Here is a 55,991-nt window from a genome sequence, read left to right as displayed (position 1 = left end):
CCGATCGGCGGATCGGGTCGATTTGGGGACGTTCTGCACGATGCGTCACATGTCGTCGCAGTGCGAACGCTCGCCTGGATCGCTGATCCGGGGGATGCGGCCAGACTGGCGCGACTACCTGGCCGATCAGGATGGAGCGGGGAGCTGACCCGAGCCTGGATCGCCGCCTCCAGTAGCATCCTGGTCGGCGCTGACGTAGCCGCGGCGAAGCACCTGAAGCACCCACTCCTGTCGCTCGCAGAGGACCAGGCGATGACGCCCCTGGTCAAAACCGAAGCAATTTCGGCATTGTTTCACGCCTTCGACGCAGAAGTTGCAAGTCGCCTGCACGCCATACTCGAAACGTCGCGCGATGACGCCGCGATCGAGGCCGCAGCGGTTCTCGGATCGCACGGGGCGCTGACCGACGCCGAGAAACGGACAATCGCTTCGTGGCTCGCGGCGGACGACGTCAGGGGACATCTTGCCATTCGCAGCGCTGACCTGATGCGCGCGCTGGACCCTTGAGCAGATGGATTTCCTCTTCCCCCGCGTCTCCGCGATCATGCCGACCGCCGACCGGCGGCGGTTCGTGCCCGCGGCGATCGCGCAGTTTCTAGCGCAGGGGCGCGACGACGCCGAACTCGTCATCCTTGACGACGGAGCCGATCGCATCGCCGATCTCATCCCCGGCGACCCGCGCATCCTCTATCACCGCGAGGAGCGCCGCCGGGTGCTGGGCGACAAGCGCAACCGGCTGTGCGAGCTGGCGCGTGGTGAGATCATCCTGCACTGGGACGACGACGACTGGCACGCGCCGGACCGCATCGCGCAGCAGGTCGCCGCGCTCGCCGCGACCGGCGCGGACATCGCCGGGCTCGACCGCATCACCTTCCTGTCGGACGATGGCGCACGCGCGTGGGAGTATCGCTGGCAGGGGCATGGCCGGTGGCTGTACGGCGCGACGCTCGCCTATCGCCGCGATTACTGGCGCCGGCGGCGCTTCCCCGCAATCCGCGCGGGCGAGGACACGCGCTTCGTGCTCGACGCGCGCGATGCGCATATCCATGCGATGCCCGTCACCGACTGGCTGATCGCGCGGGTGCACGGCGGCAACACCAGCCCGAAACGGGTCGACGGCGGTTACTGGACCGAGCGCGCGTCGGGGCCGCTGATCGACCGCATCGCGGGCTGGTCGTCCAGCCCGCCCGATCGACGCCCGCCGCTCGCCAACGTCTATGCCTTGCTGGCGCACGAGCGGCCCGAATGCGTCGTCGATCTGGTCCGCAACCTGCGCTGTCACGACGCCACGTCGCCGATCCTGCTGTACGACGGCAGCCCCGGCGGCGGGTTGATCGATCCGCGGCTGCCATGGGCGCGCTGGGGCGTGGAGATCGTGCCCGGCGCACGACCGATGCGATGGGGCGCGCTGCACGGCTTCGCGCTCGATTGCATCGCGCACCTCGGCACGCGCCCCTATGACGCGCTGACGATCGTCGATTCCGATCAGGTGATGCTGCGCGGCAATTATCCCGGCTTCCTCGCCGCGCACGGCGGGGTCGCCGGACTGCTGTCGAGCGATGCACGGCCGCAGGGTGCGGGCACGCGCATCCCGCCCGCCGCCACCGCGCAGGCCGAGCGCGCCTTGTGGCGACCCTTCCTCGATCGCTTCCGGGGCGGGGAGGCGGCGTTCGTGCACTGGACCTTCTGGCCCGGCACGGTGATCGGGGCCGATTGCGCGCGCGCGATCGCCAGGCTGTTCGGCGATCCACAATTGCAGGCGATCCTGGCGATGTCGCGGCTGTGGGCGACCGAGGAAATCCTGTTCCCCACGCTCGCCCGGCTGCTCGGCTATCCTGTGGCGCAGAACCCCTGCCGCGGCGACTGGACGCAATATCGCCGGCGGTGGAGCACGCACGATCTGGATAGCGCGCGCGCCGACGTGCGGACGTTCTGGATGCATCCGGTGAACCGCGCGCTCGACGACCCGCTCCGCCGCCATCTTCGCGCGCAGTGCAATCAGTACCGCACCGCGCCCGCCGCGCCGCTGCCCGCTCCCGATGCGGAGGATGCGCGGATACTGGCCGAAATGCGCGCTCTGCCCGGCTGGCTGAGCGAGGTGGAGGCGACCGCACTGCTGACCGCCGCGCGCCACGCGCTGTCGCGACCCGGCGCGGCCGGCCATATCGTCGAGATCGGCAGCCATTGCGGCAAGGCGACGGTCCTGCTCGGCCGCGCCGCGCAGACCGCCGCGATCGAGGCGCGCGTCACCGCGATCGACCGTTTCGACGGCGTGACCGGCAGCCGCGAGGACGTACTGGCGCACGACGCGGTGACGCGCGGCCGGTTCGACCAGATGCTCACCGGGTCCGGCCTCGGGCCGTGGGTCGCGGCGCGCACCGGGGAGGCGAGCGAGATGGCGACGGCGCACCCGGTCGACCTGCTGGTGATCGACGGCCTGCACGATTACCCCGCTGTCGCGAGCGATTTCGCCGCGTTCGAAGGCGTGCTGACCGCCGCCGCGCGCGTCGCCTTCCACGATTATGCCGATTATTTCCCCGGCGTCGTCGCCTTCGTCGACGAACTGGTCGCGACCGGCGCGTGGGAGGTCGAGGTGGCGGCCGAAACGCTCCGCATCCTGCGCCGCCGCGCGGCGACGATAGAGGACGCGCAGCGCGAGACCGACGAACAGGCCGCGTGACCACGCCCGACCTCCTCCGCCCCCTCGCGATCCTGGCGGCGATGCGCGATATTCCCGGCTGGCTGGAGGATGACGAGGCCGAGTTGCTGATCGCCGCCGCCGCGCACGTCACGCGCGGCGGGGGCGCGCGGCGGCTGGTCGAGATCGGCAGCTATCAGGGCCGCTCGACGATTGTCCTCGCCGCGACGATCCGCGCGCTGTCCCCGGATTCGCGCGTCTTCGCGATCGATCCGCACGAGGGGACGGTCGGCTCGGCCGACGCGCGGCTCAACCACGGATCGCCGACCTTCGACGCGTTCGTCGCCAACATCGCCGCGGCCGGTGTCGCGGCGTTCGTCGAGCCGGTCCGCTCTTTGTCTTACGAAGCGCGATGGAACGACACCATCGACCTGCTGTTCATCGACGGCCTGCACGACCGGTTCAACGTCGAACGCGACTATCGCCATTTCGCGCGCTTCCTGAACCCGGACGCGATCGTGCTGTTCCACGATTACGCAGCCTATTATCCGGGCGTCGTCGCGTTCGTCGACACGCTGGTCGCGCAAGAGGGTTGGTCCATCGCCGCCCACGCGGGCAGCATGGTCATGCTCTATCGCGGCGCGTGAGCACTCAATCGCCCACCGTCAGCACGATCTTGCCGACATGCTCCCCCGCCTCCATCCGGCGATGCGCATCCGCAGCCTCCGCCAGCGGATAGGTCCGGTCGATCGCCGGTTTCAGCCGCCCGGCCACGACATGCGGCCAGACGATGCGCGACAGTTCGTCAGCGACCATCGCCTTGAACCCGTTGTCGCGCGCGCGCAGCGTCGATCCGGTCAGCGTCAGGCGGCGGCGCATCACCTCGAACACCGGAATCGTCGCCATCGCCCCGCCCTGCACCGCGATCGATACGTGCCGCCCGTCGTCGGCCAGGCATTGCAGATTACGCGCGACATACTCGCCACCAACCATGTCGAGCACCGCCGCGCAGCCCTTGCCGCCGGTGATCTCCTTCACCCGCGCGACGAAATCCTCCGATCTGTAGTTGATCGCGTGATCCGCCCCCAACGCCTTCGCCGCGGCGCATTTCTCGTCCGATCCGGCGGTCACGATGATCGTCAGCCCGAATATGTTGGCGAGCGCAATCGCCATCGTCCCGATGCCGCTCGTCCCGCCGTGCACCAGCACGGTGTCGCCCTCGACCGCAAAGGCGCGCTCGAACAGGTTTGTCCACACGGTGAACAAGGTCTCAGGCAGCGCCGCCGCCTCGATCATGCTCAGCGCCTCGGGCACCGGCAGGCACGATCCCACCGGCGCGACGGCATATTCGGCATAAGCCCCGCCCGCGACCAGGGCGCACACCGGCTGTCCCAGCATCTCGCCGCCAACGCCCGCGCCGACCGCGGCGATCGTCCCCGCCAGTTCCAGCCCCAAAATGGACGGCGCGCCCGGCGGCGGGGGATAGCCGCCCTTGCGCTGCAGCACGTCTGGCCGGTTGACCCCGGCAGCAGCGACGCGGATCAGCACTTCGCCCTCGCCCGGCGCAGGCGTCGGCCGTCCGACCGCCACCAATACCTCCGGCCCGCCGGCAACCTCGGGATCGATCGCCTGCATCGTCGCCGGTAACTCGGTCATTGGCAGCCCCCCGTTCGCCGCAATTCGCTGGGCGCTTATTGACTTCGCACCTGCAGCGGTCAACGCTGCGTATCGTGGACCTGGACGATATCCTGGGGCCTCGGCCCGACGATCCCCTGCCCGCCTTGCTGCGCGAGGATCTCGATCGCCTGTCGGTCGCCGAACTCGAGGCTCGCGTCCGTGCGCTGGAAAGCGAGATCGAGCGCACCCGACGAAAAATTGAAGGCGCCGTTAACCATCGCGCAAGCGCTGATCAGTTATTCAAGTCGTGAACGCTGGTGCATCGGTCCAGCGAGCACATCGCCACCGGTGCGAAGCCCCAGCGCTTGATGCGGGGCCATCCAATTCCGACATAGTTGGAAAGGGCCACGCGTCGTTATGCGGCCCGACAGGAGTAACGTAAATGCCTTCCTTCGCCAGCGCCCTCGAATCCACGCTGCACAAGGCGCTCGAGGCCGCATCCTCGCGCCGTCACGAATATGCGACGCTCGAACACCTCCTGCTCGCGCTGATCGACGACGAACACGCCAGCCAGGTGATGGCCTCCTGCGGGGTCGACACGGGCGAGCTGAAATCGACCGTTGCGCATTACCTCGACACCGAACTCGGCGCGCTAAAGGTCGAGGCGCAGACCGATCCGTCACCCACCAGCGGCTTCCAGCGTGTCGTTCAGCGCGCGATCCTGCACGTCCAGTCGTCGGGCCGCGACGAGGTGACCGGCGCGAACGTGCTGGTGGCGCTGTTCAGCGAACGCGAAAGCTACGCCGTCTATTTCCTGCAGCAGCAGGACATGAGCCGCCTGGATGCGGTCAGCTTCATCAGCCACGGCGTCGGCAAGGGCAACCAGCCGACCGAAGCCGCCACGCCGAAGGGCGCCGAGGAAGAGAAGAAGGAAAAGGCCACGGACAAGGGCAAGGGCGAAAGCGCGCTCAAGCAATTTTGCGTCGACCTCAACGAAAAGGCGAAGGCCGGGAAGGTCGATCCGCTGATCGGCCGCGGGCCGGAGGTCGACCGCACGGTGCAGATCCTGTGCCGCCGGTCGAAGAACAACCCGCTCTACGTCGGCGATCCCGGCGTGGGTAAGACCGCGATCGCCGAAGGCCTCGCGCGGAAGATCGTCGAGGGCGACGTGCCCGAGGTGCTGTTGCCTGCCGTCATCTACTCGCTCGACATGGGCGCGCTCCTCGCGGGCACGCGCTATCGCGGCGATTTCGAGGAGCGGCTGAAACAGGTCGTCAACGAACTCGAAAAGCTGCCGCACGCGGTGCTGTTCATCGACGAGATCCACACCGTGATCGGCGCAGGCGCAACCAGCGGCGGCGCGATGGACGCGTCGAACCTGCTGAAACCTGCGCTGTCGGGCGGCACGATCCGTTGCATCGGTTCGACCACCTACAAGGAATTCCGCAACCACTTCGAAAAGGACCGCGCTCTCCTGCGCCGGTTCCAGAAGATCGACGTCAACGAACCGACGATCGAGGACACGATCAAGATCCTCGCGGGCCTCCGCTCAGCTTTCGAGGATCACCACAAAGTGAAATACACTCCCGACGCGATCAAGTCGGCGGTGGAACTCAGCGCGCGCTACATCAACGACCGCAAATTGCCCGACAAGGCGATCGACGTGATCGACGAAGTCGGCGCGATGCAGATGCTGGTCGCGCCGAACAAGCGCAAGAAGACGATCACGCCCAAGGAGATCGAACAGGTCATCGCCACGATGGCGCGCATCCCGCCGAAAAGCGTGTCGAGCGACGACAAGATGCAGCTCGCGACGCTCGAGACCGACCTGAAGCGCGTCGTGTTCGGGCAGAACAGCGCGATCGAGAAGCTCGCCAGCGCGATCAAGCTCAGCCGTGCGGGCCTGCGCGATCCCGACAAGCCGATCGGCAACTACCTGTTTACCGGCCCGACCGGCGTCGGCAAGACCGAGGTCGCGAAGCAGCTCGCGCTGATCATGGGCATCCCGCTCCAGCGCTTCGACATGAGCGAATATATGGAACGCCACAGCGTCTCGCGGCTGATCGGCGCGCCGCCGGGCTATGTCGGCTACGACCAGGGCGGACTGTTGACCGATGCGGTCGACCAGAACCCGCATTCGGTGCTGCTGCTCGACGAGATCGAGAAGGCGCATCCCGATCTTTTCAACATCCTGTTGCAGGTGATGGACAATGGAAAGCTGACCGACCACCACGGCAAGACGGTCGATTTCAGGAACACGATCCTGATCATGACCACGAACGCCGGCGCGTCCGACATGGCGCGCGAGACGGTCGGCTTCGGCAACCTCACGCGGGAGGGCGAGGACGAACAGGCGGTGCAGAAGATGTTCACGCCGGAATTCCGCAACCGCCTGGATGCGATCGTTCCGTTCGCCTACTTGCCCACCGAGGTCGTCGCGCGGGTGGTGGAGAAGTTCATCCTCCAGCTCGAACTGCAACTCGCCGACCGCAACGTCCACATTGCGCTGGACGACGAATCGAAGGAGTGGCTGACGAAGAAGGGCTATGACAAGCTCTACGGCGCCCGCCCGATGGGCCGCCTGATCCAGGAAAAGATCAAACAGCCGCTGGCCGAGGAACTGCTGTTCGGCAAGCTGGTCCACGGCGGCGAGGTGACGATCAAGCTGAAGGAAAACGCGCTGTCGTTCGAGATCGTCCCCGCAGCACCCAAGAAGCCGAAGAAGAAGGGTGGGAAGACGGAGAAGGTCGAGGCTGGGTAAGTTAGCGATCATTCGTCGATCACGGGTCTGGCGTTGCAACCGTATCCGTGATCGATGCCGTATCGGTTTTCAGGCGAGCACGGAGCGAAGGTCGCTTCTACGGAACAGCTTTAGCTCGGCGCCGGTTGTGGAGGCCATCGAAACTCTCTCAGGCTGGCCGCGTGTTATGAAGCCGCAAATTTCGATGCCGACGTCGATTTTCTCTTCTTCCGGGGTTGATCTGTAGGCCAGATCGGTAGCCTCCATCCGCCCGTCCAGTCCTTCGTCTGACATGCAGGCGATTTTCAACGCTCGATCACCGACCCTTACGGGCGTGGTCAGACTCCAACAAACAAGAATCATTGGTTTCTTTCCATCGCCAAATGGCGTCGATAGCTGTTTGATGAGTTGATTTTCGCCATATAGGCGCAATGCTCCGCGCGACTGTGACATGTTGAGAACGACCCCCACCACTTCACAATTTCTCACATTCCTGACATAGAACGAATCCCCCTCGCTGAGCCTAATGAAGCTTTCCTCACCAAGGGCCGTCTTCCGCACTATCAGCTCTTGCATATTGCGCCGGTAAGCGACCGGAGCATAGTCAAAAGGCGCTACATCATCCAAATTCCGGGAAAGCGAAACAGTTTCAAAGAGCGTAGCTAGTGCTCGAGACAGTACTTTACCTAGAATTTGTGAAGAAAAATGCGTGAGGTGATTTACTCCTTTTATTAAACTATCGGGAGATCGATCAAGTTCTTCAGCAAGCGCCCATGTAAACTCATACCCGTCAAAGTAGGGTAGGCGCATTTTATTACATATATTGATGTAGTTATCGCGTGCAGATGGCACCGATGGCCGTATTTGACCCAAGAGGCCCGACCGCTCCGGCATTAACAGGACAACCGGAATAGCCTTTCTCTCAAAGCACCACCGCGCGTGATCCCGTAGTACCATTTCGGTTGTTTCAATGTCATAGTGACCGCTGTTTAACGCATTTTGCTCGTTAACATTAAGGTCTATTATGAATAAATCGATATTCTCGTTTGATATTTTTGTTCTTCGGAATGGAAGAACAACAGGATGACTTGATCCTAGTGATGCATTTATCGTGATATTTATTCTAGAGTTACCGAGTGTACTTACGTATCCGTAATGCATAACTGAATTTGATGTTCCGATTATAGCAACCGAAACAGGTTTATCGGAACCTATTTTATATCTATTTGATTCATTCTCAATAACATCGCTCGATAGAATCGGAACTTCGACCTTAGCTTTGCTCCATTCGAGAGTTATTGATACTGAGACACGAATATAACGGATGCCCAGCTTACCAGAGAACTGGTATGATCGAGCCACTTGCGAATTATCAAACGACCGATCTGCGTCATGCCATTCCGTCAGATTGCATGATACCGCGCAATCAACTTTAACGTTCTCCGGTAGCCCCGTAATATTTATATCGCTTACCGGATACTCCCACAAAAGGTCGACTATAGCCAAATTGGTTTTCGATTCCGGATACGGAATTACTCGTCGCGATGTAATAAAGGATTGCGGAATGATTTCCTGAATCGGAACAATAGATTTCCCATGCGCAACATCAATTCGGTCGAGGCAATCAGCACCGCTTTGCATCTGCGACCGCTCCCTTGTCACGTCTATGTTCACAATCACAGCCGATCCTCGATACATTGCGCCAGATCGGCTGAGTATCGGTCCGCGCAAAGGCCGACGAGTTGATACGGAACTCGCGGTGCCGCCGCTTCTGAGTGACCGGTGGGACCAACCGCATTGACCGTGGCGTTGCCGATCATCGTCATCGCGCCCGCCTTCGGCCGCTTCTCGTCCGACCCACCACAAGTGACGATCCCCGGTGCGCAGATCGCGTAGCGCCGGTCGGTGTTCGCGTTGACGTACACATTGCGTTCGATCAGCGCCCGCGCGCCGCTGCCGACGAACGTCCCGTAGCTCGCACCCAGCGTGCCGTCCGGACGACGGAAGCGGCGGTAGATGACGACATTGTTGACGAAATGGACGAATGCCAGCCCCGACACGCGCGGATGGCGCTGCCCGGTGTTGAGGAACAGGTTGTTCTGCAGCGTCACCTGTATCCCCTCGTTCCAGCGCCACGGGCGATGCGCATAATCGGGGCATTCGGCGTCCCGCGCGCAATCGGTGGTTCCGATGCCGATCGCCTTGTCGTGGTCGGCGAAGCGGTTGAAGGCGATCGTCACCCGCGTCGCGCTGCCCGCGCGGGGCGCGCGGGTGATGTCGATCAGGCCGTCGCCGCAGCGGGTCAGTTGATTGTAGGCGATCCAGACGCGGTCGCTTTCTCCGCGGACGCTGATGCAATCGCCCTTTTGCGCGGCGGCCGGGCCGATCTGATGGATGCGCAGGCCCAGGATCGCGACGTTCTTCGCATCGACCAGCATCAAGGCCGAATATCGCCCCGCGCTCGTGATCGTCACGCCGCCGCAGCCTCCGTCCAGCGTCAGGTTGGACGGCAGGCGCAACGTCGATTGCAGGTCGATCCGTCGCGCGCCGGCGGGCAGATCGAACATGATCCGGCCACCGCCCGCCGCCGCCGCCGCACGCGCCGCGACACGCAGCGATCCGGCGCCGTTGTCCTTGTCGCTGGTCACTCTGATTTGGGGATAGCCCGCGCCGCCGGTCGTCCCGGCGATCTTCGCGAATCCGCCGATCGCGGCGGTGGGCAATCCGCCCCCGACCTGGCAGCGCAATCGGCTATCGGCAATCTGCCGTTCGGCGGACCGGACGATGGCGACCGCTGGTGCGACGGCTGGCGATTCCACCGCGACCGACGCGGTATGGCCGGTGAGCGCCACGCCCAGCAACAATACGCCCGCCTTCGTCATGCTAATGTCCGTCAACCCGCCCCCGGCCCTAACCGTCCCTGGCCCTTCAGCATTCCGGCGTGATCGTCAAACACTTCGGCTGGGGCGCGAGGATGCCGACCGGACCGTGTCACGCTTTTACCATATCTTCGCACCACCCCGCCTAGACGACCGTCATGCCAAGGGGGATCGCGCAACTGGCCGGGTGGATCGTCGCGCTCGTCGCGGGGCTTCTGGCGTGGTCCGCGCCAGCCGCCGCGCAAAGCGGGCTGGTCGGAACGCCGCTTGCGGTGTGCGTCGCGCCAGTCAGCGCGGGGGACACGCCGGCGCGGATGCTGGCGGCGCGCGGTCGCTTCGACTGCACCACGGCGCAAACCAACTTTGGCCGCGGCGATTATTGGGTCCGCTCGGCCCCCGTCACGATTCGCGATGCCGCGGCGATCCGCACCGCCAGCCTGTGGCAAGACCGGTCGACGCTCTACGTCGCTTATGCCGACGGCGCTCTCTACGCCCGCACGATGGACGGCCGCGGCGCCGCGCGCGCATTGCAGATGGGCGCGATCTTCGAACTGCCGATCCGTCAGCGCGGCGCGCCCGTGGTGCGGCTGCTGTGGCGGGTCGAGGGCGCGGCGAACCTGCGCGGCATCCTGGTCGGCGCGCGCATCGCGACGCCCGCCGACAGCGCACGCGTGAACCTGACGCTCGGCACACTCTATGGCGCGTTCGCCGGGCTCTGCGTCGCGCTATTGGTCTACAACCTGGCACTCTGGGTCGCGCTCAGGCGACGGTTCCAGCTCGCCTATTGCGCGATGGTCGCCTGCCTGCTGCTCTATGCATTGTCCTCGTCGGGGGCGTCGGCCTGGCTATGGCCCGACGTGCCCAACAACGACCGGATGCGCAGCAATTATATGTCGCTCGCGCTGGCCGCGGCGGCGGCGCTGGTCTTCGCGCGCAGCTTTTTCGAATCGTTCGTCTTTCGCGGCTGGCTGGCGCGCGCCAACGACGCCGCGATCTGGTTGCTGATCGGCACGTCGACGTTGTTCGCGTTCGTCGCGCCGTGGCAGATCAGGCTGCTCGACCGCCTCTATGCAGTCAGCTTTCTCGTGCTGATGGCGGTGGCGTTCGCGATCCTGGCGCAGGCATGGCGGCGGCGGAGCAATTTCCTGTGGCTGTTCGCGGTCGCCTGGGCCGCGCCGATCGCGCTGTCGACGCTGCGCGTGGCGGGCAATTTCAATCTGGTGTCGTGGAACTTCCTGCTCGACAATTCGACGATCGCGTCGATGTCGCTGGAGGCGTTGCTGTCCAGCGTCGCGATCGCGTACCGCATCAAGCTGCTGACCCGCGAACGCGACGAGGCGCGCGAAAAGGAGATCGCCGCGCGCCTGTTGGCGGACATCGATCCGCTGACCGGCCTGCTCAACCGCCGCGCGTTCCTGCGCGAGGCGATCGGGCGCGAAGGCGACCAGTTGCTGATCGTCGCCGACATCGATCATTTCAAGCGCGTCAACGACACGCTCGGCCATGATGGCGGGGACGAGGTGCTGCGCGTCGTCGCCCGCGCCTTGCGCATGTCGGTGCCGCCCGGCGCGCTGGTCGCGCGGATCGGCGGCGAGGAATTCGCGATCGTCGTGCCCGATGGCGCTGGCCTGTCGCCGACCGGCATCCTCGACCGTGTCCGCGCCGAACGGATGCCGTTCGACCTGACGGTCACGGTGTCGCTCGGCACCTGCGTCGGCCCGCTCGACACCGAGGCGAACTGGAACGTGATGTACCGCGCAGCCGATCAGGCGCTGTTCGCGGCGAAGGCGGCGGGACGCGACCGGGTGCGTCGCGGCGACCGGCGGATGATCGCCGCCTGATCTTTTCCGCGCGGCTGGTTTCGGCTATGGCTCGCCGCCGGGAGAATGCGCATGGATCAGCAGCCGAATTACCGCCGTCGCCGGATCGCCTTTGCGGCCGCCGCCATCGCGTTGCTCGCGCTCACTAACCGCCCCGATCCGACGCCGATGATCGGCGTGATCGAGATTGCCGCGAGTGACGAGGAACCGCCGCGCATGAAGGCGGAGGCAGCGCCGCTCATCGCGGGCGCAGCGACGCTCGCGAGCTGGGCGGCGGAGCACATTATGCGCTGACTTGCCGGCGCAACCGCGCTTGCTTACACGCGTGTCAATGACCGATCCCGAGCACGCCTGGCGCACCGCCTATCGTCATCCGACCCCGTGGGATCAGCCATTCCCGCCGCAATCCGTCCCCGCGATGTTCGACGCGGCGACCACGCGCTTCGCCGACCGCCCGCTGATCGATTTCCTCGGCCGGATCTATTCCTACGCCGAGGTAGCCGACGGCGCGCGCCGCGTCGCGACCGGGCTGGCCGCGTTAGGCTATGGCAAGGGCGACCGCATCGGCCTGTTCCTGCCCAACGCCCCGCATTACCTGGCCGCCCATTACGGCGCGCTCCGGCTCGGCGCGACGGTCGTCAATTTCTCGCCGCTCTACACGGTCGACGAACTGTGCGAGCAGGTCGAGGATTCGGGCGCGCGACTGCTGTTCACGCTGTCCGCCACCGCGCTACTGCCGACCGCGCTGGCGGTGCTGGAGAAAAGCGCGCTGGAAGGCCTGATCGTCGGATCGGTCGCGGGCGCACTGCCCCCGGCCAAGTCTTTGTTCTACCGCCTTTTCCGCGGGCGCGAAGTGACCAAGCGCCCCGGCGACGCCCGCATCACCGCTTTCTCCGCGCTGATCGCCAATGACGGCGCGCTTCCGCCCGCCATCATCGACCCCGCGCATGACGTGGCGCTGATCCAATATACCGGCGGCACCACCGGCACGCCGAAGGGCGCGATGCTGACCCACGCGAACCTGACCGCCAACGCGGCCCAGGTAAACGCGATCGACCCCGATCCGGACAAGCCCGACCGCATCCTCGGCGCGCTGCCGCTGTTCCACGTCTTCGCCAACACCTGCGTCCTGAACCGCACCGTCGCGCACGGCGGGCAGATCGCGCTCCTGCCACGCTTCGACGCGGGTCAAGTGCTCGCCGCGATCGCGCGGACGAAGGCGACCGCGCTCCCCGGCGTCCCGACGATGTACCGTGCGCTGCTCGATCACCCGAAGATCGCGACCACCGATTTGTCGAGCCTGCGCATTTGCATCTCGGGCGGCGCGCCGCTCCCCGCCGAACTGAAGACACGCTGGGAAGAGACCACCGGATCGACACTGGTCGAAGGGTATGGCCTGTCCGAAAGCTCGGGCGTGCTGACCGCCAACCCCTATGCCGCGCCCGGCAAGCCCGGCACGATCGGCCAGCCGCTCCCCGCGACTCGCCTGAAACTGCTCGACAAGGAAGACCCGACGCGGCCCCCGCCGCCGGGCGAACCCGGCGAACTCGTCGCCGCGGGACCGCAGGTGATGGCGGGATATTGGAACCGCCCCGAAGCCGACGTGGACAGCTTCGCAATCGACGCCGACGGCACGCGCTGGCTGCGCACCGGCGATGTCGCGACGATCGACGCGGACGGGTTCGTCGCCATCGTCGACCGGTTGAAGGATATGATCGCGGTCGCCGGGTTCAAGGTCTTCCCAAGCCGGATCGAGAACATCCTCTACACCCACCCCGCGGTGCGCGAGGCGCTGGTCATCGGCGTCCCCGACGCATATCGCGGCGAAGCCCCGCGCGCCTATGTCACGCTGGCCGACGATGCGGAGATCGACGGCGTCACGCTGAAGACCTGGCTCAACCCGCAGGTCGGCAAGCACGAACGCGTCGACGCGGTGATCGTGCGGGGTGCAATGCCCAAGACGATGATCGGGAAACTCAGTCGCAAGGATCTGGTCGCAGAGGTGCGGTCGGCCGGATATCCGACCGACTGACCGGACTAAAGTCGGACGCGCTCAAGGTTTCCCCCACTTCTAATCCTCCCCTGCAAGGGGAGGTGGCGCGTAGCGCCGGAGGGGAGTGGCGGGTCGAACGCGCACCGCGCGTTCGAGGATTGCCGGGGGCAATCCGACCCGCCACTCGCTATCGTGAGGGCGACACCCCTCCGCCAGCCCTTCGGGCTGCCACCTCCCCTTGCAGGGGAGGATTGACTGCCGCGCTAATGTCCGATCGTTTTGACTCCAGCTTGCGCCGGCCGCGCGCCACGGGCAGATCGCGGCAATGATATTGTCCTTCACGACGCGGCTCGTCGTCTCAATCGCCGCACTCCTGCTCGCCGCACCGGTCGCCGCGCAACGCGCCGACCGCGCGACCCCGGGCTTCGTTCGCGTGCGGATGGAGACGGTGGCGGGACCGATCATCCTCGCGCTGAACGCCCGCCGCGCCCCGGTCACCACCGCCAATTTCATGCGCTACGTCGACGACGGCCGCTTTGACGGAATCAGTTTTTACCGCGTCGCGCGCGGCAAGCAGACCCCGAAACAGGGCTTCATCCAGAGCGGCATTCGCACCGACGCGCGCCGTTTCCTCGACACGATCGCGCACGAACCGACCAACAAGACCGGGATCAAGCATCTCGACATGACCATATCGATGGCGCGGCGTGGGCCGCCCGGCTCGGCCAACGGCAATTGGTTCATCACCGTCGGACCGATGCCGTCGATGGACGCGCGGGCGGGCTATGACGGCTATGCCGCGTTCGGCCGCGTCGTCGGCGGACAGGCGGTGGTGAAGCATATCCTGGCGCAGCCGACCGGCGGCGGCATGAACGGTACGCTCCTCCTGCGGCCCGTCCGCATCAACCGCACGATCCGGCTCGACGGGAAGGCCAGACCCACCGGCCGCCCGCGCCCGTGGCTGATCGAGCGGCGGCGCGACGGATGAGGGTCCGCCGCCGCCTGCGCATCACCGGTCGCGTCCAGGGCGTGTTCTACCGCGACTGGTTCACGGGCGAGGCGCGTGCGATCGGCGTGGAGGGCTGGGTCCGCAACCGCATGGACGGATCGGTCGTGCAAGGTTCGGCGGAGATGGTGCAGGCGGCGATCGCCAAGGCGCGGATCGGATCACCCGCATCCCGCGTGGCCGACGTGTCGATCAGCGACGATGAATCGGCGGATATTCTGAACGGGTTCGTCAAACGCCCGACGGTGTGATCCCGCGCGCCCGACAAAAAGTAAGCCCCGTCGCTTTCGCGCCGGGGCTCCCTTGACGGGCCGTCGCGCAAGGCTTCGAACCAGTCTAACACTTCGGTCTTTCGATCGAAGTCACATAACAACGGTCGTCGTGGAATGTGGTTCCCGCTGCGCCCGAGATTTTTTTCGCTTTCCTACACCGCGCCAACTTGCTGTGCTGTGGGCATGAAAAGGCGCGCCCTTCTCGCAACCGAGCATACCAGGGGGCGGGGCAAGAAAATGCGCCAGCGTCTCAACATTCTCAACATTCGCCCAATTTTCCGCGGAGCCTGCCGATGATCCTTGCCCTCCTCCTCGCCGCCCAAGCCGCCCCCGCGACCGTCCCCCCGCGCATCGATCGCCTGCTGACCCGCGCGCCGGTGATCGACGGGCACAACGATCTCGCCTGGGAAATCCGCACGCGGCGCGATGCGAAGGTGGAGGGCGTCGACCTGTCGAAGGATACCGCCGCGCCGCCGCTCTCGCTGCAAACCGACATCCCGCGCCTGCGCCGCGGCCATGTTGGCGGGCAATTCTGGTCGGTCTATATCCCCGCCGACGTAACCGGCGCGCGCGCGGTGGAAATGACGCTGGAGGAGATCGACATCGTCCGCCGGTTCGTCGCCGCCAACCCCCGCGCGCTGGAAATGGCCGACACCGCCGCCGACGTGCGCCGCATCCAGAAGGCCGGGCGGATCGCCTCGCTGATCGGGGTCGAGGGCGGGCATCAGATCGACGGACGCCTGTCGGTGCTGCGCCAGTATCGTGCGCTCGGCGTCGGCTATATGACGCTGACCCACGGCAAGAGCCTCGACTGGGCCGACAGCGCCACCGACGCGCCGCGCGCGAACGGCCTCAGCGCCTTCGGGCGGCAGGTGGTGGCCGAGATGAACCGTATTGGCATGATCGTCGACGTCAGCCACGTCTCCGACGCGACGATGGCCGCGGTGCTGAGCGCAACGAAGGCCCCGGTGATCGCCTCGCACTCCTCCGCCCGGGCATTGACCGACGCGCCGCGCAACGTGCCCGACGATCTGCTGGCGAAGATCGGCGCGAACGGCGGCGTCGTGATGGTCAATTTCTACCCCGCCTTCCTGTCGCAGGCGTGGCGCGACTGGGACAAGGCGCGCACCGATCACGCGAAATCGCTCGGCATCTCCACCGACGCCTACGGCCCGAACGCCCCCGCGCCATTGGTGGTTTGGGACGCCGCCCACCCCGAACCCGCGGTCACCGCGTCGACCGTCGCCGATCACATCGAGCATATCGCCAAGATCGCAGGTCGCGGCGCGGTCGGCATCGGCGGCGACTATGACGGGATCAACGGCACCGGCCCCACCGGCATGAAGGGCGTCGACGGCTACCCCCTGCTATTCGCCGAACTCGCCCGCCGCGGCTGGAGCGACGCCGATCTCGCGGGCCTGTCGCAGGGTAACGTGCTGCGCGTGATGGAGCGGGTCGAGGCGGTCGCTAAGGCGAGCGCGGGCCAGCCGCCCGTCGATACGATCGAGCCGGATTGAGGGGAGGGGCGTCTTGTATTGGTGGAACGCCGACATGAGCGCCCAGCCCATTCAGCCTGAATTATCGACCTTCCTGACCTCGACGGCTGTCTCATCGAAGCCGTCGAGCAAGCGTGCATTGATGCCCATCTTGCCGAAGTCCTCGCCAAGCGTATCCCAATGTGTGCCACAACCGCAGATTGGGCAGTGGTGGATGCCGATCATTCGATCGCCCCAGACATAGGCCGTCGTCTCGCCTGAAATGCTGACCTGATCCGGCTGATAATAAGCTACACGCCACGCAAGTTTGCGACACAGCGAGCAGTTGCAGTCGGCCACCCACGCCGGGGGGCTTGGCAGTTCGATCTGCACGTTGCCGCAGTGACAGCTTCCCTGAACTCCCATAGCGACTTGTACCCGCCAGCAGGAAACGTCCGCAAGCGGGCTTAAGCGGTCAGCGCGTTTTCCTACACGATGCCGATCTGGTAATGCTCGCTGGCTGTTTCGCATCGCCGCTTCACGAAAAGACGCCACCGCGCTCGATACGTTTGCGTCGGTGCGACTTTACCGTGACTTTCGAAACGCTCGAAAATGCCGTCTTGGCCTAACCTTAGCCTAACCTTCCGCGTCGAACCCGCTCAGGAAACCGGCCACGTTCGCACCCAGCGCGTCGACCGCATAGCCGCCTTCCATGACGATCACGGTCGGCAAGCCCGCCGCGGCGATATCGGCGGCGAGCACCGCATAGTCCGCGGTCTTCAGTGCGAAATGCGAGATCGGATCGCCCTCCCATGTGTCCGCGCCGAAGCTGACCACCAGCAACCCCGCGCCGAACCGCGCGATCGCCGCCAGCGCCTCGGCCTGCGCCGCACGGAAAGCCGCCAGCGTCGCCCCATGCGGCAGCGGCAGGTTCAGCGTCGCACCCGCCCCGTCGCCCTCCCCGGACTCGTCCGCGTGCCCCCAGTAAAACGGGTAATCGCTCGCCGGGTCTGCATGGACGCTCGCGTAGAACACGTCGCTGCGCTCCCAGAAGATGTCCTGCGTGCCGTTGCCGTGGTGATAGTCGATATCGAGGATCGCGACCCGCGCGACGCCCGCATCGCGACCTGCCTGCGCCGCGATCGCCGCGACGTTCAGATGACAATATCCGCCGCAATAGTCCCTGCCCGCATGGTGGCCCGGCGGGCGGCACAGCGCGAAGGCGGCGCGTTCGCCCTCCAGCACAACATGCGTTGCGGCGAGCGCGGATTGCGCGCTCCAATAGGCGCCGGTCCATGTCTCGCGCGCGATCGGGGTCGTCGCGTCGAAGCTGTAGCGCCCCATCAGCGCATCGATCCGGTCGAGCTTCAGCGGACGCCTGCCGACCACCGGAAAGACATAGGGAATCGCATCCCCCGGCCGCCCCGCCGCCGCCCACATCGCGGGCGCATCCTTCAGGAATCGCACATAATCGGCGTCATGCACCGCCACGATCGCCGCACCGCCACGATCCTCAGGCTGCTCGGCCCCGCCGGTCGCGCGCAGGATCGCGTCGGCGCGCGCAGGCGTCTCGGCATAGGCGGTGAAGCCGCCGTTATGCAGCTCGCGCGCCGGGGCGTGGCCCAGCTGAGCGGGGGCGAAGAACCGCTTCATCCGCGTTTCCGCGGCGCGAGTGACAGGATCACGAATCCGCCGATCGCCGACACCAGCGAACCGACAAGCACCCCGATCTTGACCTGCTCCACCAGCGCCGCATCGCCCGGAAAGGCCAGGCCGCCGATGAACAGGCTCATCGTGAACCCGATCCCCGCGACCAACGCCATGCCGTACAGCTGCAGCCAGGTGACGTTATGCGGCTTGCGCGCGATGCCCAGCCGCACCGCGCCCCAGATGCCGCCGAAGATGCCGATCTGCTTGCCGACGAACAGTCCGGCGACGATCGCCAGCACCAACGGCTCACCCAGCACCGCCCAATCGACGCCGCCAAGCGGAACGCCCGCATTAGCGAACGCGAACAGCGGCACGATCGCATAGGCGACCCACGGGTGCAGCGCGTGTTCCAGCCGGTGCAACGGCGAATCCATCGCATCGGGGGCGCCCGGCGTCGGCTTCACCGGGATCATCGCCGCGACGACCACGCCCGCGATCGTCGCATGGACGCCCGATTGCAGCACGAACAGCCACAACGCTGCCCCCACCAGCAGATACGGCCACAGCGCCATCACGTCGCGCCGGTTCATCACGTACAGCACGGTCGCCGCCAGCGCCGCCCCCGCCAGCCCGATCACGTTCATGTGATCGGTATAGGCCAGCGCGATGATCGCCACCGCGCCCATGTCGTCGACGATCGCGACCGTCGTCAGCAGCAGCTTCAGCGCAGGCGGCACGCGGCTGCCGAGCAATGCCAGCACGCCGATCGCAAAGGCGATGTCGGTCGCCGCGGGGATCGCCCATCCGCGCTGGATCGCCGGGTCTTCGCCAGCGATCGCCAGATAGACGAGCGCCGGAACGACCATGCCCGCGACCGCGGCGATGAACGGCAACCGCCGCCGGTCCCAGCTTGCCAGCCGCCCGTCGACGAACTCGCGCTTGATCTCCAGGCCGACGAGCAGGAAGAACAGCGCCATCAGCGCATCGTTGATCCACAGATGCACCGTCATCGGCCCCAGCGCGCGCGCCAGGACCGGTCCGGTTTCCGCGTGGAGCGTGTGCTGATACCATTCGGCGGTCGTCGGCAGGTTGGCGATGACCAGCGCCAGCACCGCCGCGACGATCAGGACGATCCCGCCCACCGCCTCCCCGGCGAGGAAAGCGCGCAACGCCGACAACGGCTTACGTCCAATGGTCGGCGACAGCATCAGCGTGCCTTATCGACCGGGCGAGGTTACGCCAATCAGAACCCGATCAGAACAAAGTTAGCTGCGCATCGCCGCTTCCGGTGAGCATCCAACGATCAACGACGTTGTGCCGCGTCCGGCCGACTTGGCTGTGGATCAACTCCAGCGTATCGACCGTCCACGAAATCGGTGCAATCGGCTGGCTAAAAGGCCGCCCCTCGCGATAACCGAGCGTGAGGTGCGGGCTGAACCGATAACCGATCCGTTCTGCGACCCCTGCGGCACCGACGTGGACTGCTATTTGGCGGCGCAGATTGTCGAGCGCCGCATTGCACCGCCTCGGACGCAAGGCGATCGAGTGACTGCTGCCCGCCGCGGTATCGAGCGTGATAACAAACGGCGCCGCTGCGATCAGCCGTCCCACCTCACGCAGCGCCGCGACGATTGTGGGTGGCCACGAGGCGAAATCATCGAGGATGACGAGCGTAATGTGCAATCGTTCGGGAGTTTGCCGCCCACGCGCGCCGTCGAACCACCCCGCCGCCTCCGCGATTTGACGCGCAAGCACGATCGGTGGCCGTATCGCGAAGAAGAAGCGATGCAGGACGGGAGGCTGATGAAACATGAGCGATGCCCGATTCGAGTGGACATTCGTTCTTTATATGTTCCCGTTGCGCGAGTCCATGCCCGCGATTGAACTTCCCTATTGCGCCAGCGCCTCGGCGATCAGCTTTCGCGTGTTGTCGATACCGTAAAGCCGGATGAAACTGCCCATCCGCGGTCCCTGGCTCGACCCCAGCAGCGTCTCGTACAGCGCCCTGAACCAGTCGCGCAGCTCCGCGAACCCACCACTCTTGCCGATCTCGTAGACGATGTTCTGGATATCCTCCGCGCTCGCCTCCGCAGGCAACGCCACGAGATCGGCGTCCAGCCGTTCGAGCGCCGCGACTTCGACCCCCTCGGGCGCGCGGCGCTTGAGCGTCGGGGCGATGAAGTCGCGGTGATAGGCCAGCGCATAGCCGATCAGCCGGTCGAGTTCCGGATAGTGCGCCGCCGACGCATCGGGCACGTAATTCGCGAGATAACCCCAGACCTGCTCCTTCGATGCCTCCCCCATCACCCCGACCAGGTTGAGCAGCAGCCCGAACGTCACCGGCCGCGCGTCCTGCGGCACCTTGCCGTCGTGGATGTGGTGGACCGGGTTGCCGAGCCGTTCCTTCACCGCCTGCCCCGCATAATTGTCCCGGAACTGCCAATATTCGTCCACTGCGCGCGGAATCACGCCCATGTGCAGCGACTTCGCCTTCTTCGGCTCGCGATAGGCGTAGAAGGCGACCGATTCGGGCGGGCCATAGGTCAGCCAGTCCTCCAGGCTGAGGCCATTGCCCTTCGACTTCGAAATCTTCTCGCCGCGTTCATCCAGGAACAGCTCGTAGATCAGCCCCTCCGGCTTCCGCCCGCCCAGGATCTGCGCGATCCGCCCGCCGAGTTGCGCCGAATCGATCAGATCCTTGCCATGCATCTCGTAATCGACGCCGAGTGCGGCCCAACGCATTCCCCAATCGGGCTTCCACTGCAGCTTAGCCTGCCCGCCGAGGATCGATTGCTCGATCGTCTCGCCGTCCGAATCGACGAAGCGGATCGTGCCCGCATCGGCGTCGACGACCTCGACCGGCACTTGCATGACGATTCCGGTCTTCGGGCTGATCGGCAGGACCGGAGAATAGGTCGCCTGCCGCTCGCCCCGCAGCGTCGGCAGCATAACGCCCATGATCGCGTCGTACTTGCGCAGGACGTCCTTCAGCTGCGCGTCGAACCGCCCGCAGGCGTAGTAATCGGTCGACGAGACGAATTCGTAATCGAAGCCGTAATCGTCGAGAAACGCGCGCAACCGCGCGTTGTTGTGCGCGGCGAAGCTGTCGTGCGTGCCGAACGGATCGGGGATGCGGCTGAGCGGCTTGCCGAGATGTTCGCGCAGCATGTCGCCGTTCGGAACGTTGTCGGGCACCTTGCGCAGCCCGTCCATGTCGTCGCTGAACGCGATCAGCCGCGTCGGCTGGTCCGACAGCGCATGGAAGGCGTTGCGCACCATCGTCGTGCGCAGCACTTCGTTGAATGTGCCGATATGCGGCAGGCCCGACGGACCATAGCCGGTTTCGAAGATGATCGCCTCTCCGCCGGGTTTGCCGTCCGGCCAGCGCTTCAGGATCTTCCGCGCCTCTTCGTAGGGCCAGGCCTTGGATTCGAGGGCGGTGGAGCGGATATCGTCGGTCATGATGCGCTGCGGCGTAGCGTGACCGGTCTACGATGGCTATATCATCGGCCCATGAGTTGGCCCGCCGGCATCCTCCTGTTCGTTTCCACCGTCGTGCTGATGGAGGGGTTCGCGTACGTCATGCACCGCTGGGTGATGCATGGACCGGGGTGGTTTCTGCACGAAAGCCACCACCGGGCGCGGGCCGGGAACTGGGAGCTGAACGATCTGTATGCGGTGATCTTCGCAATCCCGTCGATCGTGCTGATCCTGGGCGGTGTTCAGCTCGGCTGGTGGCCGGGGTGCGCGTGGATCGGAGCGGGCATCGCCGCTTATGGCGCGATCTATTTCGGGTTCCACGACGTGATCGTGCATAAGCGGCTGCCCACGCGGTATCTGCCGAAATCATCGTACATGAAGCGGATCATCCAGGCGCATCGACTGCACCACGTGGTGGAAACGAAGCATGGCACGGTCAGCTTCGGCTTCCTCGTCGCGCCGGAGCCGGAGTCGTTGAAGGCGGAACTGAAGCGCCGTGGGCGCGCCGGGGTGCGCGCGCCGACCGGCGAACGGGCGTTTGCGGAAAAGTAACCTTCGCAGCGGATAACGCGGTTCATGGACCCGGCTATCCCTCTTCCCGATGCGTCAGACGGCGACGAGAGCCGTCACGCGCTCCGCAAATCGGTCAAGATGCGCGCGCACCTGCGCGACCGCGGCACGACCCGATTCGAGATCGAGGTCGTCGACCTGTCGGTCACCGGTTTCCGCGCGCAGACCAGCTTCACCTTGTGGCCCGGCACGACCGTCTGGCTGACCTTGCCCGGCTTGGCTGGCCTGGAGGCGGTCGTCGCCTGGCGCGACAAGTATCGCTACGGCTGCGCCTTCTCGAAGCCGCTGCACCCGGCGGTGTTCGATCACATTGTGGCGCTGTCGAACCGCTAGCCGCGCTCGCGCGGCGTTCGCGCGGCGAAGCGGTCGACCGGCCGACGGGTTGGTGAAACCTAATCCGTTCGACGACGGCTTTGCCGTCGACGCGACTCAATCAAAGAGGCTGCTGACACTCGTCTCATCCGCAATCCGCCGGATCGCTTCCGCCAGCAGCGGCGCGATCGTCAGGTGACGGATGCTTTTCGCGTCGGCGATCACGTCGTGGCTGCCGATCGAATCGGTGATGACCAGTTCGCGCAGCACCGACCCGTCGACCCGCGCCACCGCGCCGCCCGACAGGACGCCGTGCGTAACATAGGCGACGACATCCTCCGCCCCCGCCTCGCGCAGCGCCGCGGCGGCATTGCAGAGCGTGCCGGCCGAATCGACGATATCGTCGATCAGGATGCAGAAGCGCCCTTCCACGTCGCCGATGATGTTCATAACCTCCGACTCGCCTGCCCGCTCGCGGCGTTTGTCGACGATCGCCAAGGGCGCGTTGTCGAGGCGTTTCGCGAGTTGCCGCGCGCGCACGACGCCGCCGACGTCGGGAGAAACGACCATCAGGTTCTTGCCGCCGAACCGCGCTTGGATATCCGCGGACATGACCGGCGCGGCATAGAGGTTGTCGGTCGGGATATCGAAGAAGCCCTGGATCTGACCGGCGTGAAGATCGACGGAGAGCACGCGATCGGCACCCGCGACGGTGATCAGGTTTGCGACCAGCTTGGCCGAGATCGGGGTGCGGGGGCCGGGTTTGCGGTCCTGTCGCGCATAGCCGAAATAGGGCACGACCGCGGTGATGCGCTTCGCCGACGAGCGTTTCAGCGCGTCGATGATGATCAGCAGTTCCATGAGATTGTCGTTCGCCGGATAGCCGGTCGACTGGATCACGAACACGTCCTCGCCGCGGACGTTCTCCTGGATTTCGACGAAGATTTCCTCGTCCGCGAAGCGCCGCACCAACGCCTCGGTCAGCGGGGTTTCGAGATAATCCGAGATCGCGCGCGCCAGCGGCAGGTTCGAATTGCCGGTAATCAACTTCATGCGCGCGCACTCCCACCCGAATCGGGCTGCCTTAGTCCGTAGGGCTGGCGAGCAAAAGGGGTGTGCCGTACAGCGCCCGCATGACCGTCGTCACCCGCTTCGCCCCGTCGCCCACCGGCCGCCTGCACGTGGGCAACATCCGTGCCGCGCTTCACAACTGGCTGTTCGCGCGGGCGAGCGGCGGGCGGTTCTTGTTGCGGATCGACGATACCGATGCGGCGCGCAGCGAAGAAGCGTTCGTCGATGCGATCCGCGCCGATCTGGCGTGGCTGGGGCTGACGCCCGACGCGGAGGTGCGGCAGTCGGCGCGGTTTGATCTGTACGAGGCGCGGTTCGCCGAACTGCGCGCCGCGGGGCGGGTGTATCCGGCGTATGAGACGACGCAGGAATTGGACCTGAAGCGCAAGATTCAGCTCGGGCGCGGATTGCCGCCGGTGTACGATCGCGCGGCACTGGCGCTGAGCGACTCCGATCGCGCGGCGATGGAGGCGGATGGCGTGCGGCCGCACTGGCGTTTTCGGCTCGATCACGATGCGCCGATCACCTGGGACGATCTGATCCGCGGCCCGCAGAAATTCGACGCGCATGCGATGAGCGATCCGGTCATCCGGCGGGCGGACGGGACGTGGCTGTACATGCTGCCGTCGGCGATCGACGACCTTGACCTGGGCATCACGCACGTCGTGCGCGGCGAGGATCACGTGTCGAACACCGCACTGCAATTGCAGATGTTTGAGGCGATGGGCGGCGAACCGCCACGCTTTGCGCACGAGGCGTTGCTGACGGGAGCCGAGGGGAAATTGTCGAAGCGGCTGGGATCGCTGGGGGTCGATCATTTCCGCGATGTCGGGATCGAACCGCAGGCGATCCGCGCCTTGCTCGCGCGGCTGGGGACGAGCGATCCGGTCGAGCCGCTGGCCGATATCGCACCGCTGATCGCGGGGTTCGACTTCGCGCGGTTCGGGCGCGCACCCGCGCGATTCGACGAGGGGGAGCTGGCGCAGGTGAGCGCGCGGATCGTGCATCAGCTGGGCTTTGACGCGGTGGCTGATCGCTTGCCCGGGGGGATGGACGCGGCGGCGTGGGAGGCGGTGCGGCCGAACCTGTCGACCGTCGCCGAGGCGGCGAACTGGTGGAGGGTGATCGAGGGGCCGATAGTGCCGCAGGTCGCCGACGAGGATCGCGGCTATCTGGCCGAGGCGGCGCGGGTGACGGGCGCGATGGACTGGGCGGGCGACCCGTGGCACGCGCTGACTGCGGCGTTGAAAGAGACGACGGGGCGCAAGGGCAAAGCATTGTTCCTGCCGCTCCGACTCGCGTTGACGGGCCTGGATCACGGGCCGGACATGGCGGCGCTGCTGCCGTTGATCGGGCGCGAGCGGGCGGCCCGGCGGTTGGATGTTGGCGATGGTAACGCATGAAGGCCCTTGCGTCGTATATGTAATGATGTAACATTTCTAATGCCGGCGCAGACCGGAGAAGGAGACTATGAGAGGATAAGGCCATATGTACGCGGATCGTTACGCCTCGCCGGCGGGTATCCAGCCCGTCAGTCTGGCCATCGCCATCGCGCTGAACGCCGCCGCGGTCGCTGCGCTGATGTTCCTGTCGCCAGCCTTTACGAGGATCCTTCCCGACAAGCCGCTGGAATTGATCAATATAAAGAGCGATCCGCCGCCCGATCCGATCTTGCCTGAAGCGACCCCCCAGCCCAAGCAAAAGGCGCAGGCCGCGCCCGAGCGGATCGACACGACGATCAAGGTGACGGACAACGCCGACGGCTACGTCACCCCGACCTATCCGCCGCTGCCGCCCCTGCCTCAGCCGGGGACGGGCACGATCGTCGCGAACGATCCGCCCGTGCCCGCGCCGGTGCTGACCGGAGCGATCGTCGATCCGCGCTATGCGCGCGATTTCCAGCCCGATTATCCCCCCGGCGAACGTCGCGCCGAGAATAGCGGGCTGGTCGTGCTGCGCGTGCTGATCGGCCCGGACGGCCGCGTGCTGCAGGTCGAACGCGTGTCGGCGGCGAGCGAGGCGTTCTGGCGCGTCACCGAGCGGCAGGCGCTGGCGAAATGGCGTTTCCGCCCCGCGACGCGCGATGGCGTGGCCGTGGAAGCGTGGCGGACGATGACGGTGCGGTTCGAGCTGCAGGACTAAGGTTTATACGCAGGGCTGGCCTAGGCCGCCCTGCGCCACTATCTTAATAGTCATGCAATTCTTCGCCCGCCTGTCGCCCTTTCGCGCGATCCGCGATCTGCGCTTCTTCCTGCATCAGCGGCAGCCGCATGAGCTGGGCTTTCTGGCGCTGGCGATCGTCGTGACGGGCGTGATCCTGATCGGGTTCGCCAAGGATTCGCATATCGAGAAGACGTACCGGCCGAACATCATCTACGTCCAGCAATGGCGGCTGGATCGCACCGACGAGCAGATTCGCGCGCAGCAGAAGGTCGATCAGGCAAAGCGCGATATCGAGGATGCGGCGCTGGAGAAGCAACGCGCCGAGCGGCAGGCGACCTTCAAGCGGATCGACGACAAGCTGAACCGGTGGGGGCTGTAAGCCAAGACGACGCGCGGTGGATGGGGGCGGCGCTGGCGCTGGCCGAGCGCACCCGCGGGCGGACCGCGCCCAATCCCAACGTTGGCTGCGTGATCGTGAAGGATGGACGCGTCGCCGGGCGCGGCTGGACGCAAGCGGGCGGGCGGCCGCATGCCGAGGCGATGGCGCTGGACGAAGCGGGCGCGGCGGCGCGCGGCGCGACGGTCTATGTGACGCTGGAGCCGTGCGCGCATCGGTCGGCGCGGGGTCCGGCGTGCGCCAAACTGCTGGTCGCGGCGGGGGTGGCGCGGGTCGTCGTGGCGGCCGGCGATCCCGATCCGCGGACGAACGGGCGTGGACTGAAGGTGCTGGATGTTGGCGGTGTGGCAACGGATGTTGGCGTTCGTGGCATCGAGGCGCACCGTTCGATGGCGGGGTTCTTTACACGGCGCGCGCTCGGGCGGCCGCACGTGACGCTGAAGCTGGCGATGTCGCTGGACGGGTGCATCGCGCTGGCGTCGGGCGAAAGCAAGTGGATCACCGGGCCGGAGGCGCGCGCGCACGTGCATCTGGAACGCAGCCGCCATGAGGCGATTCTGGTCGGGCGCGGGACGTATGAAGCGGATGCGCCGGGGCTGGATGTGCGGTTGGCGGACCTGGAGGGGCGTTCGCCGCGGCGATTGATCCTTAGCAGCCGATCCCGTCATCCCAGCGAAGGCTGGGATCTCCCTGTTTCTTCTGGCGGGGAAGGAGCCGCTGGAGACCCCAGCCTTCGCTGGGGTGACGGTGATGGATGGGAGGTTGTCGACTCGCCACAGGCGATCGCCGACCTCGACGGCGTCGATCACCTGTTCGTCGAGGGCGGCGCTGCCACCGCCGCTGCCTTCCTCCATGCCGATCTGGTCGACCGGCTGCTGCTGTACCGTGCGCCGATCGTCATCGGCGGGGGGCGGGGGGCGGTCGGCGACGTTGATATGACAACGTTGACAGAAGCGCACGGCAAGTGGAAACTCCACGACGCCCGCGCGCTTGGCAGCGACCGGCTCGAAGTCTACGAGCGCGTCAGGCAGTAAGGCGCACCTATGTTCACCGGAATCGTCAGCGACATCGGCACGATCACGACCGTCGAGTCGCGCGGCGACACGCGGATCGTCGTGGCGACCGCATACGACACCGCGGGGATCGATCTGGGCGCGTCGATTTCATGTTCGGGCGTGTGCCTGACCGTGGTGGACAAGTCCGCGCCTGGCTTACCGGGTTGGTTCGCGGTCGACGTGTCGGGCGAGACGATCAGCCGCACCGCGCAGGGGCAATGGACGCAAGGCCGAAGCCTGAACCTGGAACGCGCAATGAAGCTGGGCGACGAACTGGGCGGGCATATCGTCACCGGCCATGTCGACGGGATCGCCGAGGTGGTCGACGTGCGACCGGAGGGCGATTCCAAGAGGATCGGTTTCTCGGTTCACCGCGACCTCGCGCCGTTCGTCGCGCCCAAGGGGTCGATCACGATCGACGGCGTGTCGCTGACGGTGAACGGCGTCGAGGACCACGCCGATTCCACTCGTTTTTCGGTCAATGTGATCCCGCATACGCAGAAGATGACGACATTGGGCGCATTGGAACCGGGACAGGCGGTCAATATCGAGATCGACGTCCTCGCCCGCTACCTCCAACGGATGGAGCATTATCGTGCCCGCTAAACCTGCCGAACTGGCGCGCCTGCGCCACGGATTCCTCTCCACGCCCGAAGAGATCATCGACGAGGCGAAGAACGGCCGGATGTTCATCCTGGTCGACGACGAGGATCGCGAGAACGAGGGCGACCTGGTCATCCCCGCGCAGATGGCGACGCCGGAGAAGATCAACTTCATGGCCAAGCACGGCCGCGGCCTGATCTGTCTGGCGCTGACCAAGAAGCGCGTCGACGAACTCGGGCTGGATTTGATGAGCCGGCACAACGGCACGCGGCACGAAACCGCCTTCACCGTCTCGATCGAGGCGCGCGACGGGGTGACGACGGGTATCTCGGCGGCGGATCGCGCGCGGACGGTGGCGGTGGCGATCGATTCGTCGAAGGGGCGCGAGGAGATCGTGACGCCGGGGCACGTGTTCCCTTTGGTCGCGCGCGATGGCGGGGTGCTGGTGCGCACCGGTCATACCGAGGCCGCGGTCGACGTGTCGCGGCTGGCGGGCCTCAACCCATCGGGCGTGATCTGCGAGATCATGAACGAGGACGGCACGATGAGCCGGATGGACGATCTGGTGTCGTTCGCGCAGCTCCATAACCTGAAGATCGGCACGATCCGCGACCTGATCGCCTACCGCCGCCGCCACGACCATCTGGTCGAAAAGCGCGCGGAAATGACGTTCGAGAGCCAGTGGGGCGGGCAGTGGAAGGCGATGACGTTCCACAACAAGGCGACCGGCGACGAGACGATCGCGCTGGTGAAGGGCCGGATCGATCCGTCTAAGCCGACGCTCGTGCGGATGCACACCGCCAGCTATTTCGTCGATATGTTCGGCGAGGTGTCCGAACGCTCCGGCCTGCTGTCGCGATCGATGGAGCTGATCGCGGCGGAAGGTGCGGGCGTGATCGTCGTCATCAATCGCCCGATGAAGGATTCGGTCAGCCGCTTCATCAAGCTGCGCGGCGAAGGCAAGGGCGCGGGCGCGCCGGAGATCGAGGAGCTGCGCGACTACGGCGTCGGCGCGCAGATCCTGGCCGAGCTGGGCGTGGAGGAGATGGTGCTGCTGACGAATACGCATCATGCTTTGGTCGGGCTGGAGGGATATGGGCTGTCGATCGTCGACGAGCGGAAGATTCCGGGCACCGGCGGGGAATAGATTGCGGTTGGCGCGTACCGCCCATTCCCGCTCATCCTGAGGAGGGGCTGAGCTCGTCGAAGCCCCGTCTCGAAGGACAGTCCCCGGCGCGTCCTTCGGGACACCACTTCGACAAGCTTAATGCCTGTCCTGAGCGACGCCGCAGGAGGCGTCGAAGGGGCTCCTCAGGATGAGCGGTTTTTTATAGCTGGAGAGAGCAGTTGGCCAACATCCTCATCGTCGAGGCACGTTTTTACGACCATCTGAACGATATGCTGATCGCGGGCGCGCGCGCGGCGATCGAGGCCGCCGGGCATAGCGCCGAGGTCGTCACCGTCCCCGGCGCGCTCGAGGTGCCGGGCGCGATCGTGCTGGCGGCGGAGAGCGGGCGGTATGACGCATTCGTCGCGCTGGGCGTGGTGATCCGCGGCGAAACCTATCATTTCGAGATCGTCGCGGGCGAAAGTGCGCGCGGGATCATGGCGCTGACGATGGACGGGCTGGCGGTCGGCAATGGCATCCTGACGACCGAGGACGAAGCCCAGGCGATCCGCCGCGCCGACCCCGCGCAACTGAACAAGGGCGGCGGCGCGGCGGAGGCGGCGCTGGCGATGCTGGGGTTGCGGGAGCGGTTCGGGTGAGCACCCCCGCCGCCTACGACACGATCGGGCGGCACTATGCCACGCAACGGCAACCCGATCCGCGGATCGCGGCGATGATCGACGCCGCACTCGGCGATGCGGCGAGCGTGATCAACGTCGGCGCGGGCACGGGCTCCTACGAACCGGCGAACCGCACGGTGTTTGCGGTCGAGCCGTCGGCGGTCATGCGTGCGCAGCGTCAGGGGTCGGCCGCGCCGTGTGTGGACGGCGTGGCCGCGGCGCTGCCGGTTCCCGATGCATCCTACGACGCCGCGATGGCGGTCCTGACGCTGCATCATTGGCCCGACCAGGCGGCCGGGTTGCGCGAACTGCGCCGCGTCGCACGCCGGCGGGCGGTGATTCTCAGCTGGGTGCCGGACTTCGGCGAATTCTGGCTGATCCGCGATTATTTTCCCGCGCTGGCGACGCTTGACGAAGGACGGTTCTTCCCGACGGCGGAGACGGTCGCGCTGATGACGCGCACGATCGGTCCGACGCGGGTGGCGGTCGTGCCGGTGCCGGCCGATTGCCGCGATGGCTTCCTTGCGGCCTATTGGCGGCGGCCGGAGGCGTATCTCGACCCGAACGTCCGCGCGGGCATATCGAGTTTCCACGCGATCGATGCGCGCGCCGGACTGGCCTCGCTTGCCAACGATCTGGCGAGCGGCCGCTGGGCGGCGCGCAATACCGACATCCTCGATCGGCCCGCGCTCGATCTCGGCTATCGATTGTTCGTGTGCGATTACTGACGGTCTGGCCAAAGCGGCCGCGCTTACTTATACTGATGTAAGTAACGCAGGAGCCGCGCAATGCCGTACGCCCATACGATCGAGGCCAATCCGCACTGGCTGCCGCTCAACCCGCCGTCGTCGCTGAAGGAAATTCCGGGCGAGCGCGGGTGGCCGGTGGTCGGGAATACGTTTGCGGTGCTGAAGGATCCCTATGCCTTCACGAGGGCGATGGTCGCGAAATACGGGCCGGTCTATCGCAACAACAGCTTCGGTGGCGATTCGGTCGTGCTGCTGGGGCCGGACGCGAACGAGCTGGTGCTGTTCGACCGCGACAAGAATTTCTCGTCCGAACAGGGCTGGGGCCCGGCGCTCAATCTCGTGTTTCCGCGCGGGTTGATGCTGCTGGATTTCGAGAAGCATCGCGCCGACCGGAAAACGCTGTCGGTGGCGTTCAAGCCAGAGCCGATGAAGCACTATGCCGAACAGCTGAACGAGGGCATTGCAGCGGCGATCCCGGCGTGGGCGAACACGCCGATGCGCTTCTATGACAAGATCAAGTCGCTGAGCCTCGATCTGGCGGCGACCAGCTTCTTCGGCGTGCCGCTGGGGCCGGAAGCGGCGAAGATCAATAAGGCGTTCGTCGATGAGGTGCAGGCGACCGTCTCGCCGATCCGCAGCCCGCTGCCCGGCACGTCGATGCGCCGCGGCGTCAAGGCGCGCGAATATCTGGTCGAGTTCTTCAAGCGCGAGATTCCGGCGCGGCGGACGGGTGAGGGTCAGGATTTCTTCTCGCAATTCTGCCGCGCGACCGATGAGCAGGGGCAGTTACTGCCCGACGATGCGATCGTCGATCACATGAATTTCCTGATGATGGCGGCGCACGACACGATCACGTCGTCGGCGACGAGTCTCGTGATGATGCTGGGCCGCAACCGCGAATGGCAGGAGAAACTGCGCGAGGAGGTGCTGGCGCTGGGGCTGAACGACGCGGGCGTGCCCTATGCGCAGCTCGACCGGCTGGTGCTGACCGAATATGCCTTCAAGGAGGCGCTGCGGCTGATGCCGCCGGTGCCGTCGATCCCGCGGCGGGCGCTGCGCGATTTCGAGTTCGGGGGCTATCAAATCCCGGCGGGCAGCTTCGTCGGGGTGAACCCGGCCTATACGCACCATATGGCCGACATCTGGCCCGATCCCGAGGCGTTCGATCCGCTACGCTTCACCCCCGAGGCGTCGAAGGGTCGGCACCGGTTCGCGTGGGTGCCGTTCGGCGGCGGCGCGCATATGTGCATCGGGCTGCACTTTGCGACGATGCAGATCAGGATCCTGATCGCACAATTGCTGAGCCGGTACCGGATCGAGCTGGACGAGGGGTCAGGCGACGATTGGCAGATCTTCCCGATTCCGAAGCCCAAGGATGGGCTACCGGTGCGGTTCGTGCCGATCGGGTGACCCCCCTCCCGCAAGCGGGAGGGGAATCCGGGGTCAGGCCGCCTTGGCGTCGGGCAGCGCCGGATAGTCGATGTAGCCGACCGGGCCGGGGATGTAGAACGTCTTCGGGTTCGGCTCGTTCAGCGCCGCGCCGGTGCGAAAGCGTTCGGGCAGGTCGGGGTTGGCGATGAACAGCCGGCCCCATGACACCGCGTCGGCCAGCCCCGAATCGAGATCGGCCTGCGCCGCCTCCAGCGTGTAATCCTGATTCAGCACCAGGGGCCGCTTGAACACCTCGCGGATTTGCGGGCTGAGCTTGGGCACGTCGGTCGACCCGAAGGTGCCGTTCTCGGCGATTTCGCGCAGTTCGAGGAAGCCGATACCGAGGTCGTTCAGCGCCTTTGCCGCCGGCACGAAGACGTTCGCCGGATCGCTATCGTCCGCGCCTTGCGATTCGCCATTGGGCGACAGGCGGATGCTGGTGCGGCCTGCGCCGACCTCTGCGATCACGCGCTCCATTACTTCGCGCATCAGGCGAATGCGGTTCTCGGGGGTGCCGCCGTATTCGTCGTCACGCTTGTTCACGCCGTCGCGAATGAACTGGTCGATGAAATAGCCGTTGGCGCTGTGCACCTGCACGCCGTCGAACCCGGCGCGGAGCGCGTTGCGTGAGGCCGTGGCGTAATCGTCGAGCGTCTGGCGGATGTCGTCCAGCGTCGCGGCGCGCGCCTCGCCATACGGATTCTTGTCGGGATCGTGGTACGGCGCGCGGCTGACCGACGAGGACACCGGCTGCAGTCCGTTCACGTCTGGGCGTGCGAGGCGGCCCATGTGCCACAATTGCGCGACGATCAGCCCGCCCGCTTCATGCACGGCGGCGGTCACCGGCTTCCATGCCTCGACCTGCTCCTCGCTCCACAGGCCCGGTGCGCTTGGCCAGCCGAGCCCCTGCGCGCTGATGCCCGTAGCTTCGGACAGGATCAGCCCGGCGCTGGCGCGCTGGCGGTAATATTCGATCATCAGCTCGGTCGGGACATGCTCCGGCGTCGCGCGAGTGCGCGTCAGCGGGGCCATGAGGATACGGTTGGGCGCTTCGATATCGCCGAGCGTGATGGGATCGAACAGAGTGGTCATTGGCGCTCCTTCGGTTGCTGTTTGCTACCTGACGGACGGGACATAAGGCGTTACGGGGCAGCGTGCACCAGTCCCAAAGCCAAAGAAAAGCTATGCGCAGACCAAGCCGCGAGGGGATCGCGTTTCTGGCGCTGCTCGGCGGCAACCTCGCGCTGGCGTTCGGGCCGTGGTTCGTGCGGCTGGCCGATACCGGGCCGGTGGCGGCGGGATTCTGGCGGATCGCGCTGGCGACGCCGCTGTTGTTGGTCTTGGCGCAAGCCAGTGGTGGGAAGCCGTTCACGAGCGCGCGCGGATTGTGGTGGGTGCTGGCCGGATCGGGCGTGCTGTTCGCGGGCGATCTGGCGAGTTGGCATATCGGCATCCATCATACGAAGCTGGCCAATGCGACATTGTTCGGAAACGCCGCGACGTTCGTCTATCCGCTGTACGGGTTCCTGATCGCGCGGATGTGGCCGACGCGGCTTCAGGGGGTGGCGCTGGCGCTGGCCGCGGTCGGCGCGGCGCTATTGATGGGGCGATCGTATCAGTTGGCGCCCGAGAATCTGATCGGCGACCTGTTGAGCCTGCTCGCGGGCGTGCTTTATGCTGGGTATTTCATCCTGATGGCGCGGGCGCGGGATACGATGGCCCCGCTGCCCGCGCTGGCGCTGTCGTCGCTGGCGGCGACCTTGCCGCTGTGGCTGTTCGCGCTGGTGCTGGGGGAGCGGATCATGCCGGTCGACTGGACGCCGCTGATCGGGCTGGCGCTGCTCAGCCAAGTGATCGGGCAGGGGCTGATGATCTATGCGCTCGGCGCGCTCAGTCCTTTGGTGGTCGGGCTGGCGCTGCTGACGCAGCCGATCGTCGCGGCGGCGATCGGCTGGTTCGCTTATGGCGAGCGGCTGGGCGTCGCCGATGTCGCGGGCGCGGTGATGATCGCGGTCGCGCTGGTGCTGGTGCGGCTCGCGCCCGAGCGTGCTAAGCTGACCGCATGACCGACCTGACTGACGCCACTCTCGACGAAATCCGCGCTGCGCTCACCGCCGAGATCGCCGCCAACGCCGCGTTCGACGGCTGGGGCGACGCCGCGCGCGACATGGCGGCGGATGCGCTGGACGTCGACCGGGGGGTGGCGAAGCTCGCCTATCCGGGCGGGGCGGTGGACATGATCGACGCATGGTTCGCTCAAATCGACCGCGCGATGATCGCAGGCGTGCCAACGGAAGAACTGTCGGCGATGAAGATTCGCGCGAAGATCGCCGCGTTGGTCGAGGCGCGGATCGATGCGGTCGCGCCCGACCGCGAGGCGTTGCGTCGCGCCTTCGCGATTCTCGCTATGCCGCAAAACATCGCCGCCGCCGCGCGGCTCGGCTGGCGGTCGGTGGATCTGATGTGGCGGCTCGCGGGCGACACCGCGACCGACTACAACCACTATACGAAGCGCGGGATTTTGCTGGGCGTGTACGGCGCGACGATGACCGTGCTGCTGGACGACGAGAGCGACGGCCTGGTCGACACGCGCGCCTTCCTGCAGCGCCGGATCGACGGGATCATGCGCTTCGAAAAAACCAAGGCCGACTTCCTCCTCCGCACGCAGCACCGCCCGAGCCTGTCGCGGTTCATCGGACGGCTGCGCTACCCCGCGGCATAGATTTGAAACGCGCTGAGGACGCGTTTCAAACGACCTCTCAGAACCGGTAGGCGAGCGTCACCATCACGTTGCGCGGCGCGCCGATGAAGCAATCGCCGCGCGCCAGGCATGAGGCGTAGAATTCGTTGTCGAACAGGTTGGTGGCGTTCACCGACAGCCGGTATTTATCCCACGTCAGTTCGGCCAGCGCATCGACCAGCGTGTAGGCCTTCGTCGTGATCGTCCATACCGCGCTGTTGGAGCTGCTCTTGCCGGTGTAGCGGACGCCTGCCCCTACCCGCAACGCCATGTCCGCGCCGATCGGCATCGTCTTGGTGCCCCACACCGATGCGTTGTGGCGGGGCAGGTAATCGAACGCCGAGGCGTTGCGGTTCGTCAGCTTGTTATAGCCGTAATTGACCGACAGGTCGTAATTTCCGGGCAACGCGCGCGTCGCCTCCAGCTCGATCCCCTTGGTCGTCAGCTGGCCCGACTGGATCTGTCCCAGCGGATTCGCCGAGTCGGCGATCGGCCGGTTTGCTTCTTTGATGTGGAAGCCGGTGACGGTGACCAGCGTCGCCGCATCGGGCTGCCACTTCACCCCCGCCTCATATTGCGTGCCCGTCTGCGGCTTGAAGGGCGATCCGCCGGTCGTCGTGCCTGCGATCGGCTGAAAACTCTCGGTGTAGCTGAAGAACGGCGACAGGCCCGCGCCGATCTCTCCGATAATCCCGGCGCGGAAGGTGGTCGCCTCCGCGGTCGCGGCGGCCGGATTGGTCACGCGGTCGCGCCGCGCGCCCAGCACCACCGATACGCGATCCCAGAAGCGGACCTGATCCTGCACGTAGAAGCCGAGCTGTTTCTGTGACTCCACGGCCGCGACGGGGCCGATCACAGGGATCGTCAGCGCGTCGCGGTCGATGTCGTAGATGTCTATCACTTCATAGCCGAAGCCGCTTCGTTTGGTGACGCGGTTCCAGCTGTAGTCAACGCCCGCCAGCAGCAGGTGCTCGACCTCAGCGCCAGTGTTGAACTTGAACTGCACGTTATTGTCGGTCGAGAAAACGTTCAGCCTGGCCAGGCTGTCGTCACTGTAGAGCCCGATCGTGCGGCGTGCGGGATCGAGATAGGGCTGCTTCGGGAAATCGACGTTCGTGGGGTCGGCGAGGTCCGAATAGACGTTCGTGTAATGAGTGAAATAACTCAGGTCGCTGTCGATGTAGCGCGCCTTCAGACTGAGCCGGACATCGTCGCCGAGCTGCTGGTTGACGATGGCGGTGCCCTGCAACAGCCGCCCATCGTAACGGTCATGCCCGGGTTTGCCGACGAACAAGGTACGGGAAAGCCGGGGATTGTTGCCATTGGGTAGCAACGTGCCGACGATCGGCAGGAACTGCGACGTCGAACCGCTGTCGTCCTCCTGATACAGCCCGAGCAACGTGATGTCCGTGCCCGCCGATGGTTGCCAGCGGAGCGAGGGGGAGATCATCACACGGTCATCGGGCACGTTGTCGATGAACGTGTCGGCGTCGCGCACACGCGCGACGATCCGCGCCGCCAGCCCTTCCGCCAGAACGCCGTTGACGTCGGCCATCACCTCCTTGCGGTCGAAGCTGCCATAGGTCGCAGAGATTTCGCCGCGGGTTTCAAACTCGGGCGTCTTCGACACGAGATTGACCAGCCCGCCGATCGACCCCTGACCGAACAGCACCGACGCCGGGCCACGCACGATTTCCACGCGCGAGAAATTATACGGGTCGGACGCGATGCTGGCGTAGAAGCTGAAGATGTCGCGCATGCCGTCGCGGAACTGCAGCGCGTCGATCCCGCGGATGACGAAGCTGTCGACCCGCGTGTCGCGACCATAGGCGCTGGCGGTGATGCCCGCGGTATAGCGTACCGTATCGCTGATGTTGATCGCACCCTGCGCACGGTAGGTGGCTTCGTCCACGATCGTGATCGGCTGCGGCGTCTCGATTAGCGGCGTCGCGGTCTTCGTGCCCGCGACCTGTTCGGTCAGTGTGCCGGTGACGATCACGTCGTCGTCGCGATTCGGCTCCTTCGAATCGTCGGCCGCCCATGCGGTGCCAGCGATCGTCGCAAAGAAGGCTGCGGTCGACAGCGCCAGAATCTTGATCGGTCTCATATAATCCCCTTGTCGCCACGCCCCTAACGTTATTGCGAGTTAGTCGCAATATAAATAATGTCGCGGTGGATTTGATAATCGTTCGCAGCGCCGCTAAGGCTGAGACGTGCTTGTTCCCGCCCACAGCCTCGAATCGCTTCCGCGCCGTCAGGCGGCGGTGGTAGCTGCTATCGACTGGGCAAAGCTGGCGGTGCCCGAGGCAAGGCGATTGCGCGAATTGGGCTTCGACGAGGGCGTTTCGGTCGAGGTGCTGCACCGCAGCGTGCTGGGCCGCGGGCCGATCGCGTGCAGGATCGGGCGGATGACGGTGGCGCTCAGGCGGACCGTCGCGGCCGTGATCTCCGTCACGCCCCGATAACGTGAACCGCTAGGATGAATGCCGCTCCCCTGGTGGCGCTGGTCGGCAATCCCAATGCCGGCAAGAGCGCGCTGTTCAACGCGCTGACCGGCGCGCGGCAGAAGGTGGGCAATTATCCCGGCGTCACGGTGGAGCGGCATTCGGGCCGCCTGTCGCTGGACGACGGCCGCCCGGTCGAGCTGGTCGATTTGCCCGGCGCGTACAGCCTGGAGCCGTCCTCACCCGACGAACAGGTCACGCGCGACGTGCTGCTGGGGCGGCAGGAGGGCGAGCGGCTGCCCGATGCGCTGATCGTGGTCGTCGACGCAGCGAACCTCGACAACCATCTGCGCTTCACGTTGCAGCTGATCGCGCTCGGGCTGCCGATCGTGGTCGCGCTCAACATGATCGATCTGGCCGAGCGTGACGGGCTGACGCTGGATGCGGATATTCTGTCGCGTGAACTGGGCGTGCCGGTGCTGCCGACCGTCGCGGTGCGCAAGCGTGGGCTGGACGAGCTGCGCGTCGCCTTGACCGGGGCAGTTGGCGGCGGCGGGCTGAGGCGGCTGCGGACCTCCGACGGCAGCATCGATTCCGACATCGCCACGCTGCAGCGCCGCGCGCGCACGATCGCGGTGGCGTCGACGGTCAGCGAGACGCCAGTGCGGCGCTGGACCCACGCGCTGGATGCGGTTGCTTTGCACCCGGTGGCGGGGCCGGTGCTGCTGGTCGCGCTGCTCTTCGTCATGTTCCAGGCGGTGTTCAGCTGGTCCGAAGCGCCGATCGGCTGGATCGAGGGCGGGTTCGCCGCGCTGACCACGGGCGCCGAAACCATCCTGCCCGACGGCTTATTCCGCTCGCTCATCACCGATGGCGTGATCGCCGGCGTCGGCGCAGTCGTCGTGTTCCTCCCGCAGATCCTGATCCTGTTCGTGTTCATCCTGGTGCTGGAGGCGACCGGTTACATGGTCCGCGCGGCGTTCTTGATGGACCGGCTGATGGCTAGCGTCGGGTTGTCGGGACGGGCGTTCATTCCTTTGCTCTCCAGCTTCGCCTGCGCGGTGCCGGGGATCATGGCGACGCGCACGATCGACGATGAGAAGGACCGGCTGACCACGATCCTGATCGCGCCGCTGATGACGTGTTCGGCGCGGCTGCCGGTCTATACGATCATCATCGGCGCGTTCATTCCCAATACCCGCGTGTTGCCCGGCGTTGGCCTGCAGGGGCTGGTGCTGCTGGCGCTCTACCTGATCGGAATCGCGGGCGCGTTCGTCGCTGCCTTGGTGCTGCGGCGGACGGTCGCGAAGGGCGCGTCGTCGGGGTTCCTGATGGAAATGCCGAAATACCAATGGCCGCAGTTGCGCGACGTCGTGTTGGGACTGTGGCAGCGGGCGGTCATCTTCCTGAAACGCGCGGGGACGATCATCGCGGTGACGACGATCGTGCTGTGGGCGCTCCTGAGCTTCCCGCGCGCGCCGACGGGCACGAGCCAGGTCGACTATTCGATCGCCGGGCGGATCGCCGACGGTATAGAGGTCGTCGTGAAGCCGATCGGCTTCAACCACGACATTGCGCTGGCGCTGATCCCCGCGATGGCCGCGCGCGAGGTGGCGGTGGCGGCGATCGGCACGGTCTATGCGGTCGATGATGTCGAGGGCGACGCGGGCAAGCAGACGATGGTCGAGAAACTGCGCAGCCGCTGGAGCCTGCCCACCGCGCTCGCCTTCCTGATGTGGTTCGTCTTCGCGCCGCAGTGCATTTCGACGATCGCGGTGACCCGGCGCGAAACGAATGGCTGGAAATGGCCATTGTTCATGGTTGGCTATCTGTTCGCCGCAGCCTACATCATGGCCGGATTAACGTATTGGCTCGCCGTCGCGCTGGGCCTGTAGCAAGGGCACATCACTATGGCGGGTAGCGTCAACAAGGTCATTCTGGTCGGCAATCTGGGCCGAGATCCCGAGAGCCGCAGCTTCCAGAACGGCGGCAAGGTCGTCGAACTGCGTATCGCCACGTCCGAGAACTGGAAGGACAAGAATTCGGGCGAGCGCAAGGAAAAGACCGAATGGCATACCGTGAAGGTCTTCAACGAAGGCCTGGCCAACGTCGCCGAACGCTATCTGCGCAAGGGCAGCAAGGTCTATATCGAGGGTGCGCTGACGACCCGCAAATGGCAGGATCAGTCGGGTGCGGACCGTTATTCGACCGAGGTCGTGCTGCAGGGCTTCAACAGCGTGCTGACGATGCTGGACGGCGCACCGGGCGGTGGTGGCGGGAACGTCGGCAGCGGGCGTGACGATTGGGGCGGCGCGCCGTCCGGCGGGGACGACTTCGGCGGCGGGCGCAGCGGTGGCGCAGGCCGCACCGGCGCATCGGCCCAGACACGCGGCGGGTTCGCCGATGATCTCGACGACGACGTGCCGTTCTGAGCGTGGACCCGATCGCCCTCTACGCGCTGGAAAACCCGCCCACGGCGCCAACCACGGCGCGCGGCTGGAAGCTTGACGAGCGCGCGCGCGCCGCGGTGATCGCGTCCTATGAGCTCGAGACGCTGCGCCATACCGCCGCGCTGACGCAGATCACTGATTTCGCCGCCGCGCTGTGCGATACGCCGGTCGCGCTGGTCAGCCTGGTCGAGGAAACGCGGCAGACCTTCCTGGCGCGCAGCGGGATCGACATCGATGAGACGCCGCGCGAAACGTCGTTCTGCGCGCACGCGATGCTCGACGAGCAAGTGATGGTCGTGCCCGATGCGACGGCCGATCCGCGTTTTGCCGACAATCCGCTGGTGACCGGCGAGATGAACGTGCGCTTCTACGCCGGTGCGCCGCTGATCTCCGACGACGGCGTTCCTCTCGGGTCGCTGTGCGTGATCGACACCGAACCGCGCGAAGGCCTGACGCCGCTGCAGATGCAGGGGCTGACGACGCTGGCCGCCAACGTCATGGCGCGACTGCGCGACAGCCGCGACGGAGCAGCGTGGCGTGCGGCCGAGAACGACGCGCGGCGTGCGGTGCTGGACAGCGAGACGCGGTTCCGCACGCTGGCCGACACCATGCCACAGATGGTGTGGTCGACGCTGCCAGACGGATATCACGATTATTACAATGCGCGTTGGTACGAATTTACCGGTGCGCCCGCGGGCACGACCGACGGCGAGGGCTGGAACGGAATGTTCCATGCCGACGATCAGGATCGTGCATGGGAGCGTTGGCGGCAAAGCCTGACGACCGGCGATGCTTACGAAATCGAATACCGCCTGCGCCATGCAGATGGCGGATACCGCTGGGTGCTGGGTCGCGCGCTACCGATGCGGAACGAAGCTGGCGCGATCACGCGCTGGTTCGGCACCTGCACCGATATCCACGAACAGAAACTGGCGCAGGAAGAGCGCGAGGTCATCAGCCAGGAACTGTCGCACCGGATCAAGAACATCTTCGCGGTGATCGCCGGGCTGGTCCAGTTCGCCGCGCGCACGCGACCCGAATTCGCGCCAGCCGCCACCGATCTGCGCCAGCGCATCACGGCGCTTGGCCGCGCGCACGATTTCGTGCGGCCGCACAGCGCACAGTCGCGACCGAGCGCGCAACAGGACAGCCTCCACGGCCTGCTGGGCGAATTGTTCGAGCCGTATCAGCAGGAAGAGCGGGATCGGATCATCGTCAGCGGGGACGAGGTGCTGGTCGACGATCGCGCCGCCACCCCGATCGCGCTGGTGTTTCACGAACTGGCGACCAACGCGACGAAATACGGCGCGCTGTCGGTAGAGGGCGGCCAGGTTGCGGTGACGGTGGCAGACGACGGCCAGGCGGTATCGATCGTCTGGCATGAAACGGGCGGTCCGCCGATTACGGCTCCTGCGCAGACGACCGGGTTTGGCAGCCAGCTGATCGAAATGAGCGCAGTGCGTCAGCTTGGCGGCACGGTGACGCGCGACTGGTTGCCCGAGGGACTGACCGTGACGCTGATAGTGCCGACCGCCTCGCTCAGCCGAGCGGCGGTGCGAACCTGACGATATCGTCGTTGTCTCGCGTATCGCCATTCGCGAGCGCCGCGGCGGCGCGGATCGCGCTCTCGCTGAACGGTTTGCGCACATAACCGAGCGCACCGCCGCCATCGCCGATCTGCGCGGGATTGGCGGTCACGAACACGACCTTCACACCATGTTCGGCCGCGATCCGCCGTGCGATCGCTGGGCCGGTGGGGCCGTCGCGCAGGTTCACGTCGACCAGCGCGAAGGCGCAGTCCGGCGCCGCGGCCAGCGCCTGTTCGCTGTCCGCCGCGATCGCGGTGACGCTGTAGCCCGCATCGGTCAGGATGCGTTCGAGATCGAGCGCGACGAAGATTTCGTCCTCAATGATGAGCGCTTTGTTGGTCATGTCATGTTACCCGTCGGTCCAGCTAACCTGAATCAACCGGTAAGGTTCCGCCGCAGCAGGAACACGGCGTGCTCCGCGAGCACGTTTGCCGCCGCCGATGTGGTTTTTTTGTCACCCGACAGGAACCACGCGCCCTCGACGGTCACACCGCGGTCCTTCAGATGCGCGCGGAAATCGTCGACCGTCAGATGGTGGATGTTGGGCGTGTCATACCAGCGTTCGGGCAATTGCCGCGTCACCGGCATCCGCCCGCCCCACAATAGCGACAGCCGCACGCGCCACTGCGCGAAATTGGGGAAACTGACGAAGGCGCGGTGGCCGATCCGCAACAATTCGTCGAGTACGCGATCGGGCGCGCGCGCGGTCTGCAAGGTCTGGCTGAGGATCGCATAATCGAAACTGCGGTCGGGATAGGCGGCGAGGTCGACATCGGCATCGCCTTGGATCACCGACAGCCCGCGCGCGACGGCGGCGGCGACGTTCGTGACGTCAATCTCCAGCCCACGCGCGTCGCATCCGCGATCATCGCGCAACGCCGCCATCAACTGCCCGTCGCCGCACCCGACGTCGAGCACGCGGCTTTCCCGCGCAACGTTGGCGGCGATGATCGCCAGGTCGGCGCGCAAGTTCACGGCGCGGCCTTCAATCGTGCCGCGGCATCGGGCGCGAGTCGCTCCATGAAGCGCTCCGGCCGCAGCAGCGCATGGAAGCCGAGCGCCTCGTACACGCCGTGCGCATCCGCGGTGACCAGCGCGACGCGGCGCATCCCGATGAAATCGGGATGATTGAGGAACCAGCGCACCATGCGGCGGCCCAAGCCTTGTCCGCGCGCGGTTTCCTCGACCCACACATCGGCGATCCACGCGAACGTCGCATGATCGGTGATCGCGCGGGCGTAACCGACCTGAACGCCGTCTTGGTACGCGCCGAGGCAATGCGATCCGGCGATCGCGCGTTCGACCAGTTCGCGCGCGATGCCCGGCGACCAATAGCTCGACGCCAGCCACGCGTGGACGCGATCGACCTGCAGCCGCGCCTTGTCGTCGGACAGTTCGATCATACCCCCGCCCTCACGAAACCAGCGACGACGCGGTCGAGTTCGGGCGAATCGAGCAGGAACGCGTCGTGGCCGTACGGACTCGACAGTTCGACGAAGCTGACGCGTGCGCCCGCAGCGTTCAGCGCGTGGACGATGCTGCGCGATTCGGGTGTCGGGTACAGCCAGTCGGTGTCGAAGCTGACGAGGCAGAAGCGTGTGTTCGTTCCCCGAAACGCGTTCGCCAGCAGGCCGCCGTGTTCTTCCGCGAGATCGAAATAATCCATCGCCCGAGTGATGTAGAGATAGCTGTTGGCGTCGAACCGGTCGACGAAGGCGATCCCCTGATGACGCAGATAGCTTTCGACCTGGAAATCGGCATCGAAACCGAACGTCTTCGCCTCCCGCGCCTGCAGTTTCCGCCCGAACTTCTCGGTCAGTCCTGCTTCGGACAGGTAAGTGATGTGCGCCGCCATCCGCGCGACCGCCAGCCCCGCCGCGGGCGGTTCCGCGCCGTAATAGTCGCCCTCGCGCCAGTTCGGATCGGCCATCACCGCCTGTCGTCCGACTTCGTGGAAGGCGATGTTCTGCGCGGTGTGGCGCGCGGTGGAGGCGATGACGACCGCGGCCTCGACCCGGTCGGGGAAGGTCGCAGGCCACGACAGCGCCTGCATCCCGCCCATCGAGCCGCCGACCACCGCCTTCAGCCGCGCGATGCCGAGATGATCGAGCAGCATGGCTTGCGCGCGCACCATGTCGCGGATCGTGATGACGGGGAACGCCATGCCCCATTCGTGGCCGCTCGCGGGGTTGATCGTCGCCGGGCCGGACGAGCCGAGGCACGAGCCGAGCACGTTGGCGCACACGACGAAATAACGATCGGTGTCGATCGGCTTGCTCGGCCCGACCATCTGCCGCCACCAGCCGGGCTTGCCCGTGCGCGGATGGGTGGAGGCGACGAACTGGTCCATCGTCAGCGCGTGGCAGATCAGGATCGCATTGCCCGCGTCGGCGTCGAGCGTGCCGTACGTCTCATACGCGATCTCGACCGGCGACAGCAGCACGCCGCCGTCGAGCCTGAGCGGTCCCGGCAGCACGACATGACGCGAAAGGCCGAAACGCTGGTCGTTGGACATCGCGCCCGCGTTAGCGGCCCGCGCACGCACCGACAATGCCGGCCGGGGCTGTCCTACAACATACGTTTCGTATCATAGGGGATGGGCCGATGTGCCGGGAAGAAGGGAATGTTGAAGAAAAGTGCGCCAGCGTCTCAACATTCTCAACATTCGCGCCCTTTCCACTCGTGCAGTGACGGCGTAGTCGCGCGCCTTATGACCGCCAATGCCGCCGCTGCCTCCGCCCCCGCCCCCAAACCCTGGATCATGGCGATCGCGCCTTATATCCCCGGCCGTTCGACCACCGATGACGGGCGCAAGGTCGCCAAACTCTCGTCGAACGAGAATCCGCTCGGCACCAGCCCGGCGGCGCGCGCGGCGTTCGCGGCGGCCGCGCACAATCTGGAACGCTATCCCGACGCGAGCGGCGCGGAATTGCGCGAGACGCTGGCCGAGATGCACCAACTGGACCCGGCGCGGATCATCTATGGCAACGGATCGGACGAGGTGCTGCACCTGGCCGCGGGCGCATTTGCGGGGCCGGGCGACGAGATCATCCACGTCCGTTACGGCTTCGCGGTGTACGAGATCGCGACGCGGCGCGTGGGCGCGACGCCGGTGATAGCGCCCGACACGGATTATGCGACCGACGTTGATGCGATCCTTGCAGCCGTCACGCCGAACACGAAGATGGTGTTCGTCGCGAACCCCAACAATCCGACCGGCACCTATTCGACCAAGGCCGAGATCGCGCGGCTTCACGCCGGATTGCCCGCCGACGTACTGCTCGTGCTCGATCACGCCTATGCCGAATATATCGAGGGCGACGCAGAAGACGGCGGGATGGCGCTGGCGGAGAGCGCGTCCAACGTATTGGTGACGCGCACATTCTCGAAGATGTACGGCCTCGCCGCCGAACGCATCGGCTGGGGTTACGCCTCGGCCGAGATCATCGCCGCGATGCACCGCATCCGCCTGCCGTTCAGCATCACGATCGCCGGGACCGCGGCGGCCATCGCTGCGCTGGGGGATCGCGATTTCGTGGCGCATACCCGCGATCACAATGCGCATTGGCGGGCATGGTTTGCGGACGAGATCGCCAAACTCGGCAACGCAGGCCTGCGCGCGGTGCCGAGCCAGGCGAATTTCGTGCTGGTGCTGTTCAAGGGCAAGCTGACCGCGGAGGTCGCCTACAAGGGGCTGATGGACGCGGGCTATATCGTCCGCTGGCTGCCCGGACAGGGCCTGCCGCACGGGCTGCGCATCACGATCGGCACCGAGGACGAGACGCGCGGCGTCGCAGCCGCACTGCGCGATCTGGCCGAGCGCGGCTGATGCTGCCGTTCGCTAGGGTGACGATCATCGGCCTCGGGCTGATCGGTTCGTCGATCGCGCGCGCGGTGCGCGAACGGATGCCGACCGTGCGCCTGACCGGGCATGACGCCGACAGCGATGTGCGTGCGGTGGCCGATCGCATGGGGCTGTGCGACGACATCGCCGACAATGCGGGCGCGGCGGTGACCGACGCCGACTTGGTGATCCTGTGCGTGCCGGTCGGCGCAATGGGCGCGGTCGCCGCCGAGATCGCCGCCGACCTTCCCGCCGACGCGGTGATCAGCGACGTCGGCAGCTGCAAGGCGGAGGTCGCGCGCGCGCTTAGCGAGGCGTTGCCCGGCGCGACCATCGTCCCCGCACATCCCGTCGCGGGGACCGAGCAGAGCGGCCCGGAGGCGGGCTTCGCGTCGCTGTTCCAGGGCCGCTGGTGCATCGTCACCCCGATCGAGGGCGGCGATCCGGTCGCCGCGGAGCGTGTCGCAGAGTTCTGGCGCCGCCTCGGCAGCGATGTCGAGACGATGGCCCCCGAACACCACGACCGCGTGCTGGCGGTGACCAGCCATCTGCCGCATCTGATCGCCTATACCATCGTCGGCACCGCGGACGACCTGGCCGAGGTCACGCAGAGCGAGGTGATCAAATTCTCCGCCGGCGGCTTCCGCGACTTCACGCGCATCGCGGCGTCCGACCCGACGATGTGGCGCGACGTGTTCCTGACCAATCGCGAGGCGGTGCTGGAGATGCTGCAGCGCTTCAGCGAGGATCTGTCGCAACTCCAGCGCGCGATCCGCTGGGGTGACGGCGACGCGCTGTTCGAACATTTCGCGCGGACGCGCGCCGTCAGGCGATCGATCGTCGAACAGGGCCAGGACGATGCGGCCCCGGATTTTGGGCGGACGCATGGGTGACCGCAAATCCTCCCCTGCAAGGGGAGGTGGCGTGCGCAGCGCGACGGAGGGGTGACACCCTCTCGTTAGCGCGACACCCCTCCGTCAGCCCTGCGGGCTGCCACCTCCCCTTGCAGGGGAGGATTACCCTCCCGCTCCAGCGCATTGATCGCGGCATGAACCCGCGCCTCCGCCTCGCGCCGCGGGAGGCCTGGCGGAATCGTCTCGCCGATGCGAAACGTCACGACGCCGGGGTGCATCGCGCCCTTCTTCGGCAACAACCGCCCGCTGTTCACCGCGATCGGCACGACCGGCAGATCGAGCGCCTTGTACAGCCCGGCGAAGCCCGAGCGCAGGGGCGGCTGTTCGCCCACGGGAACGCGCGTGCCCTCGGCATAGACGACCACCGACCGCCCCTCGGCGCGTAACGCCGCGCCTTCCTTCATCATTTGGCGGAGCGCCTTCGAAGATGCCTCGCGGTCAACTACCAAAGATCCATATTGCTGCGTGGTCCAGCCCCAGACCGGCACCTTCATCAGCTCGCGCTTCAGTACCATCGCGGGAGAGTTCAACAACAGCTGCAGCTCCAGCGTCTCGTACATCGCCTGATGCTTCGACACGAAGAGGTATTGGCCCTTCGGCACCGCGCCCTCGACGCGCGGCGTGATGCCCAGCACCAGCCGGATCAGCAGCCGGTGATAGCGCGCCCAGATATTGGCATAGGAAATGACCGATCGTTGCCCGAACAGCGCCGCGATCGGCGCGCCGAGCACGATCGGCACCGACCCGATGTAGAAAAATGTGCGGAAAACGAAGGTGCGGACCGCGTCGATCATCGCCCGACGCCAATCCACAATGCCCCGCGCCGCAGCAGCAGTTTGTTGTATTCGTTCACCAATTGCCCCAGCCGTTGTTCGCTTTTGACGCCGTCGCGGACGATGCGGACATCGTCGTCGAGCGCCGCGCCCAATTCCATCCGCGCGCGCGCCATATGCCAGTCCGATGTGACCAGCCGGACCGAGCGATAGCGATGCTCGCGCACCCAGCGGGCGGTTTCCTCCGCATTCGATCGCGTATCGACCGCCTGCCGCCCCAGATCGACGCAGCACGCGATCTCGCGCGGATGGCGATAGGCCTCGACCAGATCGACCTTGCGCAATCCCGGCGCGACCCCACTGACCAGCATTCGTTTAGCGCGGCGCTGATCGATCAGCTCCAGCCCGCGATCGATCCGCCCCGCAGCGCCCGTCGGTACGACGATCGCGTCGGTACGCACGTCGCCCGCCGGCTCGGCGAGCGTCAGCATGAAGGCGGCGAAGCCCAGCGCCCACAGCACTACGATCAGGCCGAGCGTACGGACGATCACAACATTCGCCCCAGCGTCCGCGTCACCGCCACGCGCGCGGCCAGCGCGGCGAGGATGACGAACGCGACAGGCAGCAACGCAAGCGCCGCCCAGCCTGCCGCTCCCAAGGTCATCTGCCCCAGTAGTTCGGAGCCGAGCGCCGCCAGCCGCGTGCCGAGGAACGCGGTGACGCCCAGCGCCAGCCCGCCGCCGACCAGCCCGCCGATCATCGCGTCGCGCGCGATGCGGCGCTGGAACAGCCGCGCGACCTGCACGTCGGTCGAGCCGAGCATATGCATCACCTCGATCGTCGCACGATGCGCGTCGAGTCCGGCGCGCGCAGCGAGCATCACCACCGCCGCGGTCGCGCTGGCGGTCAGCAGGACGAGGCCGATCGCGAGCCACGTCATCAGCCGCATGAAGCCGGTGACCGGCGACATCCACGCCTCATGCGCGTCGATCCGCGCGCTTGGCACCGCGGCGGTCACGCGCGCGCGCACCCGCGCCGCGCTGACTGCGTCGGCCGACTTCAGGTCGATGTCGATCATCGCGGGCACCGGCAGTTCGGGATCGGCGCCGTCGTCGCCCAGCCACGGCCGCAGCAGCCGCGCGAGTTCGGCGCGGTCGACCGGCGTCGCATGGGCGACGTCGGGGCTGGCGCGCACCGCCGCCAGCGCTCGGGCCGCCAGCCGTTCGCGCAAGCCAGGATCGCCCTCCACGATCTGCACCGTCAGCCGCCCGGCGAGCTGCCCTTCCAGCGACCGCGCCGCGCTGCGCGTAGCGAGGCCCAGCGCGGCGGCGAGCACGGTCAGGAACAGCATGATCGCGATGACCCACGTCATCGCGCGCACGCCACCCGCGTCGTCGAGCAGGCGCGTGGTGTGTCCGCCGCTCACGTCGGGTCACCGGGCGGATGGAGCAGTGCCCCGGTCGGATCGTGCAACCGTCCCTTGTCCAGCCGCATCATCCGCGCGCTCGGGATGCGGCTGAGCAGATGCAGGTCGTGCGTTGCAACGACGACGGTGGTGCCGAGCCGGTTGAGCGAATCGAACAGCAGCAGCAAGCGGTCGGCCATGTCGGGATCGACGTTGCCGGTCGGTTCGTCGGCGACCAGCATTTCGGGCCGGCCGATCACCGCGCGCGCGATCGCGACGCGCTGCTGCTCCCCGCCCGACAACGTGGCGGGCCGCGCGTTGCCGCGTTCGCCGAGCCCGACCCAGGCGAGCATCTCGGTCACCGGCCCCGCGATATCGCTCTCCGATACGCCCGCGACGCGCAGAGGGAGCGCGATATTGTCCGCGATCGACAAATGCGGGACGAGCCGGAAATCCTGGAACACCACCCCAATGCGGCGGCGAAAGCCGGGCAGGCGGCTGCGCGGCATCATCACCGCATCCTCGCCGAACAATTTGATCACCCCGCGCGTCGGGCGCTGCGCGAGGTACAGCAATCGCAGCAGCGAGGTCTTCCCCGCGCCGCTGGCCCCGGTCAGGAAATAGAACGATCCGCTGGCTAGCGTGAACGACAGGTCGGCGAGCGTCTCCTGCCCCTCGCCGTAGCGCAGCCCCACATTTTCGAACTGCACGATGTTCGCCATAACCGGCGCGGTCGTCCCTCAATTCGCGCCCGGTGCGGGCATTCCTTCCGACGCCATCGCACGGCCGGGCACGATCCCACAAGCGCCGCTGGCGTGGACGCTTGCCACAGGGGTGCTGTACGTGTTTAGATTCGGGATTGTTTCGGCCGGTTATCCGGCCCGTAAGATCGGTCCGCGCGCGCATGATCCTGGAATGCCCCGAATGCCATACGCGTTACCTGGTCCCCGACAGTGCGGTCGGCGTCGACGGCCGCACGGTGCGCTGCGCGACGTGCAAGCATAGCTGGCACCAATACCCCGACGCACGCGCGCTGGGCCAAACGGCACCGTCCGCGCCCCCCGTAACCGCCGCACCGGTGGTCGCGGCGTCTCCGGTCGTCGGGCCGATCGTAGAGCCGGTGGTCGAACCGGTCGTCGATCCCGTCGTGACGCCGGCCGATCCTGCGCTCGACATATTCGCGTACCGCGCGCCGTTCGTGCCGACGCGCAACCCCGCGAAACGCTGGACGATTGTCGCGATCGCGGCGGGGGCGCTGATGCTGATCGCGGTCGCGGCGATCCTGTGGACCAGCGCGCCGGGCCTGGCCGCGCAGCTCGGGCTGTCGTTCGGCGCGCAAGAATCTCCGCTCAGGCTGATCGACAATCCGATCGAGCGGCGTGAAATGGCCAACGGCAGCGAGTTGTTCGCGGTCAGCGGAAAGGTGCTCAACCCATCGGGCAGCCTTCAGCGCGTCCCCGACATCCGCGCCGACCTGCGCGATGCGCAGAACCGGATCGTGTTCAGCTGGACGATCATCCCGCAGCAACGGTCATTAGGCGCAAAGAGCGCGATCGACTTTAACTCGGCCAAGCTGGACGTGCCCGCCAATTCGAAGCGGCTGGAGCTGAGCTTCGCGGGCGAGGACGCTAACTGACGCGCAGCCGCCACGTCACGATGAGGAACCGTGCGCCGTTCAGCGCCGCCGACGCGATCATGCCCAGCCCCGACGCCCAGACCAGAGCGAGCGGCCCGACGCCTGCGGCGACCAGCGCCCACCCCGCACCGCCGGTGACGAGGAAGAAGGCGAGAATGCCGTTCACCCCCGCCGCGACCTGATCGCCGAGCGAGCGCAGCGCATAGACCAGCACCACCTGCAGCCCGTCGAACACGATGAACGGCAGCCACGGCAACAGCATGAAGATGGTCAGCGCGTGAACATCGGGCGTCGCCGGGAACAGCGCCGCGACCGATCCGCGGAAGACGATCAGCAGCGCCGCGGTCAGCCCGAGCACGACCGTCACCGCGCCCAGCACAATCCGGACGCGCGCCGCAACCTGCTCCGGCACGCCCTCACCGACCGCATTGCCGGTCCGCACCCCCGCCGCTGACGCAAGGCCGAGCGCCAGCGCGAACGTCACGTTGTGGACCGAAAACACGATCTGGAACGCGTGCGCGGTCGCGTCGCCCAGCCGCGTCGACAGTGCGATCAGGATCGAGAATCCGGCCAGCTCCAGCCCCGACGCCAATGCCGGGATCGCACCAAACGTAGCCAATACCGACATGCCCGCGGGAACGCGCCGCCATGCCGCCAGCGACAGGTCGCGCACCCCCCGCGCCGCCGCCTCCGGCAAGGTCCACGCCGCACCGGCCATCGCCAGACCGCCAACCATCGAAGCGATCGCGGTCGCCAGCCCTGCGCCTGCCGCGCCCATCGCCGGCAACCCGACGCTGCCAGTCGCGAGCGCCCACGCCAGCACCGCATTCAGCGGCATGATCGACAGGTTGACCACCGCCACACGCCGCGGACGGCTGATCCCTTCGAGAAAGAAACTCGCCGCGACGATCATCAGCTGGAACGGATAGCCCAGCGCCATCATCCGCACGACGCGCGCGCCCGGCTCGACCAGCGGCTCCGCCACCCCCATCGCGCGCAGGATCGGGACCGCGCCGAAGAACAGGATCGCACCCGTTACACAACCCAGCGCGATTGCGAACCCCAGACCGTCGCGCAGCACCGCGCCGGTCCTGCGCAAATCCCCCGCCCCGTCGGCGCGCGACGTGAACACCAGCACCCCCGACAGCCACGCCAGACATGCAACGATCCCGACGAAGGTCAGCGCGCGGCTGGCGGACAGCGCCGCCACCTCATGCACGCTGACCAGCCCGACGACGATCACGTCGGTCAGATGCAGGATCGTCCAGTTCAGGCTGGTCAGCACGACCGGCCACGCCAGCGTCAGGATGCGGCGCGTCTCGCCCGAGCGGTCGATGGCGGCGCTGGTCATGGTATCCGCGCTACCGGCGCGCTGGGGGCATTGCCAGTGCCGAAACGCTTTGCTAGGGGCGCGCTCCTGCCAGATGCCGGGCCAGCCCGGTGAACATCACGTGCGGCCGTGGCGGAATTGGTAGACGCGCAACGTTGAGGTCGTTGTGGGCGAAAGCCCGTGGAAGTTCGAGTCTTCTCGGCCGCACCACTTTAGTAAATCTGGACCCCGTAGAGGACAAGGCCGGACGCCTACGCCGCCTATGGCGCGCAGAGGCGCGGCATCCCCCAAAGCACCCGTTCACAAACCGACAGCGAAACGTACGTGGACTGGCGGCGGATTTGCCGGCAGTGGCGGCGGTAGCTTCGGGGGAGGGGGATCGACCGCAACAGGGGCGTGGGGACCACCTGAGCGGAAACGGCGTCCGACCTCTTCGCACGGTTCGCCGATCGCCGTTGTGCCTTCGGATCGCGCCGCTGCGGCGAACAAAACTTCCGCACGAAGCGCGCCAACCGAGCAGTTTCGCACGGTCGTCCGCAACGGCTAAGCCTATCAGATCGACTCGCGAGGGCAAACGCGACGCGTTTCCGGTGTGCTGACGGTTGCCAATGCGCCAAGCCGATCGCGCACCTCGCAAGCAAAGGCGGGCGGAGCGGAGCGTCGAGCGAGTGACGATGGCGGCCATTACATTGCGGCACGCTTCAATGGGCCAACCGAGGCGTTCAACCACTTCGCACAGGATGCGAACTTCAATCGCGGCAGGTATCGTTTGCTGGAAAATCAGTGGGGAAGAGCCAAGCTAGCCGGACAACGTGTCACGGTAAGGATCGTACCGCGGTTCGATGGCGATTCCGTGCGGTCATCGATGATCAATGTATGGTTCACGATCGATGGCCGTGAAGAAAGCCAGCAGTTTCCAAACGATCGAGCGGAGAAATCCCGTGACCAACGATGATACCTAACGCCTGCTAAGCGAAATCGAGCGAATGCTGGCGGAGGATCGGGAATATCCACTCGCTGCCACCCTACTCTATGCCAAGCTCGATCGCAACTGGGTTGCCGAGTCGATCTTCAAGGAACTCGAAAACCAGATCCTGTATCGACGACCGGACATCAATAGGCTCCCTTACGCGCTGCTCGATCTGTGGGAAGCGCAGGATAGCGATGATCGGTGGGCGGAGATCGAGTATCGGTTCGGGACGGGAGGTTCGACGTGACCTATACCTATCCTGATGAGATCGATCCTGACGAGGATGCGATCGTACGCCGCGACGGCGTGGTCCGACGGCACTTCGGTAACAAGCCGATCGTATACCCGCCTTGGCCCCCGGAGGACGATGTTCCAGACTATGTGCCAGACTATGACGTATAGGTCGCGGCCATCGATCGTTCAGCAAATGATCGATAGTATCCAATGATCTGAGTGCCCGTCTTTATTTCCTGTGGCGCGTCACCCTCTGCCGAAGAGAGCCCGATCGGCACCATTTCGGGATGATCGTCAACGACAATCGTGATCATCCCTCCAAAGGCCGCCGGATCACGGCCCGGTCAGGTCGATATGTCGAGCGGCGGGTCGATGCCGGCGAGCGAGCGGACATAGTCGGTCATCAGCGGGAAGCTCCAGCCGCCCGATACCTTGATCCTGAAGGTGTACAGCAGAAACGGATGCGCCCCGGCGGCGAACAGGCCGGCATAATCGCGCTCGAGCAACTGGAGATGTTCCTCGGCGGTGAGCGGGCGGGCGGCGAGGAACTGGTCCGGCGATTCCATGTGGCGCGCGGCCGCCGCGTCGTCGCGCGCCACCTGCCACAGCACCTTGTTTACGGCATAGCGGCTCATGTGCTGCCTCCATTCAGCTGATCTTCAGTCCATTCGAGCAGCGACTGCAGGGGCTGTGTCGCGGACGGGACGTAATCATACGACGAATAAGGCGCGCCGTTCGCGACACCATAAGCGAAGACGAAGCCCAGGAAACCCGGCGTATTGTTGCCCTGCGCGTACATCTCCTCCCACGAGGCGTGCGCGACGAGGCCGTCGACATCGTTGCGCCGCATGCAATCGTCGATAGTCTTGTCCCACGCGCTCTCGGGCATCTGCGCGTGGCGCATCATGTATGGGCCGCCGACGCCGTTGGTCATGTGGCCAGTGGTGATCACCGCCACACGCATATCCTCGTTCCACTCCTCAATGATACGGCGGACGATGCCGCCGATCTTGAGATACCGCTTCGCCGGCGGGACCGGCGGCGCCATGAAGTTCAGGAAGATCGGCACAACCGGCAAATCCGCCTGCGGACGCATGAAGTTGAGCGGGACGGTGAAGGCGTGGTCGACGACGAATTCGTCCGAATAGGCGAAATCGACCTCATGTTCGAAACCCTGCGTCAGGATGCGGCGCGCCAGCCGGCCTTCGATCGGCGCGTCATAGGGTTGGAGCTGCCAATCGCGCTGCTCGTAGTCCGGCGGCCCCGCGATCCGCTCCGCCTTGCCGATTAGGAACGGGGCCATGTTGTCGAAGAAGAACTGGCATAGATGATCGCTGCCCGCGATCACGATGCAGTCAGGCCGCGACGCTTCCAGCCCGGCGCGCAACCGCGCGATCCCATCGATCACGCGTTTGCTGTCCGGCGAAATATCAGGCCTTAGACCGGCGGCCGCCGCCGGCAGAACTGGATCGTGCGGCACGACCGACAGGTGAACGAGCTTTGCCATCATGGCCTTTCCGTGTCCCGGCGGACCGCAACGCATCGATCCGTTCGACCAATCGGTAACGCAGCGGGCGCGGCACTGTCGAATTGATGGTGGCGATAGCTGGTATCGGAAACAGCGACTTGTGATGCCATCCGCCTGACCGCAGTTTGGCCGGTATGGGACAGGATGCAGATACTTTCGGTTCGATCGACCAGTTTGCGGATTCGACGCGGGCGGCGTCGCACACGGCCCGCTACTCGCGCACTGCGATGGCGCTGCACTGGGGAATTGCGGCACTCGTGCTCTCGACCATTCCGCTTGGCTGGTACGGCGCTTCGTTCGAGGGCGATACGGCGCAGTCGGCCACCAACCTCCACAAATCGATCGGAATAGCGATCCTGTTGCTGACATCGGTGCGGATCGGCTGGCGGCTGACGCACACGCCGCCCGCGCTGCCCGACGGCATGGCCCCGGCACTGCGCCGGATCGCGGAGGCGACCTACGTCCTGTTCTATGTCCTCCTGCTGATCCTGCCGTTCAGCGGCTGGTGGATGAGCTCGGCGGTGCCGGAGCGGCATCCGTTCGGATTCGGCCCGTTCGACGTGCCGTTCCTGCCCGTCCCGCGCGGTTTCGCCTCGGCCGGGCCGGCGCATTTCGTCCACATCAATCTGGCGTGGGTGATGGTTGGTCTGGCCGCGCTGCACATACTCGCGGCGCTTAAGCATCAGTTCGTCGACCGGGACGGCGTTCTGGCACGGATGCTTCCGATCAGCCGCTAGTTTTCGGCCAATAACTTCAAGGAACCAGCATGTCCGAACAAGAACCTCCTGCTGGCCGCGGGCCGCTGCCGCAGAAATTTCCGCACGAGCCGACACGCTATCGCAAGGCCGCCGAACTGATCGTCGCGATGCGTCGCGGCGAGATCGAACTGCAGGGCGAGGAAGGCTTCCCCGAGGACACAGCCCCGCGCAACCGCGACGAGGCGCAGCAGATCAGCGACCTGGTGATCGACCTGCTCGGACGGCCGGTCCTCGGCTGGAAATTCTACATCAACGCCATGATCCAGCAGGCCCCGCTGCGCACGCCGATCTACGACATCTGGGAAAGCCCGGCGGTGCTGCCGCCGGAAACCTCGCAGCATCGCTGGATCGAACCGGAACTGGCGTTTCGCGCGCTGAGGGATTTTCCCGCGCGCGAGAAACCCTACGGCTATCACGAAATCCTGGAGGGCTTCGAAGCCGTGCCGGTATTCGAGGTCATCGGCCCGCGCTTCCGTTTCGATTCCGCGGCGCACATGCGCCAGGTGGTGAACGGTTACCGGATCAACCCGCGCTTCGACGGGCTCGCGGACGGCAACGCGTCCGGCGGTTATGTCGTCGGCACCCCGCGCAAGGACTGGCAGGAACTCGACTGGCTGAAGATGCGCGTGACGATGGACGCGGGCGGCGAGCGGCTGGTCGATACGATCGGCGGGCATCCGTTGGTCGATCCGTTCATCTCGATGTTCCCGCTGGTCAACCTGATGCGCAGCCGCGACGGCATCACCGCGGGGATGCTGCTGGCCACCCACTCCTATTCGGGCTTCATTCCGGTGCCGGCGGACGAGAAGGTGGTCAGCACGTTCAGCTATTTCGAGTCCGTAGAAGCGGTGTTCGAAAGCAAGAAGTAAGGGTCTGACATGCCGTTCGGCCAAATCCGTGACATCACGCTGTATTACGAGATCGTCGGGTCGGGGCCGCGATTGCTGTTCATCAACGGCACCGGCGCCGACCTGCGGCGCAGGCAGCCGTATGTCGATACGCTGAACGATCATTTCACGGTGCTGCGCTACGATCAGCGCGGGCTTGGCCAGACGGAGAAGCCCGATAAGCACTATAGCATGGCCGATTATGCCGACGACGCCGCGGCGTTGATGGACCTGATCGGGTGGAACGACGCCGCGGTGCTCGGCGTCTCGTTTGGCGGCTCGGTCGCGCAGGAACTGGCGCGGCGGCATCCGACAAGGATCACCCGTCTGGCGCTGGCGTGCGCCAACCCTGGCGGGCCGTTCGGCTATCCGCTGCTCGACCTGCATGACAGGGACGCCGAGACACGCGCGCGGACGATGCTGTCGCTCGACCTGCGCAAGTCGGCGGAATGGCAGGCGGCGCATCCCGAGGAAACGGCCAAGCTGCTCGCAACGGGCCGCAAGCGCGGCGGTCCTGTCGATCCGTCTGACCCACATGCAGCGATGGGCGCGCGCCGCCAGTTAGAGGCGCGCGAGGAGCATGACGCGCGGGAGTGGCTCGACCAGATCACGGTCCCCGTAGGGCTGTTCGGCGGCCGCTACGACCGCCTTGGCACCGAAGCGGGCCAGCGTTTCATGGCCGAACGGATCGCGGGTTCGGAAATGCAGCTGTTCGAAGGCGCGCACGGCTTTCTCAACGAGGATCCGGCGGCGGTGCCGGCGGTGATCGCGTTCCTTGCG

58 protein-coding genes and 1 tRNA gene (2 of these 59 running past the window's edge) are annotated in these 55,991 nt (G+C 66.1%); 37 read left to right on the top strand and 22 right to left on the bottom strand.

Annotated elements, in window-relative coordinates:
• The 3 genes in view from M0208_RS11475 to M0208_RS11465 are tightly spaced (at most 4 nt apart) and all read left to right on the top strand, a layout consistent with a single transcriptional unit that may run on beyond the window.
• Nucleotides 1-507: the 3' portion of a hypothetical protein gene (locus M0208_RS11475; protein WP_258891833.1), read on the top strand. 258 nt of this gene lie to the left of the window's left edge; 507 of the gene's 765 nt are visible here — the last part of the coding sequence; the start codon falls outside the window, past its left edge; it ends in the stop codon at nt 505-507.
• 4 nt (nt 508-511) lie between these two features.
• Entirely contained in the window at nt 512-2,680 is a 2,169-nt protein-coding gene (locus tag M0208_RS11470; RefSeq protein WP_258891832.1) for a glycosyltransferase, read from the top strand.
• Nucleotides 2,677-3,285, top strand: a complete 609-nt coding sequence (locus M0208_RS11465; protein WP_258891831.1) for a class I SAM-dependent methyltransferase — start codon at nt 2,677-2,679, stop codon at nt 3,283-3,285. The genes M0208_RS11470 and M0208_RS11465 overlap by 4 nt, the downstream gene beginning before the upstream one ends.
• A 4-nt stretch (nt 3,286-3,289) precedes the next feature.
• On the opposite strand, the gene M0208_RS11460 is transcribed toward M0208_RS11465, so the two are convergent.
• Nucleotides 3,290-4,294: an NAD(P)H-quinone oxidoreductase gene (locus M0208_RS11460; RefSeq protein WP_258891830.1), complete on the bottom strand. Its 1,005-nt coding sequence runs from the start codon at nt 4,292-4,294 to the stop codon at nt 3,290-3,292.
• Between the two features lie 74 nt (nt 4,295-4,368).
• Between M0208_RS11460 and M0208_RS11455 the strand changes: the two genes are divergently transcribed.
• On the top strand, nt 4,369-4,566 hold the full coding sequence (locus M0208_RS11455) for a DUF1192 domain-containing protein (RefSeq protein WP_258891829.1): 198 nt from the start codon (nt 4,369-4,371) through the stop codon (nt 4,564-4,566).
• A gap of 131 nt (nt 4,567-4,697) precedes the next feature.
• The gene (clpA, locus tag M0208_RS11450; RefSeq protein WP_258891828.1) at nt 4,698-7,016 is read left to right on the top strand and encodes an ATP-dependent Clp protease ATP-binding subunit ClpA; all 2,319 of its coding nucleotides are present in this window, start codon (nt 4,698-4,700) and stop codon (nt 7,014-7,016) included.
• Between the two features lie 69 nt (nt 7,017-7,085).
• On the opposite strand, the gene M0208_RS11445 is transcribed toward clpA, so the two are convergent.
• Both M0208_RS11445 and M0208_RS11440 read right to left on the bottom strand, forming a co-directional pair.
• Nucleotides 7,086-8,636 (bottom strand): hypothetical protein, encoded by a 1,551-nt coding sequence (locus tag M0208_RS11445; protein WP_258891827.1) that lies wholly within the window; start codon nt 8,634-8,636, stop codon nt 7,086-7,088.
• A 35-nt stretch (nt 8,637-8,671) separates the two neighbouring features.
• Nucleotides 8,672-9,877 (bottom strand): hypothetical protein, encoded by a 1,206-nt coding sequence (locus tag M0208_RS11440; RefSeq protein WP_258891826.1) that lies wholly within the window; start codon nt 9,875-9,877, stop codon nt 8,672-8,674.
• 155 nt (nt 9,878-10,032) lie between these two features.
• Here M0208_RS11440 and M0208_RS11435 point away from each other — a divergent pair, with 155 nt between their 5' ends.
• From M0208_RS11435 to M0208_RS11410, 6 genes are all read left to right on the top strand, one after another.
• On the top strand, nt 10,033-11,715 hold the full coding sequence (locus M0208_RS11435) for a diguanylate cyclase (RefSeq protein WP_258891825.1): 1,683 nt from the start codon (nt 10,033-10,035) through the stop codon (nt 11,713-11,715).
• A gap of 51 nt (nt 11,716-11,766) precedes the next feature.
• Nucleotides 11,767-11,988, top strand: a complete 222-nt coding sequence (locus M0208_RS11430; RefSeq protein ID WP_258891824.1) for a hypothetical protein — start codon at nt 11,767-11,769, stop codon at nt 11,986-11,988.
• A 37-nt stretch (nt 11,989-12,025) separates the two neighbouring features.
• On the top strand, nt 12,026-13,726 hold the full coding sequence (locus M0208_RS11425) for an AMP-binding protein (RefSeq protein ID WP_258891823.1): 1,701 nt from the start codon (nt 12,026-12,028) through the stop codon (nt 13,724-13,726).
• Nucleotides 13,727-14,012: 286 nt separating this feature from the next.
• Nucleotides 14,013-14,675, top strand: a complete 663-nt coding sequence (locus M0208_RS11420) for a peptidylprolyl isomerase (protein ID WP_258891822.1) — start codon at nt 14,013-14,015, stop codon at nt 14,673-14,675.
• Nucleotides 14,672-14,944, top strand: coding sequence for an acylphosphatase (locus M0208_RS11415; protein WP_258891821.1), 273 nt, complete (start codon nt 14,672-14,674; stop codon nt 14,942-14,944). The genes M0208_RS11420 and M0208_RS11415 overlap by 4 nt, the downstream gene beginning before the upstream one ends.
• Nucleotides 14,945-15,258: 314 nt before the next feature.
• Nucleotides 15,259-16,482: a dipeptidase gene (locus M0208_RS11410; protein WP_258891820.1), complete on the top strand. Its 1,224-nt coding sequence runs from the start codon at nt 15,259-15,261 to the stop codon at nt 16,480-16,482.
• A gap of 51 nt (nt 16,483-16,533) precedes the next feature.
• On the opposite strand, the gene M0208_RS11405 is transcribed toward M0208_RS11410, so the two are convergent.
• The 5 genes from M0208_RS11405 to M0208_RS11385 all read right to left on the bottom strand — a co-directional run bounded on the left by M0208_RS11405 (nt 16,534) and on the right by M0208_RS11385 (nt 21,552).
• Entirely contained in the window at nt 16,534-16,833 is a 300-nt protein-coding gene (locus M0208_RS11405) for a GFA family protein (RefSeq protein WP_258891819.1), read from the bottom strand.
• Between the two features lie 243 nt (nt 16,834-17,076).
• The gene (locus M0208_RS11400) at nt 17,077-18,093 is read right to left on the bottom strand and encodes a histone deacetylase family protein (RefSeq protein WP_258891818.1); all 1,017 of its coding nucleotides are present in this window, start codon (nt 18,091-18,093) and stop codon (nt 17,077-17,079) included.
• Entirely contained in the window at nt 18,090-19,298 is a 1,209-nt protein-coding gene (gene nhaA / locus M0208_RS11395) for a Na+/H+ antiporter NhaA (protein ID WP_258891817.1), read from the bottom strand. Before nhaA ends, M0208_RS11400 begins: the two co-directional genes overlap by 4 nt.
• A 46-nt stretch (nt 19,299-19,344) precedes the next feature.
• The gene (locus tag M0208_RS11390; protein WP_258891816.1) at nt 19,345-19,902 is read right to left on the bottom strand and encodes a 2'-5' RNA ligase family protein; all 558 of its coding nucleotides are present in this window, start codon (nt 19,900-19,902) and stop codon (nt 19,345-19,347) included.
• A 78-nt stretch (nt 19,903-19,980) separates the two neighbouring features.
• Nucleotides 19,981-21,552 (bottom strand): lysine--tRNA ligase, encoded by a 1,572-nt coding sequence (locus M0208_RS11385; protein WP_258891815.1) that lies wholly within the window; start codon nt 21,550-21,552, stop codon nt 19,981-19,983.
• A 51-nt stretch (nt 21,553-21,603) separates the two neighbouring features.
• Between M0208_RS11385 and M0208_RS11380 the strand changes: the two genes are divergently transcribed.
• Together M0208_RS11380 and M0208_RS11375 are read left to right on the top strand one after the other, a co-directional pair.
• Nucleotides 21,604-22,122 (top strand): sterol desaturase family protein, encoded by a 519-nt coding sequence (locus tag M0208_RS11380; RefSeq protein ID WP_258891814.1) that lies wholly within the window; start codon nt 21,604-21,606, stop codon nt 22,120-22,122.
• Between the two features lie 24 nt (nt 22,123-22,146).
• Entirely contained in the window at nt 22,147-22,473 is a 327-nt protein-coding gene (locus M0208_RS11375; RefSeq protein ID WP_258891813.1) for a pilus assembly protein PilZ, read from the top strand.
• Nucleotides 22,474-22,569: 96 nt separating this feature from the next.
• Here M0208_RS11375 and M0208_RS11370 read toward each other — a convergent pair whose 3' ends face one another.
• Nucleotides 22,570-23,505 carry a ribose-phosphate pyrophosphokinase gene (locus M0208_RS11370; protein ID WP_258891812.1) on the bottom strand — a complete coding sequence of 312 codons (936 nt, stop codon included), beginning with the start codon at nt 23,503-23,505 and terminating at the stop codon, nt 22,570-22,572.
• A gap of 80 nt (nt 23,506-23,585) precedes the next feature.
• On the opposite strand from M0208_RS11370, the gene M0208_RS11365 reads away from it, so the two are divergent.
• From M0208_RS11365 to M0208_RS11325, 9 genes are all read left to right on the top strand, one after another.
• The gene (locus M0208_RS11365; RefSeq protein WP_258891811.1) at nt 23,586-24,926 is read left to right on the top strand and encodes a glutamate--tRNA ligase; all 1,341 of its coding nucleotides are present in this window, start codon (nt 23,586-23,588) and stop codon (nt 24,924-24,926) included.
• A gap of 85 nt (nt 24,927-25,011) precedes the next feature.
• Nucleotides 25,012-25,665 carry an energy transducer TonB gene (locus M0208_RS11360; RefSeq protein WP_258891810.1) on the top strand — a complete coding sequence of 218 codons (654 nt, stop codon included), beginning with the start codon at nt 25,012-25,014 and terminating at the stop codon, nt 25,663-25,665.
• A 52-nt stretch (nt 25,666-25,717) separates the two neighbouring features.
• On the top strand, nt 25,718-26,065 hold the full coding sequence (locus M0208_RS11355; protein WP_258891809.1) for a hypothetical protein: 348 nt from the start codon (nt 25,718-25,720) through the stop codon (nt 26,063-26,065).
• A 20-nt stretch (nt 26,066-26,085) separates the two neighbouring features.
• Nucleotides 26,086-27,117 (top strand): bifunctional diaminohydroxyphosphoribosylaminopyrimidine deaminase/5-amino-6-(5-phosphoribosylamino)uracil reductase RibD, encoded by a 1,032-nt coding sequence (gene ribD / locus M0208_RS11350; protein ID WP_408988148.1) that lies wholly within the window; start codon nt 26,086-26,088, stop codon nt 27,115-27,117.
• Nucleotides 27,118-27,126: 9 nt separating this feature from the next.
• On the top strand, nt 27,127-27,744 hold the full coding sequence (locus M0208_RS11345; RefSeq protein WP_258891807.1) for a riboflavin synthase: 618 nt from the start codon (nt 27,127-27,129) through the stop codon (nt 27,742-27,744).
• On the top strand, nt 27,734-28,888 hold the full coding sequence (ribB, locus tag M0208_RS11340; RefSeq protein ID WP_258891806.1) for a 3,4-dihydroxy-2-butanone-4-phosphate synthase: 1,155 nt from the start codon (nt 27,734-27,736) through the stop codon (nt 28,886-28,888). Before M0208_RS11345 ends, ribB begins: the two co-directional genes overlap by 11 nt.
• A 200-nt stretch (nt 28,889-29,088) precedes the next feature.
• The gene (gene ribH / locus M0208_RS11335; protein ID WP_258891805.1) at nt 29,089-29,508 is read left to right on the top strand and encodes a 6,7-dimethyl-8-ribityllumazine synthase; all 420 of its coding nucleotides are present in this window, start codon (nt 29,089-29,091) and stop codon (nt 29,506-29,508) included.
• The gene (locus M0208_RS11330) at nt 29,505-30,257 is read left to right on the top strand and encodes a class I SAM-dependent methyltransferase (RefSeq protein ID WP_258891804.1); all 753 of its coding nucleotides are present in this window, start codon (nt 29,505-29,507) and stop codon (nt 30,255-30,257) included. The genes ribH and M0208_RS11330 overlap by 4 nt, the downstream gene beginning before the upstream one ends.
• 60 nt (nt 30,258-30,317) lie before the next feature.
• Entirely contained in the window at nt 30,318-31,688 is a 1,371-nt protein-coding gene (locus tag M0208_RS11325) for a cytochrome P450 (protein WP_258891803.1), read from the top strand.
• 33 nt (nt 31,689-31,721) lie between these two features.
• Here M0208_RS11325 and M0208_RS11320 read toward each other — a convergent pair whose 3' ends face one another.
• Entirely contained in the window at nt 31,722-32,801 is a 1,080-nt protein-coding gene (locus tag M0208_RS11320) for an alkene reductase (RefSeq protein ID WP_258891802.1), read from the bottom strand.
• A 92-nt stretch (nt 32,802-32,893) separates the two neighbouring features.
• On the opposite strand from M0208_RS11320, the gene M0208_RS11315 reads away from it, so the two are divergent.
• The gene (locus M0208_RS11315; protein WP_258891801.1) at nt 32,894-33,775 is read left to right on the top strand and encodes a DMT family transporter; all 882 of its coding nucleotides are present in this window, start codon (nt 32,894-32,896) and stop codon (nt 33,773-33,775) included.
• Nucleotides 33,772-34,431, top strand: a complete 660-nt coding sequence (locus M0208_RS11310; RefSeq protein WP_258891800.1) for a COQ9 family protein — start codon at nt 33,772-33,774, stop codon at nt 34,429-34,431. Before M0208_RS11315 ends, M0208_RS11310 begins: the two co-directional genes overlap by 4 nt.
• A gap of 37 nt (nt 34,432-34,468) precedes the next feature.
• Here M0208_RS11310 and M0208_RS11305 read toward each other — a convergent pair whose 3' ends face one another.
• Complete coding sequence (locus M0208_RS11305) at nt 34,469-36,556, bottom strand: TonB-dependent siderophore receptor (RefSeq protein ID WP_258891799.1); 2,088 nt, start codon at nt 36,554-36,556, stop codon at nt 34,469-34,471.
• A 106-nt stretch (nt 36,557-36,662) separates the two neighbouring features.
• Here M0208_RS11305 and M0208_RS11300 point away from each other — a divergent pair, with 106 nt between their 5' ends.
• From M0208_RS11300 to M0208_RS11285, 4 genes are read left to right on the top strand one after another with little or no spacing between them, the layout of a single operon-like run.
• The gene (locus tag M0208_RS11300; RefSeq protein ID WP_258891798.1) at nt 36,663-36,914 is read left to right on the top strand and encodes a FeoA family protein; all 252 of its coding nucleotides are present in this window, start codon (nt 36,663-36,665) and stop codon (nt 36,912-36,914) included.
• A gap of 14 nt (nt 36,915-36,928) precedes the next feature.
• A complete protein-coding gene (locus M0208_RS11295) occupies nt 36,929-38,788 on the top strand; it encodes a ferrous iron transporter B (RefSeq protein ID WP_258891797.1) in 1,860 nt (619 codons plus the stop codon).
• A gap of 15 nt (nt 38,789-38,803) precedes the next feature.
• Nucleotides 38,804-39,325, top strand: a complete 522-nt coding sequence (gene ssb, locus M0208_RS11290) for a single-stranded DNA-binding protein (protein WP_258891796.1) — start codon at nt 38,804-38,806, stop codon at nt 39,323-39,325.
• 26 nt (nt 39,326-39,351) lie between these two features.
• On the top strand, nt 39,352-40,908 hold the full coding sequence (locus M0208_RS11285) for a sensor histidine kinase (protein ID WP_408988147.1): 1,557 nt from the start codon (nt 39,352-39,354) through the stop codon (nt 40,906-40,908).
• On the opposite strand, the gene M0208_RS11280 is transcribed toward M0208_RS11285, so the two are convergent.
• From M0208_RS11280 to M0208_RS11265, 4 genes are read right to left on the bottom strand one after another with little or no spacing between them, the layout of a single operon-like run.
• Entirely contained in the window at nt 40,883-41,275 is a 393-nt protein-coding gene (locus tag M0208_RS11280; protein WP_258891795.1) for a response regulator, read from the bottom strand. The genes M0208_RS11285 and M0208_RS11280 overlap by 26 nt on opposite strands.
• Nucleotides 41,276-41,307: 32 nt before the next feature.
• Nucleotides 41,308-41,907, bottom strand: coding sequence for a methionine biosynthesis protein MetW (metW, locus tag M0208_RS11275; protein ID WP_258891794.1), 600 nt, complete (start codon nt 41,905-41,907; stop codon nt 41,308-41,310).
• Complete coding sequence (locus M0208_RS11270) at nt 41,904-42,335, bottom strand: GNAT family N-acetyltransferase (RefSeq protein ID WP_258891793.1); 432 nt, start codon at nt 42,333-42,335, stop codon at nt 41,904-41,906. Before M0208_RS11270 ends, metW begins: the two co-directional genes overlap by 4 nt.
• Nucleotides 42,332-43,447, bottom strand: a complete 1,116-nt coding sequence (locus M0208_RS11265; protein WP_258891792.1) for a homoserine O-acetyltransferase — start codon at nt 43,445-43,447, stop codon at nt 42,332-42,334. The genes M0208_RS11270 and M0208_RS11265 overlap by 4 nt, the downstream gene beginning before the upstream one ends.
• Before the next feature lie 246 nt (nt 43,448-43,693).
• Between M0208_RS11265 and hisC the strand changes: the two genes are divergently transcribed.
• Together hisC and M0208_RS11255 are read left to right on the top strand one after the other, a co-directional pair.
• Nucleotides 43,694-44,761, top strand: coding sequence for a histidinol-phosphate transaminase (gene hisC, locus M0208_RS11260; RefSeq protein ID WP_258891791.1), 1,068 nt, complete (start codon nt 43,694-43,696; stop codon nt 44,759-44,761).
• Entirely contained in the window at nt 44,761-45,669 is a 909-nt protein-coding gene (locus M0208_RS11255) for a prephenate/arogenate dehydrogenase family protein (protein WP_258891790.1), read from the top strand. Before hisC ends, M0208_RS11255 begins: the two co-directional genes overlap by 1 nt.
• Nucleotides 45,670-45,734: 65 nt before the next feature.
• On the opposite strand, the gene M0208_RS11250 is transcribed toward M0208_RS11255, so the two are convergent.
• The 4 genes from M0208_RS11250 to ftsE are packed head-to-tail and all read right to left on the bottom strand — an operon-like array spanning nt 45,735 to nt 48,590.
• On the bottom strand, nt 45,735-46,484 hold the full coding sequence (locus M0208_RS11250) for a lysophospholipid acyltransferase family protein (protein WP_309547002.1): 750 nt from the start codon (nt 46,482-46,484) through the stop codon (nt 45,735-45,737).
• Complete coding sequence (locus M0208_RS11245; protein WP_258891789.1) at nt 46,481-47,014, bottom strand: YdcF family protein; 534 nt, start codon at nt 47,012-47,014, stop codon at nt 46,481-46,483. Before M0208_RS11245 ends, M0208_RS11250 begins: the two co-directional genes overlap by 4 nt.
• Nucleotides 47,011-47,889: an ABC transporter permease gene (locus M0208_RS11240; RefSeq protein WP_258891788.1), complete on the bottom strand. Its 879-nt coding sequence runs from the start codon at nt 47,887-47,889 to the stop codon at nt 47,011-47,013. Before M0208_RS11240 ends, M0208_RS11245 begins: the two co-directional genes overlap by 4 nt.
• Nucleotides 47,886-48,590 carry a cell division ATP-binding protein FtsE gene (gene ftsE / locus M0208_RS11235; protein ID WP_258891787.1) on the bottom strand — a complete coding sequence of 235 codons (705 nt, stop codon included), beginning with the start codon at nt 48,588-48,590 and terminating at the stop codon, nt 47,886-47,888. Before ftsE ends, M0208_RS11240 begins: the two co-directional genes overlap by 4 nt.
• A gap of 182 nt (nt 48,591-48,772) precedes the next feature.
• On the opposite strand from ftsE, the gene M0208_RS11230 reads away from it, so the two are divergent.
• The gene (locus M0208_RS11230; protein ID WP_258891786.1) at nt 48,773-49,504 is read left to right on the top strand and encodes an MJ0042-type zinc finger domain-containing protein; all 732 of its coding nucleotides are present in this window, start codon (nt 48,773-48,775) and stop codon (nt 49,502-49,504) included.
• Here the strand turns inward: M0208_RS11230 and M0208_RS11225 are convergent.
• The gene (locus tag M0208_RS11225) at nt 49,497-50,855 is read right to left on the bottom strand and encodes an MATE family efflux transporter (protein ID WP_258891785.1); all 1,359 of its coding nucleotides are present in this window, start codon (nt 50,853-50,855) and stop codon (nt 49,497-49,499) included. The two genes, M0208_RS11230 and M0208_RS11225, sit on opposite strands and share 8 nt — an antisense overlap.
• A gap of 102 nt (nt 50,856-50,957) precedes the next feature.
• On the opposite strand from M0208_RS11225, the gene M0208_RS11220 reads away from it, so the two are divergent.
• From M0208_RS11220 to M0208_RS11210, 3 genes are all read left to right on the top strand, one after another.
• A tRNA-Leu gene (locus tag M0208_RS11220) sits at nt 50,958-51,044 on the top strand.
• A gap of 346 nt (nt 51,045-51,390) precedes the next feature.
• Nucleotides 51,391-51,789, top strand: coding sequence for a DNA/RNA non-specific endonuclease (locus tag M0208_RS11215; RefSeq protein WP_258893228.1), 399 nt, complete (start codon nt 51,391-51,393; stop codon nt 51,787-51,789).
• Between the two features lie 31 nt (nt 51,790-51,820).
• Nucleotides 51,821-52,051, top strand: coding sequence for a hypothetical protein (locus M0208_RS11210; protein WP_258891784.1), 231 nt, complete (start codon nt 51,821-51,823; stop codon nt 52,049-52,051).
• A 331-nt stretch (nt 52,052-52,382) separates the two neighbouring features.
• On the opposite strand, the gene M0208_RS11205 is transcribed toward M0208_RS11210, so the two are convergent.
• Nucleotides 52,383-52,673 (bottom strand): hypothetical protein, encoded by a 291-nt coding sequence (locus M0208_RS11205; protein ID WP_258891783.1) that lies wholly within the window; start codon nt 52,671-52,673, stop codon nt 52,383-52,385.
• Nucleotides 52,670-53,545: a hypothetical protein gene (locus M0208_RS11200; protein ID WP_258891782.1), complete on the bottom strand. Its 876-nt coding sequence runs from the start codon at nt 53,543-53,545 to the stop codon at nt 52,670-52,672. Before M0208_RS11200 ends, M0208_RS11205 begins: the two co-directional genes overlap by 4 nt.
• A gap of 155 nt (nt 53,546-53,700) precedes the next feature.
• Between M0208_RS11200 and M0208_RS11195 the strand changes: the two genes are divergently transcribed.
• The 3 genes in view from M0208_RS11195 to M0208_RS11185 are tightly spaced (at most 29 nt apart) and all read left to right on the top strand, a layout consistent with a single transcriptional unit that may run on beyond the window.
• Entirely contained in the window at nt 53,701-54,303 is a 603-nt protein-coding gene (locus tag M0208_RS11195) for a cytochrome b (RefSeq protein WP_258891781.1), read from the top strand.
• 29 nt (nt 54,304-54,332) lie between these two features.
• Nucleotides 54,333-55,193 (top strand): hypothetical protein, encoded by an 861-nt coding sequence (locus M0208_RS11190; RefSeq protein ID WP_258891780.1) that lies wholly within the window; start codon nt 54,333-54,335, stop codon nt 55,191-55,193.
• A gap of 9 nt (nt 55,194-55,202) precedes the next feature.
• A protein-coding gene (locus M0208_RS11185; protein ID WP_258891779.1) for an alpha/beta fold hydrolase crosses the window boundary here: on the top strand, nt 55,203-55,991 show its 5' portion. Its footprint extends 24 nt past the window's final position; only the first 789 of its 813 coding nucleotides appear in the window; its start codon is at nt 55,203-55,205; its stop codon lies off the right edge, out of view.

The organism is Sphingomonas sp. SUN019, assembly GCF_024758705.1.
GTDB lineage: Bacteria > Pseudomonadota > Alphaproteobacteria > Sphingomonadales > Sphingomonadaceae > Sphingomonas.
The sequence above is the reverse complement of the archived record's forward strand: the minus strand, read 5'-3'. Positions and strand labels throughout refer to the sequence as shown.

Bases quoted from the DNA above. Each gene is read 5' to 3' on its own strand.
- M0208_RS11470 (WP_258891832.1), top strand. From the start codon at position 512: ATGGATTTCCTCTTCCCCCGCGTCTCCGCGATCATGCCGACCGCCGAC.
- M0208_RS11460 (WP_258891830.1), bottom strand. From the start codon at position 4,294: ATGACCGAGTTACCGGCGACGATGCAGGCGATCGATCCCGAGGTTGCC.
- clpA (WP_258891828.1), top strand. From the start codon at position 4,698: ATGCCTTCCTTCGCCAGCGCCCTCGAATCCACGCTGCACAAGGCGCTC.
- M0208_RS11445 (WP_258891827.1), bottom strand. From the start codon at position 8,636: ATGCAAAGCGGTGCTGATTGCCTCGACCGAATTGATGTTGCGCATGGG.
- M0208_RS11440 (WP_258891826.1), bottom strand. From the start codon at position 9,877: ATGACGAAGGCGGGCGTATTGTTGCTGGGCGTGGCGCTCACCGGCCAT.
- M0208_RS11435 (WP_258891825.1), top strand. From the start codon at position 10,033: ATGCCAAGGGGGATCGCGCAACTGGCCGGGTGGATCGTCGCGCTCGTC.
- M0208_RS11430 (WP_258891824.1), top strand. From the start codon at position 11,767: ATGGATCAGCAGCCGAATTACCGCCGTCGCCGGATCGCCTTTGCGGCC.
- M0208_RS11425 (WP_258891823.1), top strand. From the start codon at position 12,026: ATGACCGATCCCGAGCACGCCTGGCGCACCGCCTATCGTCATCCGACC.
- M0208_RS11420 (WP_258891822.1), top strand. From the start codon at position 14,013: ATGATATTGTCCTTCACGACGCGGCTCGTCGTCTCAATCGCCGCACTC.
- M0208_RS11415 (WP_258891821.1), top strand. From the start codon at position 14,672: ATGAGGGTCCGCCGCCGCCTGCGCATCACCGGTCGCGTCCAGGGCGTG.
- M0208_RS11410 (WP_258891820.1), top strand. From the start codon at position 15,259: ATGATCCTTGCCCTCCTCCTCGCCGCCCAAGCCGCCCCCGCGACCGTC.
- M0208_RS11400 (WP_258891818.1), bottom strand. From the start codon at position 18,093: ATGAAGCGGTTCTTCGCCCCCGCTCAGCTGGGCCACGCCCCGGCGCGC.
- nhaA (WP_258891817.1), bottom strand. From the start codon at position 19,298: ATGCTGTCGCCGACCATTGGACGTAAGCCGTTGTCGGCGTTGCGCGCT.
- M0208_RS11390 (WP_258891816.1), bottom strand. From the start codon at position 19,902: ATGTTTCATCAGCCTCCCGTCCTGCATCGCTTCTTCTTCGCGATACGG.
- M0208_RS11385 (WP_258891815.1), bottom strand. From the start codon at position 21,552: ATGACCGACGATATCCGCTCCACCGCCCTCGAATCCAAGGCCTGGCCC.
- M0208_RS11380 (WP_258891814.1), top strand. From the start codon at position 21,604: ATGAGTTGGCCCGCCGGCATCCTCCTGTTCGTTTCCACCGTCGTGCTG.
- M0208_RS11375 (WP_258891813.1), top strand. From the start codon at position 22,147: ATGGACCCGGCTATCCCTCTTCCCGATGCGTCAGACGGCGACGAGAGC.
- M0208_RS11370 (WP_258891812.1), bottom strand. From the start codon at position 23,505: ATGAAGTTGATTACCGGCAATTCGAACCTGCCGCTGGCGCGCGCGATC.
- M0208_RS11365 (WP_258891811.1), top strand. From the start codon at position 23,586: ATGACCGTCGTCACCCGCTTCGCCCCGTCGCCCACCGGCCGCCTGCAC.
- M0208_RS11360 (WP_258891810.1), top strand. From the start codon at position 25,012: ATGTACGCGGATCGTTACGCCTCGCCGGCGGGTATCCAGCCCGTCAGT.
- M0208_RS11355 (WP_258891809.1), top strand. From the start codon at position 25,718: ATGCAATTCTTCGCCCGCCTGTCGCCCTTTCGCGCGATCCGCGATCTG.
- ribD (WP_408988148.1), top strand. From the start codon at position 26,086: ATGGGGGCGGCGCTGGCGCTGGCCGAGCGCACCCGCGGGCGGACCGCG.
- M0208_RS11345 (WP_258891807.1), top strand. From the start codon at position 27,127: ATGTTCACCGGAATCGTCAGCGACATCGGCACGATCACGACCGTCGAG.
- M0208_RS11325 (WP_258891803.1), top strand. From the start codon at position 30,318: ATGCCGTACGCCCATACGATCGAGGCCAATCCGCACTGGCTGCCGCTC.
- M0208_RS11320 (WP_258891802.1), bottom strand. From the start codon at position 32,801: ATGACCACTCTGTTCGATCCCATCACGCTCGGCGATATCGAAGCGCCC.
- M0208_RS11315 (WP_258891801.1), top strand. From the start codon at position 32,894: ATGCGCAGACCAAGCCGCGAGGGGATCGCGTTTCTGGCGCTGCTCGGC.
- M0208_RS11310 (WP_258891800.1), top strand. From the start codon at position 33,772: ATGACCGACCTGACTGACGCCACTCTCGACGAAATCCGCGCTGCGCTC.
- M0208_RS11305 (WP_258891799.1), bottom strand. From the start codon at position 36,556: ATGAGACCGATCAAGATTCTGGCGCTGTCGACCGCAGCCTTCTTTGCG.
- M0208_RS11295 (WP_258891797.1), top strand. From the start codon at position 36,929: ATGAATGCCGCTCCCCTGGTGGCGCTGGTCGGCAATCCCAATGCCGGC.
- ssb (WP_258891796.1), top strand. From the start codon at position 38,804: ATGGCGGGTAGCGTCAACAAGGTCATTCTGGTCGGCAATCTGGGCCGA.
- M0208_RS11280 (WP_258891795.1), bottom strand. From the start codon at position 41,275: ATGACCAACAAAGCGCTCATCATTGAGGACGAAATCTTCGTCGCGCTC.
- M0208_RS11270 (WP_258891793.1), bottom strand. From the start codon at position 42,335: ATGATCGAACTGTCCGACGACAAGGCGCGGCTGCAGGTCGATCGCGTC.
- M0208_RS11265 (WP_258891792.1), bottom strand. From the start codon at position 43,447: ATGTCCAACGACCAGCGTTTCGGCCTTTCGCGTCATGTCGTGCTGCCG.
- hisC (WP_258891791.1), top strand. From the start codon at position 43,694: ATGGCGATCGCGCCTTATATCCCCGGCCGTTCGACCACCGATGACGGG.
- M0208_RS11255 (WP_258891790.1), top strand. From the start codon at position 44,761: ATGCTGCCGTTCGCTAGGGTGACGATCATCGGCCTCGGGCTGATCGGT.
- M0208_RS11250 (WP_309547002.1), bottom strand. From the start codon at position 46,484: ATGATCGACGCGGTCCGCACCTTCGTTTTCCGCACATTTTTCTACATC.
- ftsE (WP_258891787.1), bottom strand. From the start codon at position 48,590: ATGGCGAACATCGTGCAGTTCGAAAATGTGGGGCTGCGCTACGGCGAG.
- M0208_RS11230 (WP_258891786.1), top strand. From the start codon at position 48,773: ATGATCCTGGAATGCCCCGAATGCCATACGCGTTACCTGGTCCCCGAC.
- M0208_RS11225 (WP_258891785.1), bottom strand. From the start codon at position 50,855: ATGACCAGCGCCGCCATCGACCGCTCGGGCGAGACGCGCCGCATCCTG.
- M0208_RS11210 (WP_258891784.1), top strand. From the start codon at position 51,821: ATGCTGGCGGAGGATCGGGAATATCCACTCGCTGCCACCCTACTCTAT.
- M0208_RS11205 (WP_258891783.1), bottom strand. From the start codon at position 52,673: ATGAGCCGCTATGCCGTAAACAAGGTGCTGTGGCAGGTGGCGCGCGAC.
- M0208_RS11200 (WP_258891782.1), bottom strand. From the start codon at position 53,545: ATGGCAAAGCTCGTTCACCTGTCGGTCGTGCCGCACGATCCAGTTCTG.
- M0208_RS11195 (WP_258891781.1), top strand. From the start codon at position 53,701: ATGGGACAGGATGCAGATACTTTCGGTTCGATCGACCAGTTTGCGGAT.
- M0208_RS11190 (WP_258891780.1), top strand. From the start codon at position 54,333: ATGTCCGAACAAGAACCTCCTGCTGGCCGCGGGCCGCTGCCGCAGAAA.